This is a genomic window from Bacillus sp. GW821-FHT11D08 (assembly GCF_058808515.1).
In genome coordinates, this window is sequence record NZ_JBXARS010000007.1 from 230,687 (window position 1) to 277,542 (window position 46,856).

The 46,856-nt window shown below is 48.0% G+C and carries 44 protein-coding genes (1 of these 44 cut by a window edge); 19 read left to right on the forward strand and 25 right to left on the reverse strand.

The window, feature by feature from the left end; all coding sequences use genetic code 11:
* Positions 1-233: the 3' portion of a polysaccharide deacetylase family protein gene (locus AC1RRX_RS15335; protein WP_007407765.1), read on the forward strand. The gene continues 610 nt to the left of window position 1, outside the view; the window shows 233 of its 843 coding nt (coding positions 611-843); its start codon lies beyond the left edge, outside the window; it ends in the stop codon at positions 231-233.
* A gap of 34 nt (positions 234-267) precedes the next feature.
* Here the strand turns inward: AC1RRX_RS15335 and cimH are convergent, their stop codons facing one another.
* A complete protein-coding gene (cimH, locus tag AC1RRX_RS15340) occupies positions 268-1,611 on the reverse strand; it encodes a citrate/malate transporter CimH (RefSeq protein ID WP_007407764.1) in 1,344 nt (447 codons plus the stop codon).
* Positions 1,612-2,112: 501 nt separating this feature from the next.
* On the opposite strand from cimH, the gene AC1RRX_RS15345 reads away from it, so the two are divergent.
* The 5 genes from AC1RRX_RS15345 to AC1RRX_RS15365 all read left to right on the forward strand — a co-directional run bounded on the left by AC1RRX_RS15345 (position 2,113) and on the right by AC1RRX_RS15365 (position 8,870).
* Positions 2,113-3,519, forward strand: coding sequence for a cytochrome ubiquinol oxidase subunit I (locus AC1RRX_RS15345; protein WP_007407763.1), 1,407 nt, complete (start codon positions 2,113-2,115; stop codon positions 3,517-3,519).
* Positions 3,503-4,519, forward strand: a complete 1,017-nt coding sequence (gene cydB, locus AC1RRX_RS15350) for a cytochrome d ubiquinol oxidase subunit II (RefSeq protein ID WP_007407762.1) — start codon at positions 3,503-3,505, stop codon at positions 4,517-4,519. Before AC1RRX_RS15345 ends, cydB begins: the two co-directional genes overlap by 17 nt.
* Entirely contained in the window at positions 4,519-6,222 is a 1,704-nt protein-coding gene (cydD, locus tag AC1RRX_RS15355; RefSeq protein ID WP_144464774.1) for a thiol reductant ABC exporter subunit CydD, read from the forward strand. The genes cydB and cydD overlap by 1 nt, the downstream gene beginning before the upstream one ends.
* On the forward strand, positions 6,219-7,949 hold the full coding sequence (gene cydC, locus AC1RRX_RS15360; protein ID WP_047936300.1) for a thiol reductant ABC exporter subunit CydC: 1,731 nt from the start codon (positions 6,219-6,221) through the stop codon (positions 7,947-7,949). Before cydD ends, cydC begins: the two co-directional genes overlap by 4 nt.
* Before the next feature lie 90 nt (positions 7,950-8,039).
* Positions 8,040-8,870: an NAD(P)H-hydrate dehydratase gene (locus AC1RRX_RS15365; RefSeq protein ID WP_032867853.1), complete on the forward strand. Its 831-nt coding sequence runs from the start codon at positions 8,040-8,042 to the stop codon at positions 8,868-8,870.
* A 13-nt stretch (positions 8,871-8,883) separates the two neighbouring features.
* Here the strand turns inward: AC1RRX_RS15365 and AC1RRX_RS15370 are convergent, their stop codons facing one another.
* Positions 8,884-10,242 (reverse strand): purine-cytosine permease family protein, encoded by a 1,359-nt coding sequence (locus AC1RRX_RS15370; RefSeq protein WP_015240847.1) that lies wholly within the window; start codon positions 10,240-10,242, stop codon positions 8,884-8,886.
* Between the two features lie 315 nt (positions 10,243-10,557).
* Here AC1RRX_RS15370 and yxeI point away from each other — a divergent pair, with 315 nt between their 5' ends.
* A complete protein-coding gene (gene yxeI / locus AC1RRX_RS15375) occupies positions 10,558-11,544 on the forward strand; it encodes a penicillin V amidase (protein WP_039063822.1) in 987 nt (328 codons plus the stop codon).
* Positions 11,545-11,582: 38 nt separating this feature from the next.
* Here the strand turns inward: yxeI and katX are convergent, their stop codons facing one another.
* The 13 genes from katX to AC1RRX_RS15440 all read right to left on the reverse strand — a co-directional run bounded on the left by katX (position 11,583) and on the right by AC1RRX_RS15440 (position 24,472).
* Positions 11,583-13,196: a catalase KatX gene (gene katX, locus AC1RRX_RS15380; RefSeq protein WP_144464776.1), complete on the reverse strand. Its 1,614-nt coding sequence runs from the start codon at positions 13,194-13,196 to the stop codon at positions 11,583-11,585.
* Positions 13,197-13,273: 77 nt separating this feature from the next.
* Positions 13,274-14,356 (reverse strand): mannan endo-1,4-beta-mannosidase, encoded by a 1,083-nt coding sequence (gene gmuG, locus AC1RRX_RS15385; protein ID WP_144464778.1) that lies wholly within the window; start codon positions 14,354-14,356, stop codon positions 13,274-13,276.
* A 19-nt stretch (positions 14,357-14,375) separates the two neighbouring features.
* Positions 14,376-15,320 carry a mannose-6-phosphate isomerase, class I gene (gene manA / locus AC1RRX_RS15390; protein WP_042635604.1) on the reverse strand — a complete coding sequence of 315 codons (945 nt, stop codon included), beginning with the start codon at positions 15,318-15,320 and terminating at the stop codon, positions 14,376-14,378.
* Complete coding sequence (locus tag AC1RRX_RS15395; RefSeq protein WP_108725244.1) at positions 15,317-16,198, reverse strand: ROK family protein; 882 nt, start codon at positions 16,196-16,198, stop codon at positions 15,317-15,319. The genes manA and AC1RRX_RS15395 overlap by 4 nt, the downstream gene beginning before the upstream one ends.
* Positions 16,199-16,217: 19 nt before the next feature.
* Positions 16,218-17,618: a glycoside hydrolase family 1 protein gene (locus AC1RRX_RS15400; protein ID WP_144464780.1), complete on the reverse strand. Its 1,401-nt coding sequence runs from the start codon at positions 17,616-17,618 to the stop codon at positions 16,218-16,220.
* A 29-nt stretch (positions 17,619-17,647) separates the two neighbouring features.
* Positions 17,648-18,967 (reverse strand): PTS cellobiose transporter subunit IIC, encoded by a 1,320-nt coding sequence (gene celB / locus AC1RRX_RS15405; RefSeq protein ID WP_144464782.1) that lies wholly within the window; start codon positions 18,965-18,967, stop codon positions 17,648-17,650.
* Between the two features lie 18 nt (positions 18,968-18,985).
* A complete protein-coding gene (locus tag AC1RRX_RS15410) occupies positions 18,986-19,303 on the reverse strand; it encodes a PTS lactose/cellobiose transporter subunit IIA (protein WP_007407750.1) in 318 nt (105 codons plus the stop codon).
* Between the two features lie 14 nt (positions 19,304-19,317).
* Positions 19,318-19,629: a PTS sugar transporter subunit IIB gene (locus AC1RRX_RS15415; protein ID WP_007614670.1), complete on the reverse strand. Its 312-nt coding sequence runs from the start codon at positions 19,627-19,629 to the stop codon at positions 19,318-19,320.
* 152 nt (positions 19,630-19,781) lie between these two features.
* A complete protein-coding gene (locus AC1RRX_RS15420; RefSeq protein WP_007407748.1) occupies positions 19,782-21,080 on the reverse strand; it encodes an arsenical efflux pump membrane protein ArsB in 1,299 nt (432 codons plus the stop codon).
* Between the two features lie 13 nt (positions 21,081-21,093).
* Positions 21,094-21,444, reverse strand: a complete 351-nt coding sequence (locus tag AC1RRX_RS15425; protein ID WP_032867842.1) for an ArsR/SmtB family transcription factor — start codon at positions 21,442-21,444, stop codon at positions 21,094-21,096.
* A gap of 102 nt (positions 21,445-21,546) precedes the next feature.
* Positions 21,547-22,443 carry an ABC transporter substrate-binding protein gene (locus AC1RRX_RS15430; protein WP_007407746.1) on the reverse strand — a complete coding sequence of 299 codons (897 nt, stop codon included), beginning with the start codon at positions 22,441-22,443 and terminating at the stop codon, positions 21,547-21,549.
* Between the two features lie 16 nt (positions 22,444-22,459).
* Positions 22,460-23,473: a FecCD family ABC transporter permease gene (locus AC1RRX_RS15435; RefSeq protein WP_007407745.1), complete on the reverse strand. Its 1,014-nt coding sequence runs from the start codon at positions 23,471-23,473 to the stop codon at positions 22,460-22,462.
* A complete protein-coding gene (locus tag AC1RRX_RS15440) occupies positions 23,474-24,472 on the reverse strand; it encodes a FecCD family ABC transporter permease (RefSeq protein WP_050594977.1) in 999 nt (332 codons plus the stop codon). It abuts the gene before it with no gap.
* Positions 24,473-24,714: 242 nt separating this feature from the next.
* Between AC1RRX_RS15440 and AC1RRX_RS15445 the strand changes: the two genes are divergently transcribed.
* The 7 genes from AC1RRX_RS15445 to licH all read left to right on the forward strand — a co-directional run bounded on the left by AC1RRX_RS15445 (position 24,715) and on the right by licH (position 31,050).
* On the forward strand, positions 24,715-25,305 hold the full coding sequence (locus AC1RRX_RS15445) for a DNA-3-methyladenine glycosylase (RefSeq protein ID WP_007407743.1): 591 nt from the start codon (positions 24,715-24,717) through the stop codon (positions 25,303-25,305).
* A 51-nt stretch (positions 25,306-25,356) separates the two neighbouring features.
* Positions 25,357-25,491: a small protein YxzF gene (locus AC1RRX_RS15450; protein ID WP_369719122.1), complete on the forward strand. Its 135-nt coding sequence runs from the start codon at positions 25,357-25,359 to the stop codon at positions 25,489-25,491.
* A 146-nt stretch (positions 25,492-25,637) separates the two neighbouring features.
* Positions 25,638-27,593, forward strand: a complete 1,956-nt coding sequence (licR, locus tag AC1RRX_RS15455; protein WP_032867838.1) for a transcriptional regulator LicR — start codon at positions 25,638-25,640, stop codon at positions 27,591-27,593.
* Positions 27,594-27,691: 98 nt separating this feature from the next.
* Positions 27,692-28,000, forward strand: coding sequence for a PTS lichenan transporter subunit IIB (gene licB, locus AC1RRX_RS15460; protein WP_003150863.1), 309 nt, complete (start codon positions 27,692-27,694; stop codon positions 27,998-28,000).
* Positions 28,001-28,015: 15 nt separating this feature from the next.
* A complete protein-coding gene (gene celB, locus AC1RRX_RS15465; RefSeq protein WP_015240833.1) occupies positions 28,016-29,374 on the forward strand; it encodes a PTS cellobiose transporter subunit IIC in 1,359 nt (452 codons plus the stop codon).
* A gap of 18 nt (positions 29,375-29,392) precedes the next feature.
* Positions 29,393-29,725: a PTS lichenan transporter subunit IIA gene (gene licA, locus AC1RRX_RS15470; protein WP_007407739.1), complete on the forward strand. Its 333-nt coding sequence runs from the start codon at positions 29,393-29,395 to the stop codon at positions 29,723-29,725.
* Positions 29,722-31,050, forward strand: a complete 1,329-nt coding sequence (licH, locus tag AC1RRX_RS15475) for a 6-phospho-beta-glucosidase LicH (RefSeq protein ID WP_003150870.1) — start codon at positions 29,722-29,724, stop codon at positions 31,048-31,050. The genes licA and licH overlap by 4 nt, the downstream gene beginning before the upstream one ends.
* Before the next feature lie 40 nt (positions 31,051-31,090).
* On the opposite strand, the gene AC1RRX_RS15480 is transcribed toward licH, so the two are convergent.
* From AC1RRX_RS15480 to AC1RRX_RS15505, 6 genes are all read right to left on the reverse strand, one after another.
* Complete coding sequence (locus tag AC1RRX_RS15480; protein WP_042635599.1) at positions 31,091-32,179, reverse strand: branched-chain amino acid aminotransferase; 1,089 nt, start codon at positions 32,177-32,179, stop codon at positions 31,091-31,093.
* A 186-nt stretch (positions 32,180-32,365) separates the two neighbouring features.
* Positions 32,366-33,544, reverse strand: a complete 1,179-nt coding sequence (gene dltD, locus AC1RRX_RS15485; protein ID WP_012118763.1) for a D-alanyl-lipoteichoic acid biosynthesis protein DltD — start codon at positions 33,542-33,544, stop codon at positions 32,366-32,368.
* Complete coding sequence (dltC, locus tag AC1RRX_RS15490) at positions 33,545-33,781, reverse strand: D-alanine--poly(phosphoribitol) ligase subunit 2 (RefSeq protein ID WP_003150875.1); 237 nt, start codon at positions 33,779-33,781, stop codon at positions 33,545-33,547.
* Positions 33,782-33,797: 16 nt separating this feature from the next.
* The gene (gene dltB, locus AC1RRX_RS15495; RefSeq protein ID WP_012118762.1) at positions 33,798-34,979 is read right to left on the reverse strand and encodes a D-alanyl-lipoteichoic acid biosynthesis protein DltB; all 1,182 of its coding nucleotides are present in this window, start codon (positions 34,977-34,979) and stop codon (positions 33,798-33,800) included.
* Complete coding sequence (dltA, locus tag AC1RRX_RS15500) at positions 34,976-36,487, reverse strand: D-alanine--poly(phosphoribitol) ligase subunit DltA (RefSeq protein ID WP_012118761.1); 1,512 nt, start codon at positions 36,485-36,487, stop codon at positions 34,976-34,978. Before dltA ends, dltB begins: the two co-directional genes overlap by 4 nt.
* A gap of 15 nt (positions 36,488-36,502) precedes the next feature.
* Entirely contained in the window at positions 36,503-36,652 is a 150-nt protein-coding gene (locus tag AC1RRX_RS15505) for a teichoic acid D-Ala incorporation-associated protein DltX (RefSeq protein WP_003150882.1), read from the reverse strand.
* 443 nt (positions 36,653-37,095) lie between these two features.
* On the opposite strand from AC1RRX_RS15505, the gene AC1RRX_RS15510 reads away from it, so the two are divergent.
* The 3 genes from AC1RRX_RS15510 to AC1RRX_RS15520 all read left to right on the forward strand — a co-directional run bounded on the left by AC1RRX_RS15510 (position 37,096) and on the right by AC1RRX_RS15520 (position 39,915).
* Complete coding sequence (locus AC1RRX_RS15510) at positions 37,096-38,031, forward strand: 1,4-dihydroxy-2-naphthoate polyprenyltransferase (protein WP_144464786.1); 936 nt, start codon at positions 37,096-37,098, stop codon at positions 38,029-38,031.
* Between the two features lie 131 nt (positions 38,032-38,162).
* Positions 38,163-38,795, forward strand: a complete 633-nt coding sequence (ywaC, locus tag AC1RRX_RS15515; protein WP_007407732.1) for a GTP pyrophosphokinase YwaC — start codon at positions 38,163-38,165, stop codon at positions 38,793-38,795.
* Positions 38,796-39,054: 259 nt separating this feature from the next.
* Positions 39,055-39,915: a glycosyltransferase family 8 protein gene (locus AC1RRX_RS15520; protein ID WP_095352546.1), complete on the forward strand. Its 861-nt coding sequence runs from the start codon at positions 39,055-39,057 to the stop codon at positions 39,913-39,915.
* Positions 39,916-39,970: 55 nt separating this feature from the next.
* Here the strand turns inward: AC1RRX_RS15520 and AC1RRX_RS15525 are convergent, their stop codons facing one another.
* Positions 39,971-41,716, reverse strand: a complete 1,746-nt coding sequence (locus AC1RRX_RS15525; RefSeq protein WP_144464788.1) for a S8 family peptidase — start codon at positions 41,714-41,716, stop codon at positions 39,971-39,973.
* A gap of 161 nt (positions 41,717-41,877) precedes the next feature.
* On the opposite strand from AC1RRX_RS15525, the gene celB (AC1RRX_RS15530) reads away from it, so the two are divergent.
* Positions 41,878-43,212 (forward strand): PTS cellobiose transporter subunit IIC, encoded by a 1,335-nt coding sequence (celB, locus tag AC1RRX_RS15530; RefSeq protein ID WP_007407728.1) that lies wholly within the window; start codon positions 41,878-41,880, stop codon positions 43,210-43,212.
* A 28-nt stretch (positions 43,213-43,240) separates the two neighbouring features.
* On the opposite strand, the gene glxA is transcribed toward celB (AC1RRX_RS15530), so the two are convergent.
* On the reverse strand, positions 43,241-43,624 hold the full coding sequence (gene glxA / locus AC1RRX_RS15535) for a glyoxalase GlxA (protein ID WP_012118757.1): 384 nt from the start codon (positions 43,622-43,624) through the stop codon (positions 43,241-43,243).
* A 94-nt stretch (positions 43,625-43,718) separates the two neighbouring features.
* Between glxA and AC1RRX_RS15540 the strand changes: the two genes are divergently transcribed.
* Positions 43,719-44,906 (forward strand): class I SAM-dependent rRNA methyltransferase, encoded by a 1,188-nt coding sequence (locus tag AC1RRX_RS15540; protein ID WP_061047001.1) that lies wholly within the window; start codon positions 43,719-43,721, stop codon positions 44,904-44,906.
* An 82-nt stretch (positions 44,907-44,988) separates the two neighbouring features.
* Here the strand turns inward: AC1RRX_RS15540 and AC1RRX_RS15545 are convergent, their stop codons facing one another.
* Positions 44,989-45,891, reverse strand: a complete 903-nt coding sequence (locus tag AC1RRX_RS15545) for a DUF2268 domain-containing putative Zn-dependent protease (RefSeq protein ID WP_144464790.1) — start codon at positions 45,889-45,891, stop codon at positions 44,989-44,991.
* Positions 45,878-46,639, reverse strand: coding sequence for a MerR family transcriptional regulator (locus tag AC1RRX_RS15550; protein ID WP_144464795.1), 762 nt, complete (start codon positions 46,637-46,639; stop codon positions 45,878-45,880). Before AC1RRX_RS15550 ends, AC1RRX_RS15545 begins: the two co-directional genes overlap by 14 nt.
* Positions 46,640-46,856 lie beyond the last annotated feature (217 nt).

Here is a 46,856-nt window from a genome sequence, read left to right on the forward strand (position 1 = left end):
GTTTATTTGATCAAATGTTCGGGCAGCGGACGTCTATGATCAGCTACCCAGTCGGACGATATAATAAGGAAACATTAAAAGCCGCCGCCGCGTCAGGCTACCGTATGGCGGTTACGACGGAGCCGGGAGCGGCGTCAAGAGATCAGGGGCTTTACGGGCTTCACCGCGTCCGTGTGTCGCCGGGCATGTCCGGCGCGGCATTCGGCTCTTATATTCAAAATGTGATGAAATAACAGAGCCTCCGCATATGCGGAGGCTTTTTTCAGTTTAATAGAATTGATGAAGCAGCAGAAGGGTGAGACTCACGGTAATCGCTCCGCCGATTCTGGTCGACACTTGGGCGAACGGCATAAGCTCAAGCCGTTCAGCGGCGCTCAAGATCGCGACGTCGCCGGTGCCGCCCTGGCCGGAATGGCAGGCATTAATAATCGCCGTCTCAATCGGGTACAGATTCAGCCATTTTCCGGTCAGAAAACCGACGGCCATCATCGTGACGACGATTGATAAAATGGTAATGATGTTGCTGATCGTAAACGCCGCAATCAGCTTGTCCCACGGTGTCATTGAAACGCCGATCGCAAATAAGAGCGGATAGGTCACGGCTGTCGAGAAAAAGCGCGAGACGCCGAAGGCTCCGTTTTCAATCGAAGCCGGCGCCAGCCTGAACAGCTTAATGAGAACGGCAAGGACGAGCATCACGACAGGAGCCGGAAGCTGAAAGAAATCATGCGCCAGCATGCCGACTAAATAGAGAGAAACCGCTAAAATACCGCCTGAAGCGAAAAAGGACAAATCAAACGTTTTATCATTGGCCGGCTGTTCCAATGCGGGAGCGGAATGATCAGACTTATCAACCTTCCCGTTGCCCGTCCATTCCGGTTTGCGTTTCCCGATGACATTCAGCAAACCCGATAACATAATGGCGCACAGGCTGCCGAGCATGATGGACGGCAGCACAAGCGCAAAGGCGTCTCCCTGGGACATCGGCATAATATCGGAGTAGCCGATGGATAAAGGAATCGCGCCTTCACCGACACCCCCCGCCATAATCGGAACGACAATATAAAGCAATGTGTGCTGAAAGCCGAGCCCGAGCAGCGTCCCGACGCATAAGCCGACGATGGCGGCCGCGATCGAGCCGGCGATCAGCGGAATAAAAATCTTGACGAAAGCTTTGACGAGCGTCTCTCTTTTCATCCCGAGAATACTGCCGACGACGATACCGGCAATAAATAGATAGAGAAAGTTGGAGCTTTCCGTGAATTCTGTTGTTGAAGTAATAATGTCTTTCGGAAGCAGGTGGTAGTAGACGACAGCGGATGGAATAAAGGTTGCGAGAATCGCAGGGCCGCCGATGGAACGCACGATCGGAATGGATTTTCCGATCTGGCCGAAGGTAAATCCGAAAAAACTCATGACGGCAATTGATGTCAGAATGTCGCTTTTTACATCACGGCTCATGACAAACACCGTAATAAGCAAGAAAAGCAGGATATAGATAGGAAGAGGAATAATGCCGATTCTTATATTCATTGCTCTGGCAAACCAGTTATCAGTCCGTTCCTGTTTTTGGATTGAATCCGTTTGCAATTTTGGTTGAAGTTCTCCCATGCTTGTTCCCCCAGTCGTTATGTAGTGAAAAAATATCCCCATTTAAAGTATACTAAAAAATTTAAATTGTTCATATATTATGAATTTACTAGAGGGCATGCTTTCTTCACATTTTCTTTCTCAAAATGGCGATTTGGCGGGCTTTTTCACCGAGAAAAGCATTTTGTTCGCCACACGAATAAAAAAGAGGTACGATATCAAAGGGACAAATATCCTAGGTGCTGACATAAAATCTCTACAAATCCGACAATAATCGGTCACAATTTCAGCCTTATTTTAGGTATATTGATCTTTTTTTTTAGGCTGAATCGTTGTAAAGTAATGATATTGAATCATTTCTATGACAGCCGCTGTCCCCCAGGGTGTACAGGCTGATATTTCAATAGTTTTGACGAATTTGTGAAACATTGAGCAAATATATCATTTTTGTGAAATACCGAGCAATGATTTCGCTATGTTTGTGAAATGTTGAGCAATTTACCAGATTGGAGGAAAAACATCATGAGTGAGTTGGTATTAGCCCGCATTCAATTTGCATCTACAACATTGTTTCACTTCTTGTTTGTGCCTTTGTCTATCGGGCTTGTGTTTATGGTTGCTTTGATGGAGACGCTTTATGTTGTCAAAAAACAAGAGACCTATCTCAAAATGGCTAAATTTTGGGGGCATCTCTTTTTAATTAACTTCGCTGTCGGCGTCGTCACAGGGATTCTTCAGGAATTCCAGTTCGGATTGAACTGGTCTGATTATTCCCGTTTTGTCGGAGACGTATTTGGGGCTCCGCTTGCGATTGAAGCGCTTTTGGCGTTTTTTATGGAGTCTATTTTTATCGGATTATGGATTTTCGGCTGGGACCGTTTATCTAAAAAAGTGCATTTGCTTTGCATTTGGCTTGTATCTTTCGGAACGATTATGTCATCTTTCTGGATTTTGACGGCAAACTCATTCATGCAGGAGCCGGTCGGCTTTACGATTAAAAACGGCCGAGCGGAAATGAATGATTTCGGGGCGCTTTTGACAAACCCTCAGCTTTGGGTTGAATTCCCTCACGTCATTTTCGGGGCGCTTGCGACGGGTGCTTTCTTTATCGCCGGTGTCAGCGCATTTAAATTATTGAAGAAAAAAGAAGTGCCTTTCTTCCATAAATCTTTCAAGCTTTCGATGATTGTCGGTCTGATCGCCGGTATCGGCGTTGCGTTCAGCGGACATATGCAGGCTGAGCATTTAATGGAATCGCAGCCGATGAAAATGGCTGCCAGTGAAGCGCTTTGGGATGACAGCGGTGATCCTGCCGCGTGGACGGCTTTTGCGAACATTGATACGAATAAAGAAAAAAACACATCAGAAATTTCAATTCCTTACGCACTCAGCTACTTGGCTTACCAGAAGTTCAGCGGCAGTGTGAAAGGGATGAAAACACTTCAAAAAGAATACGAAAAAACGTACGGAAAAGGCGACTATATCCCGCCTGTTAAAACGACGTTCTGGAGTTTCCGCATTATGGCGGGAGCGGGCGCGCTTATGATTTTTGCCGCGATTGCCGGCTTTATTCTGAACCGCCGCAAAAAGCTTCATACGAGCAAGTGGTATTTACGGGGCATGATCGCGCTGATCGCATTCCCGTTCATTGCGAACTCTGCCGGTTGGATTATGACTGAAATCGGCCGCCAGCCGTGGACGGTCATGGGACAAATGACGACCGCACAATCCGTTTCGCCTAACGTAACGACGGGATCTCTGCTGTTTTCAATTATCGGCTTCGGCGTCATGTACTTGATTTTAGGCGCGCTGCTTGTCTTCCTATTCGTTCGTGAAATTAAAAAAGGTGCGGACCATGATGATCACAAGGATGTTCCTGTATCAACGGATCCGTTCAGTCAGGAGGTCTACCATGGGGTCACTTCATGATCTTTGGTTTGTACTCGTTTCAGTTTTGTTTGTCGGATTTTTCTTTTTAGAAGGTTTTGATTTCGGTGTCGGCATTTCGACCCGATTTCTTGGCCATAATGAATTAGAACGCAGAGTGCTGATTAACACCATCGGCCCGTTCTGGGATGCGAATGAGGTATGGCTGCTGACAGGTACGGGAGCGATCTTCGCGGCATTCCCGAACTGGTATGCGACGATGCTGAGCGGATATTATATTCCGTTTATCATCATCCTTCTTGCTTTAATGGGACGCGGCGTGGCGTTTGAATTCCGCGGAAAAGTGAATCATTTAAAATGGGTCAAAACATGGGACTGGGTGATTTTCTTCGGCAGCCTTATCCCGCCATTTGTATTCGGACTTATTTTCACAAGCTTGTTCCGCGGCATGCCGATTGACGGCCATATGAACATTCACGCAGGTTTTTCAGATATTGTGAACGTGTATTCCGTTCTTGGCGGAGCAGCCGTCACCCTTCTTTCATTCCTGCACGGTTTAATGTTTGTCACACTGCGCACGATCGGTGATTTACAAGAGCGTGCGAGAAAAATGGCAAAACGTGTAATCGGTGTTATCTTTCTTGTTGTACTTGCTTTCTTTGCGATGTCTGCATACGATACGGATATGTTTACACGCCGGGCAAACATCACGATTCCGGTATTCGTGCTAATTGTCATCTGCAACGTTCTTGCCGTTGTGTTCATGAGCAAGAAAAAAGACGGCTGGGCATTCGGTATGACCGGCGCGGGTCTTGCTTTGACAGTTGCGATGATTTTTATCTCTCTGTTCCCGCGCGTCATGGTCAGCTCGCTGAAAAGCGCGTATGACTTAACAGTAGCTAACGCGTCTTCCGGTGATTATTCACTTAAGGTCATGACAATTGCCGCACTGACTCTGCTGCCGTTTGTCATCGGCAGTCAGATCTGGAGCTATTATGTCTTCCGGAAACGCGTCAGCCATAAGGAGCCTATGACTTATTAATGGGAAAAGACCTGTTTCTTTATAAAGGAATGAAGCGGATTCTTGCGATCATTACGGGATTAACGATTATACAAACGGCCGCCATCATCTTGCAGGCGGAATGGCTGAGCCAGGCGGTAACCGGATTATTTAACGGGAAGCGGATTGCTTCTCTTTATCCGGTTATCGGCTTTTTCCTGCTTGCGTTTTTGGTCCGGCATGCGGTGACAGCGGTCCGGCAGAAAATCGTGTACCAATATGCCGCGCAAACCGGCGCGGACTTAAGAAAAAGATTTCTTGAGCAATTGTTCCGTCTCGGCCCCCGCTTTGCGAAAAAAGAGGGGACAGGCCGGATGGTGACGCTGGCGATGGAAGGCATCAGCCAGTTCCGCCGTTATTTAGAGCTGTTTCTGCCGAAAATGGTCAGCATGGCGATTGTGCCGGCTGCCGTTGTCATTTACGTGTTTTTTCAGGATAAAACATCGGCATTGATTCTGATTCTTGCGCTTCCGATTTTGATTGTATTTATGATTCTGCTCGGACTTGTCGCACAGAAAAAAGCCGATCGCCAATGGAAGTCCTATCAGACGCTTTCCAATCATTTCGTGGATTCGCTCCGCGGACTGGAGACATTGCGGTTTTTAGGATTAAGCAAATCACACAGTAAAAACATCTTTCATGTCAGTGAGAGATACCGCAAGGCGACGATGAGCACGCTCCGGGTCGCGTTTTTATCATCATTCGCCCTGGATTTTTTTACGATGCTGTCGGTGGCGACAGTGGCGGTGTTTCTCGGCTTGCGGCTGATAGACGGACAAATTCTGCTCGGACCGGCACTGACCGCGCTCATTCTCGCGCCTGAATATTTTCTCCCGGTCCGCGAAGTGGGAAATGATTACCACGCAACGTTAAACGGGCAGGAGGCGGGGAAAACCATTCAAGCGATTTTGGAGCAGCCCGGTTTTAAAGAAGAAAAGCCGCTCGAACTTGATACGTGGACTGACGGGGATGAATTACAGCTTGCACGTTTGTCCGTCCGAGAATCGATGTCTGAATTTCATCTGTCCTTCAAAGGGAAGAAGAAAATCGGGATTATCGGGGAAAGCGGTGCGGGAAAATCGACACTCATTGATGTGCTGGGTGGCTTTTTAGAGCCTGCGTCCGGTGAGATCAAGGTAAACGGTGAATCCCGCTCGCATCTGCAGTCGGACGGCTGGCAGAAGCAGCTGCTTTATATTCCGCAGCACCCGTATATTTTTGATGACACGCTTTTGAATAATATCCGGTTTTATCATCCTGATGCTTCGCGTGAGGAAACGGCGCGCGCCGCTAGATCGGCGGGTCTTTCCGAACTGATCCGTGATCTGCCCGGCGGTCTTGACGGCCGGATCGGCGAGGGCGGACGGGCGCTCAGCGGAGGGCAGGCTCAGCGTGTCGCGCTGGCCAGAGCCTTCTTAGGAAACCGGCCGATTCTCCTGTTGGATGAGCCGACCGCTCACCTTGATATTGAAACAGAATATGAAATAAAAGAAACGATGAAAGACCTGTTTGAAAACAAACTTGTTTTTCTGGCCACTCACCGTCTTCACTGGATGCTTGAGATGGACGAAATTATCGTGCTTGATGACGGCGCGGTGGCGGAAATCGGCACCCACGACGAATTGATGGCGAAACAAGGCGTATACGCCAAACTTGTAAAGGCGCAACTGGGGGAAAGAACATGAGAAAAGAAGAATGGATTCTGCCGTATATGAAGCAAAATGCCCGTTTGTTTGTTCTTGTGATTTTTTTAGGCGCGGTGACGATTTTTTCGGCGGCCTTTCTCATGTTCACTTCCGGTTTTTTGATCTCTAAGTCGGCGGCTAGGCCTGAGAATATCCTGCTGGTGTACGTTCCGATTGTAGCCGTGCGGACCTTCGGGATTGCCCGTTCAGTCTCACGGTACGCCGAGCGTCTGACGGGGCACCATATCATTTTGAAAATCGTGTCCGACATGAGGGTGCGGCTTTACAATATGCTGGAGCCGGCCTCGCTCATGCTTTCATCTCGTTTTCGGACGGGCGACATGCTCGGCATTTTGGCTGAGGATATTGAGCATTTGCAGGATGCGTTTTTAAAAACGATTTTCCCTGCGGTTTCCGCTTTGCTGCTGTATGCGGCATCCGTTATCGGACTCGGCTTTTTTTCCTGGCCGTTTGCCGCTTTTGCGGCGATTTATCTGTTTATATTGGTTGTATTGTTTCCGGTTGTGTCGCTTCTTGTGACGAGAGCGAAAAACATGAGGCTGAAAAGCGGCCGGAATACGCTCTACAGCCGGCTTACAGATGCCGTGCTCGGCGTGAGCGACTGGATGTTCTCGGGACGCCAGGCGGCCTTTATTTCCTCTTATGAAGAGAAAGAGAAGGCATGGTTTGATCTTGAAAGCAAACGTCAGCGGTTTACGAGATGGCGTGATCTCGCCGCGCAATGCCTTGTCGGCGGCTTCATATTGATCATGCTGTTCTGGACGGCGGGTCAGTATGCGGACGGCAGCATTGCCAACACGATGATCGCGGCCTTTGTGCTTGTCGTATTTCCATTGACGGAGGCGTTTCTGCCCCTTTCGGATGCGCTGACGGAAGTGCCTTCTTATCAGGATTCCATCAAAAGAATGAGTCAGGCGGCTCCGGAGCTGCGAAGTCGTGAGGTGAAGCAGACGGATGAGAAACTGGATGTATCGGATGTGACACTTACATTTGATAACGTGACGTTTTCTTATGATCAGCACAGTCATGTGCTTGACCGTTTTTCCTTCACTCTCCGCCAAGGTGAAAAAATGGCGCTGCTCGGCAGGAGCGGCTCCGGTAAGTCGACCTCTCTCGCTTTAATTGAAGGCGCCTTAGTTCCCGATTCGGGCAAAGTGATGCTGAACGGGATAGAAACTGCGGCCGTGCAGGAGCAGATTTCCTCAGCGGTGGCCGTTTTGAATCAGAAACCTCATCTCTTTAACACGAGCATTATGAACAATATCCGGCTCGGAAACGGCAAGGCGAGTGATGAAGATGTTAAGCGTGCGGCTCGGCAAGTGAAGCTGCATGATTATATTGAATCACTGCCTGACGGATATGAAACGTCCGTGCAGGAGACGGGGATTCGTTTCTCAGGCGGGGAACGGCAGCGGATCGCGCTTGCCCGTATTCTGCTCCAAGACACGCCGGTCATTATCCTTGATGAACCGACGGTCGGCCTTGATGCGGTCACGGAACGCGAATTGCTTGATACGATTTTTGATGTCTTTAAAGAGAAAACGATCCTCTGGATTACACACCATTTAGCGGGTGTGGAAACAGCTGATAAAATCGTCTTTTTAGAAAATGGAAAAGCAGAAATGGAAGGAACCCATCAAGAGCTTCTTGCAGAAAACGAACGGTACCGGAAGCTTTACCGTCTTGATGTTCCGGTCAGAACATAAACAGCCGCAAACGAGCGGCTGTTTTTTTGTGCGGTTTAAAATCTCTTCTTGTTTGGAATATAAATAGGAGACAGAAGAGGAGGTACAGAGATGAATATAATGGATTGGACGGAACAGGATGTGAAAGATACGCTGCCGAAGCGGGAGGCAGACAGCCATAAGGGGACGTTCGGGACGGCGTTATTGCTGGCCGGCAGCGAAGACATGCCGGGAGCCGCCCTTCTGGCCGGATTGGGCGCGATGAGAAGCGGTGTCGGCAAGCTCGTCATCGGTACATCGGCAGGCGTCATCCCGCTTATCGTCCCGGTGCTGCCGGAAGCGACGTACTGGCGTGACGGCTGGAAAAAAGCCGCGGCGGGCCAGCCCGGGGAAACCATCCGGGCCGCTGCCATCGGGCCGGGCCTTCCTCAAACAGACGAAGTGCAGCAGGCGGCTGATCAGCTGCTTTCTGCCGATTATCCCGTCATACTGGACGCGGGCGCCATTACGAAAAGAACCTATCCAAAGAGGAAAGCCCCCGTGATCTTGACGCCTCATCCCGGCGAATTTTCCAGAATGACAGGCCTTCCGATTCAAGAGATTCAGCAGAACAGAGCGGGATATGCCGCAGAATGGGCGGAGCGGCTTCACGTCACGATTGTCTTGAAAGGAAACGAAACCATTATCGCTTTTCCCGACGGGGAATGCCGCAGGAATACAACCGGAAACGGCGCGCTTGCAAAAGGCGGGACCGGCGACACGCTGACGGGAATGATTCTCGGCATGCTGTGCTGTCATCAAGACCCGAAGCATGCCGTATTGAACGCCGTCCGCCTTCACGGTGAATGTGCGGAGGTATGGACGAAAGAGCGCTCCGCCCATACCTTATTGGCGCACGAACTTTCTGAACTGCTGCCGCGTGTATGGAAGGAATATGAATAAAGAAAAGGCGTCTTCATAGAGAAGGCGCCTCTTGTTGTTTTACCCTTGATTTCATCAGGACATAATACAGCAGCGACGGAACGGCCAGGCCGATGACCCAGGCAATGTCGCCTCCGCCGAATATTTCAGCGAGCGGCCCGATGTAAAAGGATGTATTGATGAATGGGATTTCTAATATAATCGACAAAACGAAGGCGGCCGCTGTAATCCAATTGACCCTGCCGTATTGCCCGTTGACATCAAACATCGATTTGACGTGGTATTTTCCGCGTCGGATAAAATAGTAATCCACGAGGTTGATCGCCGTCCATGGAATTAAGAAATAACTGATGAAAAAGATGAAATTTAAAAACAGTTCCATGAAATTGCTTTGGCCCAAGAGACTTAATACAGTACCTGCTGCCGTCACACAAAGAATCATTACCACTCTCGTTTTCGGCGTCACCTTCAGTTTTAAAAACGGCTCTAAGGTAGTCGTCGTTGACATAAAGGCTCCGTATAAATTAAAGACGTTGATCGCCATTTGCCCGAACAGGACGATGATCAGCATAATAAAGGAAAACGGACCGAACAATCGGACAATCTCATTTCCCGCATTAGCGGTAAATTCCGGGAGCGCCGTCGTCAAAATGGCGCCGAGAAGCATCATCCAGATGGAACTGACTGACGTACCTGCGTAGCTGTACCAAAAGGTATGCGATGCCGGTGTTTTGACCGGCAGATAACGGGAATAATCTGCGACATATGGCGCGTATGCCAGCTGCCATGTGGCCACCGCGCTGACCGCCACTAGAAAAACAGGCAGATCTAATGAGCCGGGCACCCAGCTTCCTGAAGGAATCGGCAGTTGAAAAATAAGAATCGTTGCAGCAAAAAAAACGGCAAAGGAGGTCCAAGAGAGGATTTTCTGCATTTTGTGAATCAGATCATGACCGTAGATCGTGAGTAAAAAACAGATGGCGCTTAAGCCGATAATACACCATGAAGCCGGAATCGGTACAAAGCTGCTCAGTGTACCGGCTGCGAGAATCGTACTGCTCGCAAAGAAGCCCAGGTAGATAAACATGACCAAAAAGAGGGGCAGAATCGCTCCGATCACGCCGAATTGCGCGCGGCTTTGAATCATTTGCGGAATTCCGAGCTGAGGTCCTTGTGCGGAATGAGACGCCATAAAGATTGCGCCGATAAAGGTCCCGATAATAATGGCGGCGATACTCCAAAAGAGATCGAGTCCCATTGTAACGGGCAGTGTGCCTGTGACTAACGTCGTAATATGCATATTAGCCCCGAACCAGACGGGGAATAAATCTTTAGCCTTTCCGTGTCTTTCGTCATGCGGAATATGTTCAATCGTTCGCCTTTCTACTTTCAATAGATAATCTCCTCCGTATGTTCTTCTTTAACATAAAGACATAGCTTAACAGATTGACCTGTCGTTTACAAATTCCAGCATGCAGGAAAAACATTGTAAAGCCTCGCTGACAGCCGTCAAAGGGTTTTTTGAAAAACGGAACAAACACTGCCGCCAAAACGATTTGCCAGGGTTTAAAAGGCATGGATATGCTTACGGACTAATATGTATTAAGGAGAAATGTGTCAATCTTTTGACGAATGGAGCCATTATTCGTTAAGCTGAAAGAATAGTTTACTTTGTGTAAATTTCATTAATGAAAAGGGGATTGATGATATGTGTACAAGTCTTACATTGAAAACGACAGACGGTAATCACCTATTGGCGCGAACGATGGATTTTGCATTTCAGCTCGGTACGGACATCGTGCTTTATCCTCGTCAGTACAGCTGGAAAAGCGAAGCTGACGGCAGGATGCATAAGACGAAATACGCATTTATCGGCATGGGGAGAAATCTCGGCAATGTTCTGTTTGCCGACGGCGTAAATGAAAAAGGGCTGTCGTGTGCGACGTTGTATTTTCCGGGCTTTGCGGGATACGAGAAAGCGGAACGGGAGGGCACCTGTCACATTGCTCCTCATGAGTTTGTCACCTGGGCCTTATCAAACTGTGAATCTCTTGAAGACATAAAGGAAAAGCTCTCAATGCTGACGATTGTAGAGAAGAAGTTAATGTTATTGGATACGGTGCTGCCTCTTCATTGGATTTTATCAGACCGCACGGGCGGCTGCATTGTCATCGAGCCGACACCGGAGGGAATGAAAGTATATGACAACAAACCCGGAGTGATGACCAACAGTCCGGAATTTCCTTGGCATGTGACCAATCTGCGCCATTATATCGGAATCAGGCCGCAGCAGTCAGAAAGCAAAACATTGGGCGGAATGACATTAACCGCTTTCGGCCAAGGATCTGGAACGATCGGGCTTCCCGGTGATTACACGCCGCCATCCCGATTCATCAGAGCCGCTTATCTGAAAGAGCATTTAGAGCCTGCTGCTCATGAAACGGATGGCGTTACGGCCGCTTTTCACGTGCTGTCCAATGTGAATATTCCAAAAGGCGCGGTGATCACAGAGGAGAATGAAATTGATTATACGCAGTATACGTCGGTCATGTGCTGTGACACCGGGAACTACTACTTTCATCTGTACGACAACCGGCAGATTCACAAAGTAAGTTTATTCCATGAAGATCTTGACCGTCCGGAGCCGAAAGTATTTGCGGCCGCGGCGGAGCAGAATATACAGGAGCTGAATTAGCTCAAAAAAAACAGGACGCGATTGTCCTGTTTTTTTATTTAATACGGATCAGACGGATGGCTTTCCTGTTCAGCCTGTTTTGCGGCTTGTGCTGTATCAGTAGTGCCGATCGGCCCGCCGCTGTTGCTTTCGGCGGCTTTTTTCAGCCCTTCCGCCACACGTTTTCCGTAGTCCGGATCTGCTTTTGTGAAATTCTCAATCATTTGATCCTGAATGTCTTTGCGACATGCAGAAAGCGTATTGACCAAGTTTGTGATCAATTCGTTCCGTTCAAATTCCGAAAATCTGCGGTATGTTTCTCCGGCCTGGCCGAAGTTATTCGACCGGTCGATCGCTTCCCGCTTCACATCGCCTTCGACATGAGGTGTATGGTCTTTCCCATCCTGCTTTGCTTCGTTGAGTCCTCCCATAATGGACGGCTCATAGTTGACGTGCGGGTTTTGTCCTTCTGCCCGATCGACCCGATACTGCATTTGCCCGCCTTCCTGGTTGGTGGCGACATGCTTTTTCGGCGAGTTGATCGGAAGCTGCAGGTAGTTTGCGCCGACGCGGTACCGCTGGGTATCTGAATAGGAGAATGTCCGCCCCTGAAGTAATTTGTCATCCGAAAAATCAAGGCCGTCCACAAGCACGCCTGTTCCGAATGACGCTTGTTCCACCTCGGCATGGTAGTTTTCCGGGTTTTTGTTCAGAACCAATTTACCGATCGGCTTCCAAGGGAAATCGTCTTTATACCACAGCTTGGTCGGATCAAGCGGATCAAAATCCAGCTCGGGGTGTTCGTCATCAGTCATGATTTGCGCATACACTTCCCATTCAGGGTAATCGCCTTTTTCAATCGCTTCATACAAATCCTGTGTCGCATGGTTAAAGTTTTTCCCCTGAATCTCTTCCGCTTCCTTCTGTGTCAGGTTGCGGATGCCCTGTTTCGGTTCAAAGTGATATTTGACGAGCACGGCTTTTCCTTCTTCATTGACCCATTTGTAGGCATGGACGCCTGAGCCCTGCATCTGCCGGTAGTTGGCCGGGATGCCCCACGGCGAAAACAAGAATGTGATCATATGAGTCGCTTCCGGTGATTGGGAAATGAAGTCGAAAATACGCTCGCCGTCCTGAATGTTCGTAACGGGATCAGGCTGAAATGCGTGCACAAGATCCGGGAACTTCAGCGGATCACGGATAAAAAAGATTTTCAAGTTGTTGCCGACCAGATCCCAGTTGCCGTCTTCGGTATAAAGCTTAACGGCAAACCCCCGGGGATCACGCAATGTTTCCGGGGAATGCTTTCCGTGGTTGACGGTAGAAAACCGTACAAACGCCGGAGTTTTCATTCCTTTCTTTTGAAACACTTTCGCTCTTGTGTATGTAGAAATCTCCTCGTCTCCAAAACTTCCGTACGCCTCAAAGTATCCGTGTGCGCCGGCGCCGCGCGCGTGAACGACGCGCTCGGGAATCCGTTCGCGGTCAAAGTGGCTGATTTTCTCCAAAAAATCATAATTCTCCAATGTCGTCGGTCCTCTATTGCCGACTGTCCTGACATTCTGGTTGTCAGTGACCGGATGGCCCTGCCGGTTTGTCAGCGTGTCTTCTGACTCGCCTTTACCGGTCGTCTTACTGGAAAGCGTTTCTTCGCTGTTTTTGTTATTTTCCATTGTTGAACCCTCCTTTTTGAACGGTAACAATATGCCCAGCAGAGCCGTAATTTAAAACCGATTTTCAAAAGAAGCGGTTATTCCGCGATCGGCGTCAAGGACCCGCCGTTCCATATTTCGCCCTTGTTCAGCGTCCAGCTGTTTTGATAAAGGCTTTGCGCGCCTTGATTGGCCGCCGGACTTAATTGTTCATCCCATGTCAAAAAGTACGTGGTCTCGGGGTATTTTTGCCTGATCGCCTTGATAAAAGCAGCATAATCAAAGCTTCCGATATTACCGGACGGACCGGTTTCGGCAAAGGCAAACGGTTTTTTCAGAGACAGCATTTCATCATAGCCTGATATCTCATACGGATCAGTGAAGTAAGCGTCCAGACCGGTAATATCCACATAAGATGAGCCTGGGTAAAAGTCTGTCTTAAAGTCTCTGTTGGCATCCGGCGAATACACCCACAAAAGGTTATCCAACCCTCTTGTCTCTGTCATATAGCGGTATATCTTCTTGTAAAGCTCTTTGTACAGCGAGATTCTTTCCGTGTCTTTTTGGTTGTAGCCTGTCAGCCCCCACCAGAACCACTCGCCGTTCATTTCATGCAGCGGTCTGAACAGAACGGTGACGCCTTGATTTTTCAGCTGAGTAAGGCCGTCGGCGATTTTGCTGAGCAGCGCCTCAAGCCGTTTTCCTTCAACAGTTGAAGGGTCCAGGATGTTTTTGTACTGGCTGTTTGAGATGGCTGTTTTATAGTTTCCGGATGGAAAAGCCGGATTTGCGAGATGCAGGCTGACCTGAGGGAGGCCGCCGCTTTTCCAGTATGAGATTAAGCTGCTGTTGCAGCTGTAATCGATAGAATCGGTGATATCCGCTGTTTCAAGCCATCCTCTCCCATAGTCACAGCCGTAGATGGCGGGAGACTGTCCCGTCGCGTTTTTCAAGCGGTTTTCCTCTGTCATTGAAAAAGTGACATCGCTGTACCCGCCGAACGCCCCGGACATGACCCTGTTTTCTGAACGGTTGGGCAGGTGCGCCAGCCAGTTCATGATATCTTTTGTCGTCTGCTGGGCATTTGGGTTGACGGGATAAACGGTGTGAGCCGATATCGGACTGGCGGCTCCTAAGAGTAATAAAACGATAGACAGGCAGACTGCTAACTTTTTGAGCATATAAAAGACCTCCTGATTTTTAAGATGATGAAGGATGTGAAACGATAACCTCACAATCTCCTTCTATAACAAAATCTCCGGAATCCGCCGGCACGATAAAGTGATCGCCTTTGTGAATGGGACATCCATCCAGTTCTCCGCGTCCTTTCATGACGCTTGCGAGTAAATACCGGCCGGGTGCGGGGAATGATGCTTTCCCGCTCACATCCCATTGATAAACTGAAAAGAAAGGTGTTTCGGCGAGTATCGTAATAAGAGCATCTCCGATCCGATGCTTTGTGCTTTTTACATTTTCATCGGTATGGGGAATGTCTGTTACGTCAATTGCTTTCTGAAGATGAAGCTCGCGTTTATTCCCGTTCCCATCCGTCCGGTCATAGTCGTAAAGCCGGTAGGTGGCATCAGAGCTTTGCTGGATTTCAAGAACGAGCGTACCTTCACATAAAGCGTGCAGTGTGCCGCTCGGGACATAGAAAAAGTCGCCGGGCTTAATGGGGATACGGCGGAGCAGGTGATCCCACTCGTTTTGTTCAATGAGCCGAACGAAGCCTTCTCTCGTTTGGGCGCGATGCCCTAAAATGAGCTCCGCGTCTTTTTTGCAGTCCAACACGTACCAGCATTCCGTTTTTCCGAGTTCTCCGTTTTCATGCCGATGTGCATATGCGTCATCCGGATGAACCTGTACGGATAAGTCCATATTTGCGTCAAGAATTTTTGTGAGCAGGGGAAAAGCCTCTTCTTTCGGATGTCCGAACAGGTCAGGGTGTTCACTCCAGAGACGCTGTAATGATGTTCCGGAAAAAGGCCCGTTCCGCACAATGGATGTGCCGTGCGGATGAGCTGAAATCGCCCAGCACTCTCCCGTCCGCTCAGAAGGAATCTCATACCCGAATGTATCGCGCAGCTTCGTCCCGCCCCATAATCTTTCTTTAAAAACCGGTTCCAAAAATAAGAGTTTCGTCATTTTTCCGCCTCCCGGTTTGCCGCCTTTAATGCGCGCTCCGCCAATACGAGCGAACCGGCCGCGCCGGAGTGAATCCCTAATTGAGGGGGAACGATGAAGTGTTCAATGTCGGGCAGATCAATATATTGATTCAGCCGCTTTTTCACGTGCTGACGGATAGAAGAGAACAGCTGCCGCTGCTTCATGACGCCTCCGCCGAGAATGATCTTTTCCGGCGAAAGAATGAGTATATACTGCACAAGCGCTTCGGCAATATAATAGCCCTCAAGCTCCCACACTTCCTGCTGATCCGTGAGCAAAAATGCTTTTTTCCCCCAGCGTTTCTCAATGGCGGGGCCTGCCGCGAGACCTTCCAGACAATCTGTATGGTATGGGCAATTGCCTTTGTAGCCGTCGTCCGGATGTCTTCTGACATAAATGTGGCCCATTTCAGGATGAGACAGCCCTTGAACAAATCTGCCGTTCATGATGGCGCCCGCGCCGATGCCTGTGCCGACCGTCAAATAGAGGCAGCTGTCCGCGTTTTTGGCCGCGCCGAAAGAAGCTTCTCCGAGCGCCGCCGCATTAACGTCGGTGGTGAAGCCTGCGGGAATATCCAGAGCGCTTTTGATCGTTTGAAGAATAGGGCAGTTCCGCCAGGCTGTCTTCGGCGTCGCGGTGATGCACCCGTATGTTTGACTGTCAGGACGGATATCAATCGGTCCGAACGACCCGATGCCGATGGCTTCTATCGGGAAATCTTTAAAGTAACGGATGACCTGTCTGAGTGTGTCATCCGGTTCTCCCGTCGGAAACTCTACTCTGTCCAGAATGGTGCCGTCTCTTTGTCCGGCGGCACAGACAAATTTCGTGCCGCCGGCTTCAATACCTCCAAGCATGGCCGTCCCTCCTCATCTGTTAAAATCCGTTTTGATCGGAAACGGCTTTGAACCAGCGGCCGCTTTTTTTGACGGTCCGTTCGCCCCCGTTTTCCAGATTGACAGATACAAAGCCGTAGCGGTTTTTATAAGCATTTGTCCAAGACCAGTTGTCCATGAAAGTCCACAGGTGATAGCCTTTTACATTTGAACCTTCTCCGATGGCCCGATGCACCCATTTGAGATGTTCCTGGATAAATTCAATCCTGTAATCATCCTGAATGATGCCGTTTTCATCGCGGAAGCGTTCCTCGCCTTCAACTCCCATGCCGTTCTCGGAAATAAAACACTCGATATTTCCGTAATGTTCTCTGAGATTGGTGAGAATGTCGTAGATTCCTTTTTCGTAAATTTCCCACCCGCGGTGAGGGTTCATTTTCCGGCCGGGCATGACATACGGGTCGAAGAAACGCTCAGGCAGGAAAGGGGCATGCGGATTCGGAACATGTTCTTTTGCCTTGACGCGCCTCGGCTGGTAGTAGTTCACGCCTAAGAGGTCGACCGTATGCTCCTGAATGAGGCGGAGATCTTCTTTCTCATAATGCGGCAGAAAGCCTTCCGCCTTGAGAATCTCGACAAGCTCCTCAGGAAATTCGCCCTTTACGGCGGGATCTAAAAATGAGCGGTTGAAAAAGGCGTCGGCAATCCGGGACGCTTTGACATCTTCAGGGTGTGAGCTTCTCGGATAAGAAGGCGTCAGATTCAGAATGATTCCGATTTGTCCATCCTGTTTCAATTCTCTGTAGGCTTTGACAGCCCTTGCATTCGACAGCAGGGTATGGAAGCCGGCCTGCACCGCTTCTTGAAAATTAACGTGATTCGGGTAATGAAAATCATATAAATAGCCGCCTTCAATCGGCACAATCGGCTCGTTGTGAGTGAACCATTTTTTCACCTTGTCACCGAATAGCGAAAAGCAGGTTTTGGCGTAATGTTCAAACGCGTCAACGGTGTTCCGGCTGACCCAGCCCCCCTTACGCTGAAGGGCGAGCGGCATGTCAAAGTGAAACAAATTGACAAACGGCTCAATGCGATGGGCAAGCATTTCATCGATGACGTCCTGATAAAACGCGACCGCTTTCTGATTGACCTCGCCAGTTCCGTCCGGAATCAATCTTGACCAGGAAATAGACAGCCGGAAGGAGTTATGGCCGATTTCTTTCATCAGCCGGATATCCTCCTTGTATTGATCGTAAAAACGTGACGTGTCGCCGGGGCCGACGCCGTTAAAAAAACGGCTCGGCTCTTTTTCATACCAGTAATCCCATATGTTTTGGCTTTTTCCGTCTTTGTCAGCGGCGCCTTCTGTTTGGGTGGCGGAGGCGGAAGACCCCCACCAGAATCCTTCCGGAAAACGATATTGAATATTTGATTCAGTCAATTGATTTCTCTCCCTTACTGCGATTTTGATTACATACTCATGCTGTCATCCCGGGCATGCTGCTCGGTCTCAGCTTCTTTTTCCTTTGCCATGTTTAATTTGTCCAGTGCTTTAAGAAACGGGAACCAGATGACAAACACAATACAGAGGTTGACCAGCTGCATAATGCCGCCCATGACGGAATTGGTCGCCATAATCCCGTTAATGAAAAGGGGGACGGTCCAAGGCACGGTCACGCCGGTAGGAGGGGGCACGATCCCCGCCGACATGGCCAGGTAGGTGACAAGGGTGACAACCATCGGCGCGATGACCCACGGAATGATAATGATCGGGTTCATCACGATCGGCAAACCGAAAATAACCGGCTCATTGACGTTGAAGATGCCCGGCGCGAGACCGAGTTTGGATATCTGTTTCATCTGTTTGCTTTTCATAAAAAGCAAGATGGCGATCACTATGGCCAATGTCATTCCGGTTCCGCCCATTCCGACGGTGTAAATCTCCATAAACGGCTTAGAAATAATATGGGGAATCTCTTTTCCCGCTGTATACGCAGCTAAATTTTCGACCTGTAATGTATTCCAAATCGGGTCCATCACGGAATTGATAATGATTTGTCCGTGAAGTCCGAAAAACCATAAAATCTGAATAAAGAAAACAGCGATTAATGTAGGAATGATGCCGTTTCCAAGTCCGACAAGCGGGGCTTGAACCGTATGATAAATGACATCATGCAGATTGGTGTGAAAGATCTGGGTGACAGCCGCATTGATCAAGAGGAAGACGGTAAGCGTGATAAAAGCCGGAATCAATGCGGCGAACGATTTAGCAACAGCCGGAGGAACACCGGCAGGCATCTTAATCGTTAAGTTTCTCTGAACGATTCTTCTGTAGATTTCACCTGACAAAAATGCGGTCATCATGCCGAGAAACATCCCTTTTGCTCCAAGCCGGTCAACCGGAATGACGCCTGCGACCGCTTTGCCCGTTTCCGGCTCTGAAACGAACGGGGTGAGCAGCAGAAAAGAAACCAATGCGATCGCTCCGCCGAATACGGCCTCCACTTCGTAGCTTTTGGAAAGGTAATAGCCAATCCCGAAGACGACAAAAATGGACATAATCCCCATCGTCGCCGTCGAAGCGCCGCCAAATCCGGATTGAAAGACAGACAGGGCGGAGCTGCTCATGATTTTGTTTAAAAACGGCAGGTTCGTCAGCACGACGAACACCGAACCGAAAATGGTCAGCGGAAACGCCAGCATAAAAGCATCCCGTAAGACTTGCAAGTAGCGGTTATTGTTTAATTTGCCCGCGATCGGAACAAGGAATTGGCTGATTTTCTCAAACACGTCTTCACCCCCGGCTTTTTATAAATTCTTTGATTGAAATAAGTCGAGCATTTCTTTGACGAGCTCTTTCATTGAAAGCGCTGACATTAAGTGATCTTCAGCATGCATAAAAAGCAGAGAGACATCCGTTTTGGCGCCGCCGGCTTCTTTTTGAATCATCTGAAAATGGATGTCGTGCGCTTTCCCCAGTTCTTCTTCAGCCTTTGTCAGAAAGGTGTCTGACTCATCTGTCCGGCCGTCTTTATATGCGCGTATCGATTGAATAATATTGCTGCGGGCATTGCCGCTGTGAAGAATCAGCTGAAAACTGATCTGTTCATCCGTGTACGTTTCCATGCTTATCGCCTCCTTTATTTGTTCTCAATCAAGGCAACGGCCTGTTCGTATGCTTTTTTGCCGTCTCCCATGCCGTATGCCATCATATCAATCACATCAACGGTGATGTGAAGCGGGTCCGCCTCTTTTTGAAGCTCACCTTTTAAAAAACTCATCTGCGGGCCGATCAGTACGACGTCTGCATCTTTCATCGCTTCTTTTGCTTTATCCTGTCCGACTGCCCAAATCTCGGCTTCCTCACCGATGGAGCGGGCGTAATTCTGCATTTTCGTAACAAGAAGGCTGGTGGACATGCCTGAGCTGCAGGCTAATAAAATTCTTTTCATGAGGAATCCCTTCTTTCATAAAGTTAAAACGTTTTCATGAATATTATAATCTTTTGAAATTAAATGTCTATACTTTTAAAATATAAAGTTTTACTTTTCGGATTTTTGACACAAAAAAACCTTTTAAGATTCAACTTAAAAGGTTTTTCATCTCAAGCGAGCCATAACAGCCATAAATAAAGTCCGATCAAGGTGATGAATAACGTCGGAATGGTTAATATCAGACCTGTCTTGAAATACATTCCCCAGGAAATTTTCACGTTTTTCCGGCTCAGCACGTGGAGCCATAACAACGTCGCCAGCGACCCGATCGGCGTGATCTTCGGCCCGAGGTCAGAACCGATAACATTCGCGTAAATCAATGCTTCTCTCATCAGCCCGTGAGTGTCCGTTCCGCTGATGGCTATGGCGTCAATCATCACCGTCGGCAGGTTATTCATAACGGAGGAGAGGATCGCAGCGATAAAACCCATTCCGAGTGTGCCCGCAAACAATCCGTGATCCGCCGCTTTCTGAATAAGCTGAGAAAGAAGATCCGTCAGTCCGGCATTCCGCAAGCCGTACACGACAACATACATGCCGACAGAAAAAAACACGATGGCCCACGGGGCGTCCTTGATGACTTGTTTCGCAGGGACGGCGGGGCTTCGCTGCGCCAGAATGAGAAAAATGACCGCGATGGAGCCGGCAACGAAGGAAACGGGTATCGACAGCAGTTCGCTGACGAAATATCCGATCAATAAAACGGCCAGCACAGCCCACGATAACCGGAAAAGGCGTTCATCCTTAATCGCGGATGCCGGATGTTTCACAAGACCGGTGTCATACCGTTTCGGAATGTTTTTTCTGAAATAGAGATACAGCACCAAAATGCTTGCCGCCAGAGAAAAAAGGTTGGGCACCAGCATGCGTGATGCATATTCAATGTATCCGATATGAAAGTAATCGGCGGATACAATATTGACCAAATTGCTTACAACGAGCGGAAGCGAGGTGGTGTCGGCGATGAATCCTCCGGCGATAATAAAAGGAAAAACCAGCTTTTCAGGTAAATTCAAAGCCCGCACCATCGCCAGTACGATCGGGGTCAAAATGAGCGCCGCTCCGTCATTGGCAAACAGGGCGGAGACAACAGCCCCTAAGACCGACACATAGAGAAACATCCGCAGCCCGCTGCCTTTGGCCGCCATGGCCATATGCAGCGCGGCCCACTCAAAAAAACCGATACTGTCAAGAATTAATGAAATGATAATAATGGCGATAAAGGCAAGTGTCGCATTCCAGACGATTCCCGTCACTTCCGCGATATCGTGCAGGCTGACTGCTCCGGCGATCAAAGCGAGGACCGCCCCGCCGCAGGCAGACCAGCCGATTGATACATGTTTCGGCTGCCATATGACAAACACAAGTGTCAGCACAAAAATCAGCGCTGATAAAACCGCAACTCCCAAGAATATATCCCCCTTACCGGCATGTAACAGTGACTTCTTTTTGCCGCAATGTCTGTAAAACTTCGTCCTTTTCATCTATCTGCTGCAGAATCGAGCAAACCAGCGCGTATTCCGGACCGGACGGATGAATGGCATAGTACCGCCACTGACCCTCGCGTCTTTCCCGCACAAGGCCGGCGTTCTTTAATTTCTGCAAGTGCTGGCTGATGCCGGGCTGACTTATATGAAAAATAGCTGTCAGCTCGCAGACACAATATTCCTTATCCTTTAGAAGCTTCAGCATCAAAAGCCTCGTCGGGTCGCTTAGAAGTTTGAGGCACTGGCTGATCCCTTCGGAACTTAAAGCATGATGCCTCCGTTCCATGCGCTCACTCCTTTTTTACACTATTATATAAGCAGATGTTTATATAAGTAAACGACAATATAAAAAAGCCGGCCTTGCACTTTTTGCAAAACCGGCTCATGTTTATTTTTGGAACAGTTTTTTCGCTTCATCCATTGCTAATTTATTTCCCAGTGCTGAATAATCAAGCCAAGGCTGATCGGCAATTTTATAGACGTGGTTTGCTTTCACGGCCTTCAGCCCTTTCCATACAGCGCTTTTTTGCAATTCTTTATAGGCTTGCTGTGACTTGTCGTCTCTGTTAACGACGACGAAAATCGCATCTGCGTTGTAATCAGGCAGCACTTCTTGAGAAATGACTTCATAAGGGCGGGAGGTGTTCATTTCTTTAATGCCGTCAGCCGGTTTCAGCTTCAGATCGTCAAACAGAATCGGTCCCATCGGACGGCGTGTGCTGAAGACGCGAAGCTCTTTTGCGTTCACGCGGATCGCCATGACTTTGGCGTTTTTCCCTAATTCCTTATTCATCATGGATCTGACTTGTTTTGTTTCATCTTCGTAATCTTGAATAAATGTTTTCGCTTCTTTTTCACGGTTGACGATTTTTCCGATGTCTTTTAAATGATCGCGCCATGTGCCTTTATCAAGGTCGAAAACGTGTGTGTTTCCGATTTTCTTGTATTTTGACACATCTTTTCCCGCAAATTCTTTATCAAGATAAATGTTGTCTGGATTCAGCTCAAGTAAAGCTTCCATATCCGGGTCTGAGGCAGGTCCGAGTTTTTTCGTGTCTTTCAGCTGATTTTTCACATGAGGGAGAAAATCTTTTAATTCTCCGCCCACGACGGAACCGGCCGGTGTAACGCCGAGAGCCAGCAGATCATTTGTCAGGTGAATGGACATCGAAGCGATTTTATGATCGCCGGATTTCTTTTTTGACTCCGGCTGTGTTGAATCAGATTGGCAGGCAGCCAATAAGAAAATACACATGAAACTGACGAGCGCAATTATTTTTTTCATGGGAATACTCCTTGTTTTATGATTTGATTTTCATGACGAGATAGAGAAAATACGGCGCGCCGATGGCTGCCGCAACCACGCCGGCCGGAATGGCGTTCGGCTGAAACAAAGACCGGCCGATGGTGTCTGCCGCGACAAGAATGACGAGTCCGATTAATCCCGCAATCGGGATAATATGCTGATGCATGGTGCCGACGAGCCGTCTTGCCAAGTGAGGGGCGGCAAAGCCGATAAAGCCGATTCCCCCGGCCATCGCGACGCTCGCGCAGGACAAGCCGACCGCTATGGCGATCAGCATGATCCTTTTTCTCTGCACGTGTGCGCCGAGCCCCGCGGCTGCCTGGTCACCGAGCATTAAAATATTCAAAGAGCGGGCGTTAAGCCATGCAAGCGGTGCGAGAATGCCGATCCAGGGCAATAGCGACCACACGTGAATCCAATCCCTGCCCCAGACGTTTCCCACCAGCCAGCGGGAAGCGAATGTATAAGTTTCTTCATTCAGTCGCAGCGACATAAACAATGTAACGGCGCTGAAGCCCGCGGAAACGGCGATCCCGACTAACAGCATGCGGATCGTTAAAAAACCGTTCAGCCTGTCGTACGTAAGCACTACGATCAGCAGGGCGGCGAGTGTTCCGCCCGCAAACGTAAACAGCGGGATGAACATCGACGCTTGCGCCTCCAGGGAATGAAAGAATGTGATATACATCATCAAACCGAAGGAAGCGCCGGCATGCAGTCCGAGAATGCCCGGATCGGCAAGCGGATTTCGGGATACACCCTGCAAAATAGCGCCCGACACTCCTAAACCGATGCCGGCCAGCATCGTCACCAGAATCCGGGGAAGCCGGTAATCGAATAAAACGGTTGTGCTTTGAAACGTGCCGTATCCGAACAGCGTTTTTCCCACCGTGAGAGGAGAAAGCCGGAATGAGCCCGTATGCAGCCCGATCAGAATAATGCAAACGGCGATGACCAGCAGAATGAGTCCTGCCGCCGCCGCTTTTTTTGTTTCTTTCTGCACTTTCATTTATAAGTCTCTCCCTTCCTTGCGGGCAATATAAAGAAAGAAAGGGACACCGACAAGTGCGACCATGATGCCTATCGCCAATTCTCTCGGGGGACTGACCGTGCGTGAGGCCAAGTCGGCCAAAATCAAAAGAATCGCGCCGAGTAACGCGGACATCGGAATAATCAGCCTGTACGTAACGCCGACGATCTTTCGCGCGATATGGGGGATGACCAGCCCGACGAAGCCGATCGCGCCGGCAGCAGAAACAGACACACCGGCAAGAACGACGGCTATCATTAATCCGGCGGCACGCGTCAGAGCCGTGTTCACCCCTAAATTCGCCGCCACGTCATTTCCCATTGAGAGGAGGGTGACGGACCGGCCCATGAATGTCGCGAGAATGATGAAGACCGCAATCACGGGAACAAGGACTTGTAAATGAGCCCACTTGATCCCTGACACCCCGCCGGCGTACCAGAAGGCCAAATCCTGGCTTAAATCGTAATAAATCGCCACACCGGTACTGAGTGAATGTAAAAGAGCGGCCACGACCGCCCCGGCAAGCGTTACTTTTAAAGGTGTCATGCTGCCTTTTCCCGCCGCACTGATAAAGAAAATCAAGCCGGTGCTTGCCAGTGCTCCCAAAAATGACATCACCATCAGCAGGGCGTATGATAAATGAGGGAAAAAAGCAAAACTGAGCGCAACAACAAACATGGCGCCCGCGTTTACGCCTAAGACACCCGAATCGGCAAGCGGGTTTCTCGTGATTCCCTGCATGAGGGCGCCGGCTGCGGCAAAAGCGGCTCCTGTAACGGCCGCCCCGAGCACCCTCGGAAGACGCAATTCATGAATGATCTGCTGGCCCGTTATATTCGGATTGTAATCAGCAACAGCCGACCAAACCGTATGTAAAGTAATGTCTTTCGCGCCGAATGAGACGGCGAAAAAAATAGATACAAGCAGCCCGATCACCGCGATCAGGAAGAAAACCCCGTTTTTTAAGATGCTGATCAGACGGTTTGCGGACCTGACAGAATCGCTCAAAAATCAATTCACCTACTTTTATGATCATTGTCGGGTATTTATTGAACATGAGAATCATTTTCATTTGAACCATCATATTATACCGAGCCGATTTTCAAAACGCAATAGAGCGTTCAACAATAATGTCCTTTTTTTCTCTCATGTTTATATTTTAAAAAAGAAGTGAAAAACGTGAAAGAGGAAATCGCTATATTCAGAAAGGAGGGAGGCAAATGGCGGGAGAACGAAAGCCTTTGCCGATTGAATTTTACCAGAGACCGTCAGTGGAGCTTGCCCCTTTATTGCTCGGCTGTCTTTTGGTGAAAGAGACGGATGAGGGAACGGCTTCAGGTTTTATCGTGGAAACGGAAGCTTATATGGGAGCGGAAGACCGGGCGGCGCACAGCTTCGGCAACCGGCGCACGAAACGGACGGAAATTATGTTCCATGAGGCGGGCCGCATTTATACATACGTCATGCACACTCATACATTAATGAACGTCGTCGCCGCGGACATCGGCATTCCGCAGGCCGTGTTAATCAGGGCGGCGGAGCCTCATGAAGGACAGTTCCTGATGGAGAGCAGGAGACCGGGCAGACCCCCGAGAGAGTGGACAAACGGCCCGGGAAAACTGACGAAGGCGATGGGCATTTCAATGAACGACTACGGCGGCATGATCACGGAACCGCCGCTGTATATTACGGAGGGCTTTACGCCTGAGCATATATCAACAGGCCCGAGAATCGGGATTGACAACAGCGGAGAAGCCCGGGATTATCCGTGGCGCTATTGGGTGACAGGGAACCGGTATGTCTCACGCTGACCATGTTTATAAACGCTGATAACAGGGGAAAGACAAGGTAAAAGAAAGGGGATTCAGACATTGAAAAAATTTTTCAAAACGATTATCAAATGGGCGCCCGTCATCTATCCGATCATCAGAAAAATCATAAAAGAACGGAAGGCATCTAAGCGGAACCGCATGTCCGCATCCCGAACAGCCGGCTGATCCGGCTGTTTTTTTACGGGCTTGGCATCGGATTGCCGCATTGACTTGAAATCCTCCCCATTATAGAATTTACATACATTTACCCCTTCCTCATTCTTTTTGCCCATTTTTCACGTCTGCATCTGATCTGATAGGAGGTTTTTCTCATGCTTCATGGGCGGCTTCGTGAACTTTTGCGCTTGCTTTTAGCTGCTGAAACACCGGTTACAAGCTCAGTCATCGCTGCAAATGTAAAGGTAACGACGCGGACGGTCCGCAATGACATAAAGGAACTGCAAACCATTGTAGAAAAACACGGCGCATCCATTCAATCTGTCAGAGGGAGCGGCTATAAGCTGCTGATCCGGAATGAGCAGCCGTTTAAAAACTGGCTTCAGGACAATTTCCAGCAGAACAGCACCGTGCCGATTTTTCCCGATGAACGGATAGATTACCTTATGAAAAGAATGCTTCTGGCCGACGGCTACCTCAAGCTGGATGACTTGGCGGAAGAACTGTTCATCAGTAAATCCACACTTCAATCTGATTTAAAAGAAGTCAAAAAACGGCTCCGCCCCTATGACATCATTTTGGAAACAAGGCCGAACTACGGCTTTAAGCTGCGCGGCGAAGAGCTCCGCCTCCGTTATTGTATGGCGGAATACTTAGTGGACGACCGCGAGCCTGAGCCTGATCTCCTGAGTGAAAAGGCCGGTATTCTGCCGAAAGACGACATTCATGTGATCCGCACAGCCATTATGAAGCAGGTTCGAAACCATAAGATCCCGCTTTCTTTCTTCGGCCTGAACAATCTCATCATCCATATCGCCATTGCCTGCAAACGAATCCGGACAGAAAACTATGTATCTCTCATTCCGGAAGATCTTCATGATATTAAGCTTGAAACAGAATATCAGTCAGCGGAAGCCATCGTAAAAGAGCTTGAATCGGCGCTTTCGGTCACCTTTCCCGAACAGGAAACCGCCTATATCGCCATTCACCTGCTCGGGACAAAGCGCATGACCCAGTCACAACTGGAAGGAAAAGAGCTTACAAGGCTGATAGACGGGGAAACCAGCCGTTTGACGGAGGCCATGATTGAAGCCATTGAGCGGGAGCTGAAGCTCGGAATCACGGACGACAATGAGCTGAAAGCGGGTCTTGCGCTCCACATCAAGCCGGCGATTAACCGAAACCGGTACGGAATGAACCTGAGAAACCCGATGCTCTCCGCCATAAAGGAAAATTATCCGCTCGCATTTGAAGCGGGAGTGATTGCGGGAATCGTGATCAAGGAGCAAACCGGCATTGATATTCATGAGAATGAGATCGGATATTTGGCGCTTCATTTCGGAGCCGCCATTGAAAGGAGAAAGACGGAACGGCCGCCTAAACGCTGCTTGATTGTCTGTGCGTCCGGCGCCGGCAGCGCACAGCTTTTAAGAGAAAAGCTCCGTTCCCGGTTCGCAAAGCGTCTTGAAATCGTCGGAACGGCTGATTACTGCAGCCTTGACCAGCTTTCCTTTGAGTCGATTGATTTTGTGGTCAGCACAGTTCCGATCAAAAAAGACCTGCCCGTTCCCGTATTAAAGGTTCATACGCTGTTGGGCGGCGGGGATTTTACAAAAATCGACGCCATGCTGGAAGAAAAGCGGGAACAATTGAACTTTCTGAAACCGGAGCTGGTATTTTTGCAGCAGGATCTGGAGACGAAGGAGGATGTCATCCGTTTTCTCGGACAGCAGGTTGCAGAAGCCGGCCTCGCTTCTGATTCTCTGACCGATTCTATTTTTGAAAGGGAAACGATTTCTCCTACGAGTTTCGGCAATCTTACGGCGATTCCGCACCCGCTCGTTCCGCAGACAGACACGACGTTTTGGGCGGTATGCACGCTGAAGAAGCCGATTGACTGGGCGGATAAGCGTGTCCAATTTGTCTGCCTGCTCTGCGTCGAGAAAGAAAGCAAAGCCGACCTCCAGCATATGTACAAATGGCTCGGCGGCATGTTAGATGATCCGGCCGCGGTAAGCCGTCTCTTAAAATGCACAACCTATCAGGAGGTTTTACGAGTATTCAGAGACAAACGATCAGAGAAAGACCGGGATACACCTTTTTTCCGTTAACAGCGGAAAAAGCCTGAGTAGTTATGAAAGCGATTTCATAATATGATGGTACTAACATCGAGACATACAAAATATCAAACTTTCAGGAGGTCTTTTACATGAATATATTACTCGTTTGTGCAGCAGGGATGTCAACAAGCTTACTCGTCACCAAGATGGAAAAAAGCGCGCAGGAACAAGGAAAAGAATATAAAATCTGGGCGGTGTCAGGCGATTCAGTCAACCAGCATATTGATAAAGCGGACGTATTGCTGCTTGGGCCTCAAGTCCGTTATTTGCTTCCGCAGCTGAAAAAATTGGGTGAATCAAAAGGAGTGCCGGTTGAAGTCATCAATACCGTCCATTACGGCACATGCAACGGAGCGGAGGTTCTGAAATCAGCGGAACAGCTCGGAAACGCATCGTAGAAAGGGGCGGGCCGTGTGAATAAGGTGAACCAGTTTTTAGAAGAGAAAGTCATGCCCATTGCCGGAAAAATTGCCTCCCAGCGGCATCTGCAAGCATTGCGTGACGGGATCATCCTCACCATGCCGCTTATTATCATCGGTTCATTTTTTCTGATCATCGGCAACCTGCCGATTCCGGGATATGCGGATTTCATGGCAAAGACGTTCGGAAGCGCCTGGTCTCAAAAACTGCAATATCCGGTTGATGCGACCTTTGAAATCATGGGTCTTGTCGCCGCTTTCGGAATCGCCTACCGCCTGGCCGAAAAATACGGGGTGGATGCATTATCGGCCGGTGCGATATCTTTGGCGGCGTTTCTCTTGGCAACGCCGTACAAAGTTCCGTTTCTGCCTTCCGGCGCCAAAGAGGAAATCATGGTCGGCGGCGGCATCCCGCTGTCTCTCATGGGAAGCAAAGGGCTGTTTGTCGCGATGATCATCGCCATGCTGTCGACGGAAATTTACCGCCTGATCATCCAGCGGAATTTCGTCTTCAAAATGCCGGACGGCGTGCCTCCTGCGGTCAGCAAATCGTTTATCGCTTTAATTCCCGGCTTTGCCGTCATCTTTCTGATCTGGGGCGCGCGTTTAATTGTCGAAGCGACACCGTTTGAAAGCCTTCATAACATTGTAAGCGTTGTACTGGGTACACCGCTCTCGATTCTTGGGGGAAGTCTCGGCGGAAGCCTGATAGCCGAAGCGGTTCAAATGCTCTTGTGGGCGTGCGGATTACACGGGGCGAACATAGTCGGCGGCGTCATGGCGCCGATCTGGTTCGGAGCGATGGATGCCAACCGGATTGCGTTTCAGGCGGGCGATGCGCTTCCGAATATTTTCACCCAGCAGTTTTTTGAAATCTGGATCAACATCGGCGGAAGCGGCGCGACACTGGCGCTCGTGGTCACCATGTTTCTCCGTTCGCGAAGCAAGCAGATGAAGCAGCTTGGGAAACTCGCCATCGGGCCGGCCGTCTTTAATATTAATGAGCCGATTATTTTCGGAATGCCGATCGTCATGAACCCGATGCTTCTCATTCCGTTCATTATCACACCGCTTGTCACACTGGTCCTTACCTATATCGGCATGAGCACTGGCCTCGTCGCCAAACCTGCCGGCATTGCCGTCCCATGGACGATGCCGCCGATTTTCTCCGGCTATCTTGCCACGGGCGGAAAAATATCAGGGGCTGTCATGCAGGCGATTAACATCATCACAGCCTTTATCGTGTACTATCCGTTCTTCAGAATGTGGGATTCGCAAAAGCTGAAAGAAGAAAACGAACTTGAACAATCGCAGGCGCCAGCCGTACAGGGAGACGAAAAAGCCGTGCTGTAGAGAAAGGGAGTGAAACACATGAATGAAAAAATGGAACAGACCATTTTTCAGATCATCCTGCATGGCGGCAACGGCAGAAGCGCATCAATGGAAGCCATTGCCGCCGCAAAGCGGGGGGACAGAGCCATGGCGGAAGAAAAGCTTCAGGAAGCCGCAAAGGAACTGACCGAAGCCCATCATTATCAGACAGAACTGATCCAAAATGAAGCCGGCGGAGAAAAAACAGACATGACGCTTTTAATGGTGCACGCGCAAGATCATTTAATGAATGCCATGACCGTGAAAGACTTGGCCGCTGAGTTAGTTGAGATTTACGAAAAAGTGAGTCTGCAAGGGGGAGCGAAAATATGACAAAAGGAATTAAAATTGTAACGATCGGCGGAGGCTCAAGCTATACACCGGAGCTTGTGGAAGGCATCATTAAACGCTATGAGGAACTGCCTGTCAGAGAATTATGGCTCGTCGACATTCCCGAAGGCGAGAAAAAACTCAATATCGTCGGCACGCTTGCAAAACGCATGGTCGAAAAAGCGGGTGTTCCGATAGAGATTCACCTGACGCTTGACCGGAGAGAAGCCTTGAAGGATGCGGATTTCGTAACGACTCAATTCCGCGTCGGCCTTCTTGAGGCCCGCGCCAAAGATGAACGGATTCCGTTAAAATACGGCGTAATCGGCCAGGAGACAAACGGTCCGGGCGGTTTATTCAAAGGGCTGCGCACCATCCCGGTTATTCTGGAAATCGCGAAAGACATCGAAGAGCTTTGTCCGAATGCATGGCTCGTGAATTTCACAAACCCTGCCGGCATGGTTACCGAGGCCTTGCTCCGCTACTCGAATCTCACAAAAGTCGTCGGCCTCTGCAATGTGCCGATCGGCATTAAAATGGGCGTCGCAAAAGCATTGGACGTGGATGTCAGCCGGATCGAAGTGCAATTTGCCGGGCTGAATCATATGGTCTTCGGATTAGATGTTTTCTTAGACGGCGTCAGCGTGAAAGATCAAGTCATTGAAGCCATGGGAGACCCGGAAAACGCCATGACGATGAAAAATATTTCAGGGGCGGAATGGGAGCCTGAATTCCTGAAGGCGCTCGATCTGATTCCTTGCGGCTACCACCGCTATTATTTCAAAACGAAAGAAATGCTCGAGCATGAAATAGAAGCGTCACAGACGGAGGGCACACGCGCCGAGGTCGTACAGAAGGTTGAGAAAGAACTGTTCGAACTGTACAAAGATCCGAATCTCGCCATTAAACCGCCGCAGCTTGAAAAACGGGGCGGAGCGTACTACAGTGACGCGGCCTGCAACCTGATCAGCTCCATCTATAACGACAAACATGATATCCAGCCCGTCAATACGATAAACAACGGCGCGATCGCCAGCATTCCGAATGACTCAGCGGTCGAAGTAAACTGTGTTATGACGAAAGACGGTCCGAAACCGATCGCCGTCGGTGATCTGCCGGTGTCTGTCCGCGGACTCGTCCAGCAAATCAAATCATTTGAGCGCGTCGCCGCTGAAGCAGCCGTCACGGGAGATTATCAAACGGCGCTACTTGCGATGACGATCAACCCTCTCGTCCCGTCAGACTCCGTGGCAAAGGCCATTCTGGATGAAATGCTTGAGGCCCACAAAGAACATCTGCCTCATTTCTTTAAGTCGATTGAAGCATAAGAGCAGTAAAAAAACCCGGATTCGATTCCGGGTTTTTTGCTTATTTTGATTCGCTTAGTGAGGCGACTTCCGTCGTCCAGCCGAACACGTCGGCTTCCGCGCCTTTTTGAATGCCTGTAATGGTATCATACAATTTCTTCGAGATCTCTCCGGTTTCACCGCTGCCGATGACAAGACTTTCATCATTCCAGATCAGTTCGCCGACCGGAGAAATGACCGCAGCCGTACCGGTTCCGAATGTTTCTTCCAATCGGCCGTCACGATGCGCCTGGATGATTTCATCGATCGAAATCTTCCGCTCAGACACAGTCAGTCCCCAATGTTTGAGAAGGGTGATGACGGAATTTCTCGTAATTCCTTCAAGAATGCTTCCGTTCAGCTCCGGCGTCACGATTTCGCCGCTGATTTTGAAGAAGATGTTCATGCTGCCGACTTCTTCGATGTATTTTTTCTCAATGCCGTCAAGCCATAAAACCTGGGAAAATCCCTTCTCTTCCGCAACCTGCTGCGCCTTCAGGCTTGATGCATAGTTGCCGGCGGTTTTCGCGTTTCCGGTGCCGCCTTTGACGGCGCGCACGAATTCGTTTTCCACGGCGATTTTTACCGGTTTAATGCCTTCTTTGTAATAAGAGCCGACCGGGGAAAGAATGATAAACAGCTTGTACGTATGGGATGCCGCTACACCGAGGAAAGGCTCAGTCGCAATGATAAACGGACGGATATAAAGGGAAGTGCCTTCCGCTTTCGGAATCCAGTCTTTGTCGATGGCTACGAGCTGTTTCAGGCCTTCAAGAACAAGCTCTTCATCAATGAGCGGGATGCAAAGGCGGTCATTTGACTGGTTCAGGCGGTCCATATTTTTCTCCGGTCTGAACAGAAGCACTTCCTGATCCTTCGTTACATACGCTTTAAGCCCTTCAAAAACGGTTTGGCCGTAATGATAAACCATGGCCGCAGGATCCATTGAGATGGACTGATAAGGGATAATTCTCGGATCATACCAGCCTTGATCGGCGTCGTAATCCATAACAAACATATGGTCGGTGAAAATTCTGCCGAACGCAAGGTCATGGGGGTCCGGTTTCGGTTTTTTGGCTGAAGTCAATTCAACACGAATGTCTTGTTTCATATTGTTCTGTCTCCCTATTGGTGTTATTGTCAAACTTATTTGAAAATAATTTATATTCTATTGTATACCTTCAACAAATATTCGCAATAGTTTTCCTCAAATTTGTGAAAAAATCAAATCACATAAAAAGCAGGGGAGAGAATGCCCCCTGCGTGTTCGTTTTTACGTATTCTGTCATCACCGTGCTCAGTGAACCGTCACCTTGCCGGTTTTGTAAAACTGCTCCATTGCTTTATCGACGTACACCCAGCCCTTCCAGGCGATATGGATGGTGTCTTTCATAAAGTACGGATCATATTCGTGCCCGGATAAGTCGGCAACCTGAAAGCCCTTCGCTTTAATTTGCTTAGTGACTTTTTTGTAGTAATCAGTCCGGCCTTTTTTCGGGAAGCCGGTGTAGTCATACCATTTTCCGTTGACCGGAATAACCACGAACATCGGTTCAGCGCCGGCATCTTTCAGAATGTCCAGCATATCCTCAAAGTCGTGATATTCGACTGATTTGGCGTATGTTCTTCCTTTGTTGATTCCTTTCACTCTCTTTACTTTCTTCTTAATCTTTTTATAAGAAGCGTCATCGATATAGAAAGGATTGGACTTGGAGCTCCGTTCTCCTAATTGAGCGGCGGCTGTTTTTAACTCTGACCACGATTTTCCTTTCAGGTTTTCAGAGATCGTCCGTTCAGGGCCCTTGTTTTCTCCCATTGAATAATAAAGATCTTTTTTCTCAAGCAGAGAATAATAAGCTTTGGCGGCCGGCATGACCGCTTTCACTTTCCATGATTGTCCGTTGACCATTCCCTTGTACAATTCAGAAAGGACGGCATCATGCTGAACGACTTTAAAACGGAGCATGCGCTTCATCATGTTCTTTTTGACCGCGGGATCAATCTGGTTATTAAATGCTAAATCCAATGCCTGAAGTGATGAAAAATTCGGCGCAAAGTGCTGTTCATCAGAACCTTTTTTGATAAACCATTGCGGAGAAACAATGAATACCAGCTTTTTGCCTTTCAGCTGCTGATAATGCGCCGCAAAGTTCACGGCGTGTATCAAGGATTGGTCCCCGCCTTTTCCGACAAGATAAGGCGTAAAGCCTTGGTTGTTCACTTGGAAATAGTTGGACGGGTGAAACTCATCCAGTCTTGAAAGCTCGGAAGAACCGAAAATCGGCAGATACTTCGAGTCTTCGAACATTTTGTTTTGAAGATAGAGCCCCTGGAACATATTCGGATTTAAGGCTGCCGCCGACTCTTCGACACGTTTTTCAGGAATGAAGCGCGTAAGCCATGAAGCCGGAACTGCGATAGCTCCGACAAACAGGACGAACGCTAAAATAATTGGTCCAAAGAAACGCTTTTTCATTTACTTCAACTCAGTCAGTTTGTTTACAATGTTGTTTGGCGTATTCCACTCGTCACGGTCAAATTCAGTGATCGGCACTGTAATGCCGAAGCGGTTTTCGATGGCGACCAGCAGTTCTACAGTTCCGAAAGAATCAAGCAGTCCTTCTTCAAAGATTTCAATATCAGGATTTTCTTTCACAGCGTCCTCCTGACAAACTTCAGCTAATACGTCTAATACTTCCTGTTTAAATTCCATGTGTTTTCAATCTCCTTTAGTGATGAAATGGTTTTCCTGAGAAAATATAAAATCCGAAACATACGAAATGGAATGTGATGACGATGGCTAAAAAGGCCGTAAAACGATTGGCGGGCAGCCACTTGTATTTCTTATTCCATTTCTCAAAAAAGTTATACCCGGTCATTAATACGGCGTGGTACAGGCCGTATACAATATATTGCAGAGCGAGTCCGTGCCAGACGCCCATCAGCATGAACAGCAGGAAATACCCGATGTTCGAGACGGCCATCCGGTTCTTTATCCATTTTTTCTTTGTCATCCAGAAAACAAAGCGCATAAATACGTAGTCTCTGAACCAGAAGGATAAGGACATGTGCCAGCGGTTCCAGAAGTCTTTAATGTTTTTGCTGATAAACGGCTTATTAAAGTTTTCCGGAGATTTGATACCCATGATATAGCTTACACCGACGGCAAACATCGTGTAACCCGCAAAATCAAAAAACAGGTACAAGCTGTATCCGTACATGTACAGCACATTACCCCACAGTTTGCTGTGGGTGATATGAGACAGATTCATAATGAAATACGTGTTAATCGCATATCCGATAATGAATTTGTATAAGAAACCGATAAAAATTTTATGAATGCCGGTATACAGTAAATCAGCGTATTCTCCCTTTGTCCATACTTTCTGTTCGTCCTTGGCAAATCTGCGGTATCTGTCGATCGGACCGGAAGAAATGGTCGGGAAAAACATAATAAAGTACAAAAGGCGGTGAAGCGGCATTTTTTCTTTAATCAGTCCGTCTCTCGTTTCCATGATCAGCTGGACGCCTTTAAATGTCAAATAAGAAATTCCTAAGAAACTGATCAGGTTATGAACCGGGTGATGAGGCGCCGGCGGAAAGAAAAACGGCCATAATTTAGATAAAAACAGGGGTAAAATGGACGCGATCACGGCCATACTGAAGACAAAGCCGCTGTTGGCTTTCAGTCTGTAAGCGAGATAACCCCTGATTAAAAGCACCTGCCACAGTGTAAAGATACATAGTGCGATCACGCCGTGCAGATCATGCGCGAAAATCAAAGCCAATACGATGATGGATATAAACATGTTGTATCCTTGGAATCTCTTGCCGTTCAGCCCTAAAATAATCGTCGGCAAAAGAAGGATTCCAAGTAAGATAAAGAAGAAAAACGAGCTGTAAGGCGTCATACAAGAACCTCTTCGCCAATGCGTTTACGGTCGATTTTTCCGTTCGCAGTCATTTGAATGTGATCCTGATAAATGAATTTTCTCGGAATCATGTAGGCCGGAAGCGAAGCGGCCAGTTCTTTCTTAATGGCGCTTGTCAGCTGGAATTCTTTTTCAAAATCATGTTTTTCAGGCACGATGGCGGCAATTAAATATTCGACAGGTCCGTTAGGCTGATACGGGATGACAACCGCCGTGCGCACATATTGAGACTGCCTTACATGTACTTCGATTTCCTCCAGCTCCATGCGGTAGCCGTGAAGCTTAATCTGGAAATCAAGGCGTCCTTGGCAGAAAATCTGACCATCCTGAACATAACCGGCATCACCCGTGTGATATGCCCACTGGCCGTCGATCGGGAAAAACGCTTTTTCCGTCAGAGAAGGTTCTCCGAGATAGCCTTTGCTTACGCTCGGGCCCGCGATGATGATTTCCCCTTTTTCTCCGTCCGGAAGCTTATTCCCGTTTTCATCCATGATGAAGATATCCATATCGGGTTTTGCAAAACCGACGGGCAGGGATTCATTTTCATCGATGATCTGCTGCGTAATTTCAACGGAGGTGACGGCAACCGTTGTTTCAGTCGGGCCGTATGTATTGAATACGCGGGCCTTCGGAAAACGGTTTAACAGCTCCTGTGCCACGGCAGCCGGAAGCGCTTCTCCGCAAAACATAAATACTTCTGCCTCAGGCAGGAGCTCCTGCGTAAAGCCGGGGTCCATCAGACACATTTGGACGAAAGACGGCGTCGATGTCCAGACGTTCAGTTTGGATTTCTCCAGCTCTTCAAATAGTACTTTCGGTTTATTGATTTTGTCTTTCGTTACGCAGTGCAGCGTACCTCCCGTTTGAAGCGACGGGAAAATGTCCATGACAGATAAATCAAAAGAAAACGGAGCTTGGTTTAAGAAAGTCTTACCCTCGCCCACAGGAAAATCCCTGCAGATCCAGTCAGTAAAGCTTTGCAGGTTATCAGCCGATATCTGCACGCCCTTCGGATTTCCCGTGCTGCCGGACGTGTAAATAATGTAAAACGTGTCCAGCTCTTTTACCCAGTTCTCACGGCTGAGGTCTGCATCTCCGTCAGCTGCAAGCTCTTCGGGCGTAACGGTTTTAATCAGATTGCTTCCCGTATCGACTGCATCGCCCGATACGCTGATAAGCAGCTCTGCGCCTGAGCTTTCAATGATTTTGACGATCCGCTCCGCCGGAATGGAAACATCGACAGGGATGTAAGGGCGGCCCGCTTTGACGCTTCCTAAGAAAGAAACGATCATATTCGGCTCCATATGTCCGTAAACCAGGACAGGCGCTTTCGAACCGTCAGCTGTATGTTTTTGAATGCCGGACGCAACCCGCTCCGACAAATCCCATAATTCCCCGTAAGTGAGGGAATGATCTAAGGAACGAAACGCTTCGGCCTGCGGCTTGGCGTCTGCGTATGTTTTTATAGCATCAAGTAGTTTCATAGTTATCCTCCCCGATTAGAAATCGTTGTAAATATAAGTGCCGGTATTCGCTGTATGAAATCCATACATCCAAAAGAGCAATACTAATATCAGAAAATAAAAGCCCGTATGAAACGTCCATTTGATCAATGTATTTTCATAAGCACGTTTTAATTTTTGCATCATATTCAAAATTCCTTCCCCGCGTATTCAATAATTACACCAGTATATGACGATTAGATTAACAAAAAGTTTCAAAATATGTCTAATATCCTAAGCTTAAAATTTCCTTAAAAATGAATGAGAAACAAAAGGATGGAAAACACGCATGTATAAATTGGCAAATGATCATACTAAAAAGGCGCTGTTCAGGCGGGATTTTTAACTTATCGTAAATATAAACGAGGTAAAAAAATTTTGGCGGCTTTTTCTTAAGCAGGCTTGTGCCGAACCCCAATGGAGAAGGGCGAAAAGCCGTTTCCGGCAGGATAGCCGATAAAGCGCCGCATCTTGTGAAATGAGGAAGAAATTATTATGATAGATAAGGTAGCAGAAAACGTGAAAACCCCAATTCAACACTACTGTTATCGGCTGACTGTGAAAGCCTTTTAATAGAAAGGAAGAGGAAAATGAATCAAAACAATATGGGGGGCGGCCAAAAGACGCCCGAGAAAGAAAGCATGGGCCGCATTTTGTGGCAGCTAACCCGCCCTCATACATTGACGGCATCGTTTGTGCCCGTACTTCTCGGCACCGTATTGGCGATGTTTTACGTAAAGGTTGATTTCCTGCTGTTTTTGGCCATGCTGTTTTCCTGCCTTTGGATCCAGATCGCCACGAACTTATTCAATGAATATTACGATTTTAAACGCGGTTTAGATACGGAGGATTCCGTCGGTATCGGCGGAGCGATCGTCCGTCACGGCATGAAGCCGAAAACAATTCTGCAGCTGGCGCTCGGCTCTTATGCGATTGCCCTCGTGCTCGGTGTTTATATCTGCATGAGCAGCAGCTGGTGGCTTGCGGCTATCGGCCTTGCCGGCATGCTGATCGGCTATCTGTATACGGGCGGCCCGTTGCCGATTGCGTATACACCGTTCGGGGAACTGTTCTCCGGCATTTGCATGGGCTCTGTATTTGTCCTTATTTCTTTCTTCATTCAGACAGGCAGAATTAATGAACAGAGCATTTTGATTTCCATCCCGATCGCCATCTTGGTCGGAGCCATTAATCTGTCCAACAATATCCGTGATATTGAGGAAGATAAAAAGGGCGGACGTAAAACCCTGGCCATTTTGATGGGGCATAGAGGGGCCGTCATGATACTGGCCGCATCTTTTGCCATCGCTTACATCTGGATCATCGGTCTTGTCATCATGGGTTACACAAGCCCGTGGCTGTTCCTGGTCTTCCTGAGCGTGCCGAAACCCGTTCAGGCCGTGAAAGGCTTTGTGAAAAACGAAATGCCGATGAACATGATTATTGCGATGAAATCAACGGCGCAAACCAATACATTTTTCGGATTCCTGCTTTCCATCGGACTCCTGATCAGTTATTTCCGCTGATCAAATGAAAAGGCAAATGCCATAACCGGCATTTGCTTTTTTTTATGACATAATCTTCACGATTTTGTAAAGAACCTGACCGCGGACTGATCCGTCTTATATACGGACAGCAAAGCAAGGAGATGAAAAAAATGGACTTGTCAACAGCCCATATGGATGATTTGAAAACGGTCATGGAAGATTGGAAAAATGAATTATTAGTTTATAAATTCGCTTTAGATGAGCTGGATACGAAGTTTTCTATCATCAGCCAGGAATATAATCTGATTCACGGGCATAACCCGATCGAGCATACAAAATCACGCGTGAAAAGTTTTGAGAGTATCGTCAATAAACTGATGCGCAAAGGCTGCGATGTGACGACGCAGGAAATGAAAGAGCATATTCATGATATTGCGGGTGTCAGGATTATCTGTTCCTTTATTTCCGATATTTATAATGTCGCTGAGGTTTTGAAGCAGCATAAGGACCTGAAGATCGTAAAGGTGAAGGATTATATCAAACATCCGAAGCCGAACGGCTACCGCAGCCTGCATTTGATTATTGAAATTCCCGTTTATTTGACGAATCGTGTGGAATATGTGAAGGCGGAAATTCAAATCCGCACCATCGCCATGGATTTTTGGGCGAGTCTTGAACATAAAATTTATTACAAATTAAATAACGAAGTCCCAAAGCATCTGACCGACGAGTTGAAGGAAGCAGCGGACATCGCCCATTATTTAGACGAAAAGATGCTTGGGATTAAGAAAGAAGTCGATTAAACGATTGACCCATCACAACCAGCCGGACCGCTTTTATGTGCAGTCCGGCTGGTTGTTTTTATGTTTACGTGTTTTCGCTTTCCTGCGCGATATATTCTGACGATGATTCAGGCTGAAATCCTGATTGAATTTGAACAGAGAATGCAAAAGATATCAAATCGCAAACAGCACATTCCCGCAGAAAAAATGTGTAAGATCGAGGTTTACTTTTTTTAAAAAGGGAAAGACATTTGTACAACAAAAAGGGAGATGAATATCAGTGGGAAAGAATGAAACAATGCATATCGTATCATGTGCCGATGATCATTATGCTCGTCATTTGGGTGGGATGTTCGCTTCTTTATTGATGAATATGGATAAAACAAGGGATGCGAAATTATATGTAATCGACGGCGGAATTACTGCCGAAAACAAGGACAAGCTTGAACAGACCGCGATGTCATTCGGGACGCCGCTTGAATTTTTAGAAGTAGACGCTGATCAATACAAGCATGCAGTCGAAAGCAGCCACATTACAAAAGCGGCTTATTACCGCATTTCCATCCCTGATTTAATAAAGGATGAGTCCGTAAAACGGATGATTTACATTGATTGCGATGCAATTGTGATGGAAGATATTTCGGCTTTATGGGATTTGGATATTTCCCCGGCAATAGTTGCGGCGGTAGAAGACGCCGGACAGCATGAAAGGCTGAAAAAAATGAATATCAGCGAAACTGCCAAGTATTTTAATTCCGGCATTATGATTATAGATTTCGAACCTTGGAGAAAACAAAATATTTCCGAAAAGGTGATTGATTTTATCAACGAAAACAGCTCGGAGGATTTTCTCGTGTTTCATGATCAGGACGCGCTTAACGCGATCTTATATGATCAATGGCATGAACTGCATCCGCGCTGGAACGCGCAGACGCATATTATCATGAATGAGAAAACGCCTCCTGAACTGATCGACCGTATACGTTACAGAGAAACACGTGCCGAACCGGCCATCGTCCATTTCTGCGGCAGCGACAAGCCTTGGAATACAGGCACCTCGCACCCGTATCGTGATCATTATTTCCGATATATGTCCTTTACGAAATGGAACACGATCGACCGCCCGGCCATGAACCAATAGGCAGGTGTGATGAAACGCTTGTGAAGCCGTTATCCGGCTCATAAGCGTTTTTTTGCTATTTCACCCGAATCGCACGCACGCGTTTTTGCAGGCTGGTCTTTTCGGCAGACGGCTTCAATCGGCTGACTGCCGTTTGCGCCGCTGATTTTGCTTTTTTTGTCTTGGTTTTTTCAGCCGTTTTTACTTTGTCTCTAGCCTGCTGCCGGTTGAGTTTATCTTTTATCCTCTCAAGCCGTTTTTCCAGAGCGGTTTTTTCTTTTCCCGGCTGGATTTCGCTGACTGCTTTTTGGGCTTTTGCGGTGCTGGCCTCGGAGGTCTTTTTTTCCGCCTGCTTGACGCTGGCCTCAGCTGTTTTCAAAAGGCTTGAGTTGACAGTGTTCAGCCGTTTTTGCAGCCTTTTTTTCTCTGAACCGGCCGGTAATTTGCGGATGGCGCTTTGTGCGGCATTGACGGCGGTTTTTTTCTTTTGCTTTTCGGCAGTCCGGACTTTGTCTCTTGCGTCCGTCACATTTCTTGCCGCCTGAACTTTATTGATCCGCGCCTCGAGAGCGGTTTTTCCCTTTGACTTGGACAGCTTGCTGACCGCCGTTTTTGCTTGATTGATATCTGCCTGTTTTTTCGTCTTTTCCGCTTTTATTACGGCCCGTTCGGCAAAGCTCTTTTGCTTTACGTGATATTGCACCAGGCCGTACCCAAATCGGCTGTCACGTCCGGGAGCGCCCAGATCTTTGACATTTTGCTGCATCTGCTGCCGGAGCTGTGTATTTGTTTCCTCGGGATATTTCTGCCTGAGCAGCGCGAACATGCCGGTGACGTGCGGCGCGGCTTGAGATGTGCCGTCAGCCGTGGCGTACATTTGATTCAGATACGTGCTCGTAATATTGGTGCCGGGTGCGGCAAACTCAATTTGTTTTCCGGTCGTGGAAAAAGCCGCGAGCCCGTTTTTTTCAGTTGACGCTGAGACTGCCGTTACGCTGCTGTAGGCACCCGGATAATTGACGGGTTTTTTGTTGCCGTCGTTTCCTGCGGCGGCTACGATCACGATTCCTTTTTTGTATGCTTTGTCTACGGCGTCGTGAAGAATTTTGCTGTCTGCGTTAGTTCCGAGGCTCATATTGATGATGTCCATTTTATTGGCGATCGACCAGTCGATCGCTTTAAGAAGGCTTTTAAGATCCCCTGCACCCTTTCTGTCTAATGCTTTAACCGCATATAACCGGACATCCGGCGCGATGCCGTCAATGCCGTATCCGTCATGTTTTGCCGCAATGATTCCGGCGACATGCGTCCCGTGTCCGTTGTCATCTTTGTATGAAGAAGTATAGCTGACTGCGGAATAGCCTCCGGCAATGGAAAGGTCATCATGAGGGTAAATGCCGCTGTCAATGACAGCCACTTTCACCTTTTTTCCCGTCAAGCCTTCTTCCCACGCCTGCTTGACCTGAGTCGGTTCTATATCCCATTGCGGCAGCGCGTAACTGCTGCTTTGGGCCGCTGATAACGGGCGGATATCAGAACCGCCTGCTGCCTGAAAGGATACATTGTCTTCTACATATAAGATGTCAGGGTCCTGTTTCAGGTCTTTCACCGTTTGTGAATCGGCTGACACGGCGACTGCCGGGAGATGCTGATAGGTCTGTTCCACATCCGCTCCGCTGTCTATGGCGGATTCCTTGCCGTTTTGATTTTTGTACACCACGATAACGTCCCGGTCGTGCGTCTCGGCGTGCGCGGGCGCCGCGGCGGAGAACAGGCCGGCGCACAAGGCCGCGGCCATTATCGGTTTCAGGGTGTGATACATTGCAATTCCCCCTTTTTCTTTATATATCGGCAGTGCGGAATTCTTTTTTTCCTGAGGGATAAGGAAAATTTCTGTATGCAAATGTAAGCGTTTCCAAAATATGATGGAGAAAATGCTTTAAGACATCTGCGCAATGAACTCAAAAAGGGGGTTTTTGATAAATGAGTACGTTCAATCGGGTCATGGAAGAAAAAATCATGCCTGTCGCCGGAAAAGTCGCCGGCCAAAGGCACTTAAGAGCTTTGCGGGACGGCATTATTTTGACTATGCCGCTTATCATCATCGGATCGGTTTTTCTGATTCTGACGAGTCTTCCGATTCCCGGTTATGCCGATTTTATGGCTGGTCTTTTCGGTGAAAATTGGGTTGAAAAGCTCGGGTATCCCGTGAATGCGTCCTTTGACATTATGGCGCTTGTCGCCGCCTTTGGGATTGCCTACCGGCTTGCGGAAAGCTATGAGGTGGATGCCCTGTCGTCGGGAGCCATTGCCCTTGCCGCCTTTTTATTGGCGACGCCGTATCAGATTCCGTTTATTCCTGACGGCTCGGCAACAGAGATTATGGTGGGAGGCGGCATTCCGATTTCGCTGCTCGGAAGCAAAGGTCTGTTTGTCGCGATGATCATTGCAATGCTGTCTACGGAAGTGTACCGGTTTATCATACAAAGAAATATCGTCATTAAAATGCCTGACGGAGTGCCGCCTGCGGTCAGCAAATCGTTCGTTGCGCTCATCCCCGGTTTCATTATTATTACGCTTGTATGGCTGGCCCGTCTGTTTATTGAAATAACTCCTTTTAAAAGCCTCCACAATGTCGTAGGCGATCTGCTGGGCACCCCGCTGTCTATTCTGGGCGGGAGTCTCGGCGGAAGTCTTATCGCCGAATTCGTGCAAATGCTGCTTTGGTCGTGCGGCATACACGGCGCGTCCATTATCGGCGGCGTCATGTCGCCGATCTGGTACGGGGCGATGGATGCCAACCGTTTGGCTTTTCAGGCGGGAGAAGCGCTGCCGAGCATTTTTACGACACAGTTCTTTCAAATATGGATTAATGTCGGCGGAAGCGGAGCGACGCTTGCCCTTGTGCTGACCATGCTTGTGCGCTCCAGAAGCAAACAGATGAAACAGCTCGGCCGTCTCGGCATCGGGCCCGCGATTTTTAACATTAACGAACCGATTATTTTCGGGATGCCGCTCGTCATGAATCCGCTGTTAATCGTGCCCTTTATCATTGCGCCGCTCTTGACCATTACGGCGACGTACATCGGGATGAGCACGGGGATGGTGGCAAAACCGGCGGGAATCGCCGTGCCGTGGACGATGCCGCCGCTGATTTCCGGTTATTTAGCGACGGGCGGGAAAATCTCCGGTTCGGTCATGCAGCTGATCAATCTCCTGATTACATTTATCATCTATTATCCGTTTTTCCGAATTTGGGATCTTCAAAAATGGAGAGAGGAACGGGCGGCGGAACAAAACGTCACTGAAGAAACATAAAAAAAACGGGCGCTTTCGCCCGTTTTTTTTAACGCTGGAAAAATTCAATCCATTCGCCGTCAGGTCCTTCAATGTAAAAGTAGCGGTACCCGTTCGGAAGCGTCGTGATTTCTTCATCGATAAATACGGCGCCCTGACGCTTCGCATGCGTGAACTCCGCCGCGATATCTTCAGTTAATAAAGCGAAGTGGTGGACTTTTCCTTCTGCGGGAAGCTCGCTGCTGTAGCCCTGGATCAGCTCAATTTCTGTCTCCGGCCCTTCCTGAAAGCCGAGAAAGGCAAGTTCAATAATGCCGTTCGTATGAGTGATACGATCCTTTAACTGCATACCGAGAACGTCTTGATAAAAGGCGATGGATGTTTCAATATCTTTGACCATAATGCCTGTATGGTCGATTCTTTTGGCTGTCATGGTTTTCCCCCTGTTTTGAATTTTTCGGGACAATGCGGTGTTGATCATGTTTTATGGTACGATAAGAGAAAGCAAAACGAAAGAGGAATGCACAATGAAGCTACTTACAGTGAAAGATACATTTGCCGGAAAGCTGAAAAAAGGATTCCCCCTGATTGAAAAAGACGCTCTGTCCGGAAGCTCTGCTCATTTAACAGAGGGCGATCTTTTTGATGTGACATCCGAGAAGGGTGAGTTTATCGGAAAAGGCTATTACGGTTTGCAGAATAAAGGAGTCGGCTGGGTGCTGTCCCGCGAGAGAGATGAACGGATCGACGGACGTTTCTTTCTGGACAAGCTGAAAAAAGCGGCTGAAGCGAGAGCCCATCTGTTTAAGGCGCCCGATACGACGGCGTTCCGGCTGTTCAACGGTGAGGGCGACGGCATCGGCGGCGTCACGATTGACTTTTATGACGGTTATCTGCTGATTCAATGGTACAGTAAAGGCATTTACGCTTATAAGGACAGCATGATTGAGGCGATTGACGGACTGGAGCTTTCTCATAAAGCGATCTACGAAAAGAAACGATTCGATACGGCCGGGCAATACGTGGAAGACGACGATTTTGTCAAAGGCGAAAGAGGAGATTTTCCGGTCATTGTTCAAGAAAACGGCATCCGATACGCGGTGGATCTAAACGACGGGGCGATGACGGGCATTTTCTTAGACCAGCGTCATGTGCGCAAAGCGATTCGGGACAAGTATGCAAACGGCAGACGGGTGCTGAATACGTTCTCTTATACGGGGGCATTTTCCGTTGCGGCGGCGCTTGGCGGAGCTGATAAAACGACCAGCGTCGATGTCGCCAACCGCAGTCTCGCAAAAACGATTGAACAGTTCAGCGCCAACGGAATTGATTATGAGGCGCATGACATTAAAGTCATGGATGTTTTCAAATACTTCGGCTATGCGGCAAAAAAAGGGCTGGAGTTTGACCTCATCATCCTTGATCCGCCTTCTTTCGCCCGCACAAAAAAACGGACGTTCAGCGCGGCGAAAGATTATAAAAATCTGCTGAAGGAAACGATCGCCATCACCGCAAAAAACGGCATCATCGTCGCTTCGACAAACAGCAGCGCCTTCAATATGAAGAAATTTAAAGGCTTTATAGAGACCGCCTTTAAAGAAACAAATGAGCGTTACGACATTTTGGAAGAATACACGCTTCCGGAAGATTTCAAAACGATTCCCGCGTTTAAAGAAGGGAACTATTTGAAGGTTGTTTTCTTGCGGAAAAAATAGAATGACCATTTATAGCGTGGAAAGAGGGGAAAAGAAAACCCTCTTTCATCGCGTTAATACGGGATAAAATAATCTTCATATCTTAAAGAAACAACCCGCTATTACTTAGTATCTCATCTGTGCTAAGTAAAGTGGCCTCACTAATCCCCACATTGTTGGCTTTCATGAAGGATTGCACCGCTTGGTAGCCAACCGCATAACCTGCAAACGGTGATAAGCCGACAGGCTGATAACCTTGTTCGGCTGCAAAGGTGTCGCCAAACATGTAACTGCTGACCTCAGCAAATCCTTTCACATTTAATGAGTCTTTGATGATTTCTTTTGAGTATTCTAAGTCTTCTTTTTCAAAAGAAGTAACCCAGGGACCTAACAGAGCTTCTCCGTAAAGTTCTTTGGCAAACGATTCTGCCAATCCCTCTATAATTAAGTAATCACCAACCGTTACGTTCCCATAATCCCAATTGAAATACGAAAAACGAATATTATGATGGAATTCATGTGCGATTACAGCAGGCAGTCTCGGTATGTTATATGAATTGGGGAATATTGAAACTTGAATAAATCCCGGAATTCCTCCGAATCCACAATACCCTCTATGTAACTCAAGCTTTTTTTGATTGGCCAAATACATCCCAAACCTTATTTCATCAGCATTTATTTTTAAGTGGTTTTGCTGGATAAATTCTACACAATGAGTTAAAGTGCCATATGCAATTTGAAGAGCTTGAATTTCTTTTAGATTCTCTAATGCTTTTCTTCCGGTTTCCGTATCAAATATGCTCAGATAGCCCAGCATATTTGCAGCCATGATTACATCATATCCGTTAGGCTGCTTTGCCTTTAAGAGAACATTAATCTTTTTCCACATATCTTCAAAAGGTTTCATCATTGAATACCGATAATAGTCTTCTCTATTTTCAATCATTGAAAATAACGTTTCGTATTGCCCAATTGTATCCTCGATAATGATTTTAATGGGTACCACTCTTTTTTTGATGATCTATATAAATTGTAATGGCGTCACTCATGAGCTTCGCCAACCCTTCACCATACTGGTCGATGTTCTTAGTGAAGCGTTTATCTTCAATATAGAGTTGACCTAATCCGTAAAAGGCATCAAAAGAATATTCACCAAAATTTTCATTGAGAAAATCAAACCACTCTTTGATAGCTGTTTGTACGTCTGGGGAGTTGGGAGATTGGTTAATAAGGAGTGCAAATTTATTGAACATTGCAGTCCACTTATGAGATAAATCTTTTTGCTCACCATCAGTCATGCTTTTCAATCTAATATTTACCTTATCGACAGGTTGATCACCCCACCGTTTGCGAGCTTCTTGTTCATAAAGATTATGATTGAAGTTCATTCCCTCAAACCGCTCTTTGTTCGTCATGCAAATCTCTCCCATCATATGTTTGATTGATTTATCGATGGTTTCAATCATCTTATCGACTCTATTCCGTTTCTCAATCAACATTTTCTTTTGTAAAATTAATGCCTCCCTTCGGTTAAATGAAGGACTATTAATGATTTCTTTAATCTCTTTTAAGGAGAAATCGAGCTCCTTGAAAAATAGTATCTGCTGCAGCTGTTCAAGATTCTCTTCTGAATAAAGCCGATAACCGGAATCGGTCGTTTCCTGAGGAGTCAATAATCCAATTTGATCGTAATGATGGAGAGTACGTATGCTTACTCCAATCAGTTCAGCTACTTCTTTTACTTTCATACCCATCACGTTTGCCGCCTCCTTAATGGCTACTCTAAAGTATTACGCAACGTAAGAGTCAATAGTTGGTTAAAGATTTTTTGTATATAAAGGGAGAGCATATGAGGATTTCATTGCTAAAATTAAAGAAAAAAAGCCGGGCGTGAAGGGACTGACCCCATAAGATGAGACAAATAAAAACACCTTCAAGTTTGAATACGGATGATTGTTATCCGAAATTAGA

What these genes read in the sequence shown, in the direction of transcription:
- cimH (WP_007407764.1), bottom strand. Translation starts at nt 1,611, where the DNA reads ATGGGAGAACTTCAACCAAAATTGCAAACGGATTCAATCCAAAAACAG.
- AC1RRX_RS15345 (WP_007407763.1), top strand. Translation starts at nt 2,113, where the DNA reads ATGAGTGAGTTGGTATTAGCCCGCATTCAATTTGCATCTACAACATTG.
- cydB (WP_007407762.1), top strand. Translation starts at nt 3,503, where the DNA reads ATGGGGTCACTTCATGATCTTTGGTTTGTACTCGTTTCAGTTTTGTTT.
- cydD (WP_144464774.1), top strand. Translation starts at nt 4,519, where the DNA reads ATGGGAAAAGACCTGTTTCTTTATAAAGGAATGAAGCGGATTCTTGCG.
- cydC (WP_047936300.1), top strand. Translation starts at nt 6,219, where the DNA reads ATGAGAAAAGAAGAATGGATTCTGCCGTATATGAAGCAAAATGCCCGT.
- AC1RRX_RS15365 (WP_032867853.1), top strand. Translation starts at nt 8,040, where the DNA reads ATGAATATAATGGATTGGACGGAACAGGATGTGAAAGATACGCTGCCG.
- yxeI (WP_039063822.1), top strand. Translation starts at nt 10,558, where the DNA reads ATGTGTACAAGTCTTACATTGAAAACGACAGACGGTAATCACCTATTG.
- katX (WP_144464776.1), bottom strand. Translation starts at nt 13,196, where the DNA reads ATGGAAAATAACAAAAACAGCGAAGAAACGCTTTCCAGTAAGACGACC.
- gmuG (WP_144464778.1), bottom strand. Translation starts at nt 14,356, where the DNA reads ATGCTCAAAAAGTTAGCAGTCTGCCTGTCTATCGTTTTATTACTCTTA.
- manA (WP_042635604.1), bottom strand. Translation starts at nt 15,320, where the DNA reads ATGACGAAACTCTTATTTTTGGAACCGGTTTTTAAAGAAAGATTATGG.
- AC1RRX_RS15395 (WP_108725244.1), bottom strand. Translation starts at nt 16,198, where the DNA reads ATGCTTGGAGGTATTGAAGCCGGCGGCACGAAATTTGTCTGTGCCGCC.
- AC1RRX_RS15410 (WP_007407750.1), bottom strand. Translation starts at nt 19,303, where the DNA reads ATGGAAACGTACACGGATGAACAGATCAGTTTTCAGCTGATTCTTCAC.
- AC1RRX_RS15415 (WP_007614670.1), bottom strand. Translation starts at nt 19,629, where the DNA reads ATGAAAAGAATTTTATTAGCCTGCAGCTCAGGCATGTCCACCAGCCTT.
- AC1RRX_RS15425 (WP_032867842.1), bottom strand. Translation starts at nt 21,444, where the DNA reads ATGGAACGGAGGCATCATGCTTTAAGTTCCGAAGGGATCAGCCAGTGC.
- AC1RRX_RS15430 (WP_007407746.1), bottom strand. Translation starts at nt 22,443, where the DNA reads ATGAAAAAAATAATTGCGCTCGTCAGTTTCATGTGTATTTTCTTATTG.
- AC1RRX_RS15435 (WP_007407745.1), bottom strand. Translation starts at nt 23,473, where the DNA reads ATGAAAGTGCAGAAAGAAACAAAAAAAGCGGCGGCGGCAGGACTCATT.
- AC1RRX_RS15445 (WP_007407743.1), top strand. Translation starts at nt 24,715, where the DNA reads ATGGCGGGAGAACGAAAGCCTTTGCCGATTGAATTTTACCAGAGACCG.
- licR (WP_032867838.1), top strand. Translation starts at nt 25,638, where the DNA reads ATGCTTCATGGGCGGCTTCGTGAACTTTTGCGCTTGCTTTTAGCTGCT.
- licB (WP_003150863.1), top strand. Translation starts at nt 27,692, where the DNA reads ATGAATATATTACTCGTTTGTGCAGCAGGGATGTCAACAAGCTTACTC.
- licA (WP_007407739.1), top strand. Translation starts at nt 29,393, where the DNA reads ATGAATGAAAAAATGGAACAGACCATTTTTCAGATCATCCTGCATGGC.
- licH (WP_003150870.1), top strand. Translation starts at nt 29,722, where the DNA reads ATGACAAAAGGAATTAAAATTGTAACGATCGGCGGAGGCTCAAGCTAT.
- AC1RRX_RS15480 (WP_042635599.1), bottom strand. Translation starts at nt 32,179, where the DNA reads ATGAAACAAGACATTCGTGTTGAATTGACTTCAGCCAAAAAACCGAAA.
- dltD (WP_012118763.1), bottom strand. Translation starts at nt 33,544, where the DNA reads ATGAAAAAGCGTTTCTTTGGACCAATTATTTTAGCGTTCGTCCTGTTT.
- dltC (WP_003150875.1), bottom strand. Translation starts at nt 33,781, where the DNA reads ATGGAATTTAAACAGGAAGTATTAGACGTATTAGCTGAAGTTTGTCAG.
- dltB (WP_012118762.1), bottom strand. Translation starts at nt 34,979, where the DNA reads ATGACGCCTTACAGCTCGTTTTTCTTCTTTATCTTACTTGGAATCCTT.
- dltA (WP_012118761.1), bottom strand. Translation starts at nt 36,487, where the DNA reads ATGAAACTACTTGATGCTATAAAAACATACGCAGACGCCAAGCCGCAG.
- AC1RRX_RS15505 (WP_003150882.1), bottom strand. Translation starts at nt 36,652, where the DNA reads ATGATGCAAAAATTAAAACGTGCTTATGAAAATACATTGATCAAATGG.
- AC1RRX_RS15510 (WP_144464786.1), top strand. Translation starts at nt 37,096, where the DNA reads ATGAATCAAAACAATATGGGGGGCGGCCAAAAGACGCCCGAGAAAGAA.
- ywaC (WP_007407732.1), top strand. Translation starts at nt 38,163, where the DNA reads ATGGACTTGTCAACAGCCCATATGGATGATTTGAAAACGGTCATGGAA.
- AC1RRX_RS15525 (WP_144464788.1), bottom strand. Translation starts at nt 41,716, where the DNA reads ATGTATCACACCCTGAAACCGATAATGGCCGCGGCCTTGTGCGCCGGC.
- celB (WP_007407728.1), top strand. Translation starts at nt 41,878, where the DNA reads ATGAGTACGTTCAATCGGGTCATGGAAGAAAAAATCATGCCTGTCGCC.
- glxA (WP_012118757.1), bottom strand. Translation starts at nt 43,624, where the DNA reads ATGACAGCCAAAAGAATCGACCATACAGGCATTATGGTCAAAGATATT.
- AC1RRX_RS15540 (WP_061047001.1), top strand. Translation starts at nt 43,719, where the DNA reads ATGAAGCTACTTACAGTGAAAGATACATTTGCCGGAAAGCTGAAAAAA.
- AC1RRX_RS15550 (WP_144464795.1), bottom strand. Translation starts at nt 46,639, where the DNA reads ATGGGTATGAAAGTAAAAGAAGTAGCTGAACTGATTGGAGTAAGCATA.